The organism is [Actinomadura] parvosata subsp. kistnae, assembly GCF_900323885.1.
In the GTDB taxonomy this organism is placed as follows: domain Bacteria; phylum Actinomycetota; class Actinomycetes; order Streptosporangiales; family Streptosporangiaceae; genus Nonomuraea; species Nonomuraea composti.
Genome location: NZ_OOHJ01000018.1, coordinates 737,891 through 795,561, shown reverse-complemented (window position 1 = coordinate 795,561; position 57,671 = coordinate 737,891). Strand labels below are relative to the sequence as shown.

Sequence of the window (57,671 nt, the reverse complement as noted above, 5' to 3'; positions counted from 1 at the left end):
TCTGGACGAAGTGGTCGCCCGCGGCGAGGACACGGATGGTCAACGAACGGCTCCAATCGGGGAGTTGTACTGCAGCATCGCCACCTGCCCGGCGCGCAGGCGCAGCTCGGTCAGGGCGCAGTTGTCCAGGCGCGGGAACAGCCGGCGGTACTCGCCCAGCGGCACGCCGATCAGCCGGCACAGGGCCAGCCTGATGGCGGTCGTGTGCGCCACCACCAGCACCCGGCCCTCGGGGTGCGCGGCCGCGATGTCCTGGAGCGCCGCCACGAAACGGGCGGCGGCCTGGTACGGGTCCTCGCCGCCCGGCAGCGGATGCGCGGCCGGGTCGGCCTCGAACGCGGCGCGGGCCTCGGGGAAGCGGGCCTTCATCTCGGCCGAGGTCAGGCCGTCACCCTGGCCGAAGTCCAGCTCCCGCAACCGCTCATCGACCCGCACAGGGGTGAGAGGGGGGCCGGCCTTGGCGGCGGCGGTCTCGGCGGTGATCCGGGCGCGGCTGAGCGGGGAGGCCCAGACCGCCTCCAGGCCCGCGCCGGCCGCCCAGCCGGCCAGCCGCTCGGCCTGGGCAAGGCCGCGCGGGGTCAGCTCGACGTCGGTGAGCCCGGCGTAGCGGTTCTCGGCGTGCCAGACGGTCTCGCCGTGGCGGACGAGCACGAGGTCGGTCATCGGGTGGTGGTCCTCTCGCGGGCGTGGGCGGCGGCGGCCGGGTCGAGCCAGCCGCGCCGTTCGAGCTCGGCGACGAAGCGCAGGTACGGCTCGCGCAGGTCGGCCCCCGACGGCTCGACGACCGCCTTCGTCCTGACCATCGTGCTGGCCGCCGCCGCGGGGTCGCCGCCGGCCAGGACGGCCATGCCCAGGGCGGGCTCGGCGTTCTCCCGCAGCGTCACCGGGCGCTCCAGGACGTCGGCCCTGAGCCGGGTCCAGTACGCGCTCCTGGTCGCGCCGCCGGTCAGGATGATCTCGCCGTCCACGGGGGCGCCGAGGAGGTCGAGGTAGTCGAAGCACAGGCGCTCGACGAAGGCGGCGCCGAGCAGGATGGCGGCGTACCGCTCGACGTCGTCGGCGGGCTCGCCGAGGGTGAAGGTCTCGGCGTCGGGGGCGGCGAACGGGAACCGCTCGCCGCGTGACACGAGCGGGTAGGTGACCGCGGGCGCGAGGTCCCGCGCGCCGGGCGGGTGGCCCGGGCTACCGCAGCGGGCCGCCGCCTCCGCGCTCAGGGCGTCGAGGTCGCGGCCCGGCAGGTCGCGGGTCAGGGCGCCGGCGCCCGTGCTGGAGGCCCCGCCGGGCAGCCACGAGCCGTCGGGGGCGCGGTGGGAGTACACGACGCCGAGCGGGTCGTGGATCAGCTCCTTCGTCACGCCCTTGAGCACGAGCGTGGTGCCCAGCACCGAGTTCCAGCTCCCGGGCCGCAGGGCGCCGGCGCCGAGCTGGGCGGCGCAGCCGTCGGTGGTGCCGGCGATCACCGGGGTGCCGGCGGGCAGGCCGGTCTCCTCGGCCGCCGCCGCGCACACCACGCCGAGCCGGGTGCCCGGCCGCACGACCCCGGGCAGGATCCCGGCGGGGATGCCGAGCGCGTCGAACACGTCGAGCGGCCAGCGCTCCTCGATGAGGTCCACGCCGGTCTTGAGCGCGTTGCTAAGGTCGGTGGCCACCCGGTGGCCGGTCAGCCGCCGGTTGACGAAGTCGTTCTGGTGGGCGAGCCGGACGTCCGGGGAGCGGGTCTCGCGCAGCAGCCACAGCAGCTTGGGCAGCGCCCAGTTGGGCTGCATGCGCCGGTAGCCCAGCCGCTCCCACACATGCCCGCCCACCTCGTTGGCGAGGGAGGCGTCGGCGCGGCGGTCGTCGTACATGAGGGCGGGCGTCAGCGGGCGGCCGGAGGGGTCGGTGAGCAGGATCGTTCCAGACGTCGCGGCCACCGCGACGCCCTCGACGGGCACGCCGGCGGCGCTCACGGCCTCGCGGGTGGCGGCGGCCAGCTCCCGCCACCACTGCTCGGGGTCCTGCTCGTGCCGGGGCCCGTCGCGGTGGCTGGTCAGGGGGCGGCTGCCGGTGCCGAGCACCCGGCCGTCCCCGGCGACGGCCATCGCGCGCACGCTCTGCGTCCCGAGGTCGATGCCGATCCACGCGCTCATGAACGGCTCCGCAGCTCGCCCAGCAGCGGCCACGTGCGGGCGTTGTCGTCGCGCAACGTCAGGAAGTCCGCGAAGAGCCGGTCGTAGAGGACGCGGCGGCCGGGGTCGGGCTCGACCGCGTCGCGCAGCCGGACGTGACCGGCAGCGGCGGCGGCGACGGACGACTCGGCGCCCGTGGCGGCCAGCCCCACCAGGTACGCCCCCCGCGCCCCCACCTCGGCGTCGGCCGGGCGGCGCACGGGCAGCCCGGTGACGTCGGCGATCAGCCCGAGCCAGGTGGCGCTGGCGGAGCCGCCGCCGGAGACGCGCAGCTCGGTCGGCGCGGCCCCGGTGGCGGCCAGGCAGTCGCGGATGACCATCGTGAGCCCTTCGAGCACGGCCCTGGCGACGTCCGCGCGGCCGTGCTCGAACGACAGGCCGAGCAGCGAGCCCCGGGCCAGCGGGTCGGAGAAGGGCGCCCGCTCGCCGGCGGGCGACAGGTACGGCAGGAACGCCAGCCCGCCGGCACCCGGCCGGCTCTCCATGGCCAGCTCGCCCAGCTCGCCGGGCTGCGACAGCCCGAGCAGCCGGCACGTCCACTGCACGACTTCCGTCCCGGCGAAGGTGGGGAAGGCCCGCAGGTAGCCGCCGGGCAGCGCGATGTTGATGCCGGTCGGCTCGCCGTCCAGGCGGGGGGCGTCCACGATGACCTCGGTGCACAGCGTGGTGCCGAGGATGGCGCACGCCTGCCCCGGCTCGACGGCTCCGGCGCCGAGGGCGGTCGAGGCGATGTCGTACGGGGCCATCACGACGGGCGTGCCGGCGGGCAGCCCGAGCGCGGCGGCGGCCCCGGCGCTCAGCCCGGCGACGGGGCAGGGGCGCACCTGGGGGAGCAGCCGCTCGGCCCAGCCCAGCCCGAACAGGGACAGCAGCTCGGGAGAGTACGCCCGCGCCCGCAGGTCCATGAACGGCGCGGAGGCGTCGGACTCGTCGGCGACCAGCTCCCCGGTCATCCGGGAGAAGATCCACCCGCCACAGGTGAGCATGGTGCTCGACCGGGCCAGCCGCCCGGGGCGTGCTCGCCCAGCCAGGCGAGGACGGCGTGCGGCAGCCCGGACGCGGCGGAGGAGCCGTTGACGCGGAACGCCTCGGCGGCCAGCCCGTCGCGGGTCCACCGGTCGACGACGGCGGCGGCCCTGGCGTCGTTCCAGAGGATGGCGGGGCCGGTCGGCTCGCCGTCCGCGTCCACCAGCCAGCAGCCGTCGCCCTGGGCGGTGACGGCCACGAAGTCGGCCCCGCCGACCTGGGCGGCGACCTCGCGCACGGTGGCGGCGACCGCGTCCCAGACGGCGTGCATGTCCTGCTCGGCGTGGCCGGGCGCGGGCCTGGTGACGACGGTCTCGCGCCGGGCCACGGCCGCTTCAGCGCCGGCGGCGTCGTAGCCGACGGCCTTGATGACCGTGGTGCCCGCGTCCACGCAGATGATCGCCATCAGGCCCTGCCGTGGGAGGTCCTCGACCGGCGCGAGACGGAGTCGACGATGACGGCGAGCAGCAGCACCGCCCCCGTGACCACGAACCGGATCGAGGAGTCGAGGTTGAGCAGGGTCAGCCCGCTGGAGATGGACTGGATGACGATGATGCCGAGCAGCGCGCCGAACGCGGTGCCGCGCCCGCCGAACAGGCTGGTGCCGCCGATCACGGCCGCGGCGATGGCGTTGAGGTTGACGTCGCCCGCGCCGCTGCTCTGGTTGGCCGCCGCGAGCCGGGCCGCGGCCAGGATGCCGCCGACGGCGGCGAACGTCGAGCAGAGCACGAAGACGGAGGTGTAGACGGCCCGGACGTTGATGCCCGCCCGGCGCGCGGCCTCCACGTTGCCGCCCACGGCGTAGACGGCGCGGCCCCACTTCGTCCGCGACAGCAGGTAGTGCATGATCAGTACCAGCGCCACGAAGAAGACGAACATCCAGCCGACGCCGCGCGTCTGCCCGAGGTACCAGACCACGAACGCCAGCACCACCAGCAGCGCCACGCTCCTGACGGCCAGCGCGGAGACGCTCCTGGCCGACAGGCCGGCCTTGCGCCGCGCCTGCGCGTGCAGGTAGCCGCTGGCGAACAGCCAGACGGCGGCGATCACCGCGAACGTGTACGACAGCCAGGCCGGGACGAAGTCGAGCTGGGCGAAGTTCACCAGGCCCGAGTCGAACGGCAGGTTGATCGAGCCCTTGGTGCCCAGCACGTAGAGCTGGAGCCCGAGGAAGGCCAGCAGCCCGGCCAGCGTGATCACGAAGCTGGGCACGCCGAACCGGTTGAACAGCTGCCCGTAGATCCAGCCGATGACCGCGCCCATGAGCACCGACGCGGCGATGGCCAGCCACACCGGCAGCCCCTGGCCGACGAACAGCACCGCCAGCACCGCCCCCGACAGGCCGCTGACCGACCCGACGGACAGGTCGATCTGGCCGACCAGCAGCACGCAGACGATGCCGAGCGCGATGACGCCGACGGCGGCGGACTCCAGCGTGAGGTTCACCAGGTTCGCGCTGGACAGGAAGATCGGGTTGAGGATCTGGAACACCGACCAGATGACGATGAGGCCCACCACGACCGGGATGACGCCGAGGTCGCCGCCGCGGGCGCGGTCGAGCACGTCGGTCAGCGCGCCGCGCAGCCCTTCCCGGCTCTGGAGCCGCTCGTCCTGGCGGTCGGTCGCCATTGTCGTCACGACTGTCCCCTTCGAGCTCTGCGCGACACCACGTTGTCGGTGGCGCCGGTGATGGCGGCGACGATGTCCTCGGTGGAGACGCTGTCCACGTCGAAGACGCCGTTGTTGCGGCCGAGCCGCAGCACCGCGACGGTGTCGGCGACGGCCTTCACGTCCGCCATGTTGTGGCTGATCATGATGACGCCCAGGCCGTTCTCGCGCAGCCGCTCGACGAGGTTGAGCACCTCGGCGGTCTGGGCGACGCCGAGCGCGGCGGTGGGCTCGTCCAGGATGATGATCTTGGGGTCGCCGAGCAGCGAGCGGGCGATGGCCACCGTCTGGCGCTGGCCGCCCGACAGGGCCGCCACCGGCACCCGCACGCTCGGGATCTTGGCGGAGAGCTGGCGCAGCAGCTCCCACGAGCGGGTCTCCATGGCCACGTCGTTCAGCCGCAGCGGGCGGATCTCCTGGCCGAGGAACAGGTTCTGGATGACGTTGAGGTTCTCGCACAGCGCCAGGTCCTGGAAGACCGTGGCGATGCCCAGCTTGTGGGCGGCGGCCGGGGTGGGGATCTCCACCTCGCGGCCCTCGAACGTGATCGTGCCGCCGTCCGGGGGATGCACCCCCGACAGGATCTTGACCAGCGTCGACTTGCCCGCGCCGTTGTCGCCCACGACGGCGACGACCTGGCCGGCGTCCACGTCGAGGTCGATGTCGGTGAGCGCGGCCACGGCGCCGAACGTCTTGCCGATCCCGCGCAGGGAAAGGACGCTCATCACTGGATCCCGAGCTCGGCGCAGCCCTTGGCGTACTCGCCGGTGCAGACGTCGGCGGCCTTCATGATCCCGCTGTCGAACAGCACTTCCTTGATGTTCTCCTTGGTCACGACCGTGGGGACGAACAGCTCGGACGGCGTGTTGTACAGCTGCGTCTTGCCCGCCGGCTTCTTGCCCTGCATGAACTCGTAGGCCACGTTCGCCGACGCCTCGGCGACGATCTTGATGGGCTTGGAGATCGTGTTGTACTGGTCGCCCGCGATGATCCGCTGGGCGGCGGCCACCTCGGCGTCGTTGCCGGTCACCGGCGGCACCTTGACGCCCGCGGCCTTGAACGCGGCGATCGCGCCGCCGCCGGTGCCGTCGTTGGCCGCGACCACGCCGACGATCTGGTCCTTGAACTGGGTGATCTGGCCGCTGACCCACGTCTGCGCCTTCTCCGGCTGCCAGTCGGGGGTGTCGTACTCGGCCAGCAGCTTGAACCCGCTCGGGTCCACCGCGCTGTGGATGCCCTTCTTGATCAGCCCGGCCGCCGCGTCCGTGGGCGAGCCGTTGACCTGGAGGATGCCGCCTTCGGCCTTCTCGGCCTTGAGGTGGTCCACCAGCGACTGGGCGATCATCGAGCCGATCTTCTCGTTGTCGAACGAGATGTAATAGTCGGCCGGCGTGGCCGGGATCGGCCGGTCGTAGGCGATCACCGGCACCTGCTGCGCCTGCGCGGACTTGACGATCGTGGCCGCGGCAGCGGAGTCGACCGGGTCGATCACGATGGCCTTGACGCCCTGGGCGAGCGCCGAGTTGGCCTGTTGCTGCTGCTTGGCGGCATCGGAGTCGGCGTTCTGGTAGATGACCTCGCAGCTCGGGCAGAGCTGCTTCATCTTGGCCTCGAACAGCGGCTTGTCCTGCAGCTCGTACCGCGTCGAGGCGAGGTCCGGCATGAGGAAGGCGACCTTGGCGTTCTGCACGTCGCCGCCGCCACCACTGGCACTGCCGGTGCCCCCGCCTGCGCCGGAGTCCGAGCCGCAGGCGGCCAGCAGCGAGCCTGCGAGCACTGCCACTGCGGCGAACGCGGAGGTCCGCATCTGAGCTCTGTTCACGGGTTGTTTCCTCACTTACGCCGGGTCTTACGCACCTGCCCCCGACACAGGGGACGCCATCACATGAGCGCACACCCTGTGGTGCGGCTCACGTTAGCGCGCGTTCAGAAACTTTGTCCAGCAAAAGTGTTCAGAGCTGATGGGCGGCTGCCAGCAGGCCCTCCGCCGTCGGGGTGTCCGTGACGAGCTGGTTGAAGTAGCCGCCCTTCGCGCCGGCCACGATCGAGAGCACCTTCTCCGCGCCGACCGCCACGGCGATCGTGTGCGGGATGCGGCGCAGCTCCTCGGGCTTGGCCGCCACCAGGCGCTCGCTGCCCGGGTACGTGACCGGGGCGCCGTCGCGGTCGTAGATCCGCATGCAAACGTCGCCCACCGCCTGGCGCAGCCCCTCGGCGTCCCTTGGCATCAGCGAAGGGACCATCTGCCTGGTCAGTGGGGGTGAGCCGACGCCCACCACGGCGCACTTGGCGTGCGCCCACAGGTCCATCACCCGGCGCACGGACGGCTCGTGCTGCAGCGAGTAGAACAGCTCCGGGCCCGGCAGCGCGGGCGCGTAGAGGTAGGCGGGCACGCCGCCGATGCGCTCGGCCAGGATGCGGGTGGTCTCGTTCGTCTGGAACCAGGGCTGGGGCTCCTCCTGGCCGCCCACGGCCGGGGCGATCGTGACGCCCGGATAGTGGCCGAGGCCCTCGCGGGCGCACTCGTACACGGTGGTGCCGGACGAGACCAGCACCACGTCACCCGCCTCCAGCCCCACCGTGGCCAGCGCGCGCGCCACCCCCGGCGCCAGCCAGGGGCCCAGCGCCGGGCCGCTGACCTTGGGCACCAGATGGACGCGGTCGAGCCCGAGCGCCTGCGCCACCTCGGCGGCCAGCGGGCCGTCGCCGAGCGCGGCCGGGCGGTGCACCTTGATCTCCACGATGCCCTGCTTGCGGGCCTCGGTCAGCAGCCGGCTCACCGTCGCCCGGCTGACGCCCAGGCGCTTGGCGATGTCGCCCTGGGTGGCGTCCTCCAGGTAGTACTGCTGGGCCGCCGCGTACATCAGCTCGTGCGGGAACCTGGCCTGAGCCTCGGGTGCGACGTCGGCGGCATTCATTCGCGCGCTCCTGGTTGCGGTGCGTGAACATTTTTGCAGAACTGATGCGCAACAACTATAGCTTCGTGCCTTCCGGAGCACAGGCTAGCCGCTGATCAAGCCTCGCCGGAGGGGCGCGGGCGCTAGCCACCGATCAGAGCGTCGCCGAGGGGCGCGGGCTAGCCGTTGATCAAGGCGTCGCCGAGGGGCGTGCGGGCGTAGAGCACGCTGCGGCCCGTGCGCGTGCCCGCGATCAGCCCCGTCCTGCGCAGCGCCGCGACGTGCCCGCCCGTGGTGCCCACGCTCTGCCCGAGCAGGGCGGCAAGCTGCGTGGTGGTCGCCGGCTCGGCCAGCTCGGCCAGGATCCGCGCCCGGCTGCGCCCGATCAGCGCCGCCAGGTGCCGGTCGGGGGCGTGCGCGGGCGCACCCGTCCCGCGCGCCGGATAGATCATCGCGTACGGCCACGCGTCCTCCAGGTACGCCCCGATGCGCTGCAGGAACGACGAAGGCAGGAACAGCAGCCCCCTGCCGTCCAGCCGGACCACCCGGCCGGGAGCGGACAGCTTCAGCTCGATCCGGCCGCCCCTCCAGCGCACCTGCGGGCTGAGGTCCTCCAGCGCCGTCCCCCAGCCGTACGCCGCCAGCCGCCCGGCCCGGTGCACCACGTCGCGCTGCAACGCCGCCCGTAACCGCGGCCAGTCATGGGAGAGGATCCGGCGCCACAACGCCTCGTACGCCCGCGCGAACCGCTCCACCACCGCAGGCCCCAGCAACAGCTCCTCGACCCACGGGGACACGGGCGGGCGCCTGGCCAGGACCCGCCGGATCTCCGCGTGCGCCTGCGCCGGCGGCGTGGCCCGCATGGCCGCCAGCTCCGCCTCGAACGGCACGTCCACGGCCGTCGGCGGGGGCGCGATGAAGGAGACGTTCGCGTCGCCCGCGTTGCCGCTGATCGCCGCGGCGGCGCGCAGGGCCGGATGCTCGTCCGCCAGTCGCTCGTACGCCGCCCGCCGCCGTGCCGCCCACTCCGCGTGCACGCCCGCCGGGAAGCGGCCCGCCAGCACCCAGTGCGCGTGCATCGTCTCGACGAGGGGCGAGATCGCGAACCTGCTCGCCATCAAGTCCTGCGGGACGACCTCGATCGCCACCACCATCTTTCGGTTATATCCGAAGAAGTCGCCTCGGCGGGGCGGTCCCGCGCACGATCAGGGCCGTGAGAGGCGCGACGTACGGCGAGGTGTTCGCCGTCAAGGAGTTCCGGGTCCTGTTCGCCGGGTTCGTGCTGCTGATCGGCGGCGACGTGATCAAGATGCTGGCGCTGTCCGTGCTCGTCTACGCGCGCACCGGCTCCGCCGGGCTCTCGGCCGCCGCGTACATGGCCGGGTGGCTGCCGTACATCGTGGGCGGGCTCTTCCTGCTGTCGCTGGCCGATCGGGTGCCGGCCAGGGCGCTGATGGTGGCCGGCGAGCTCGTCGTGGCCGGGACCTGCCTGCTGCTCGCCTACGCCGGGCTGCCAGTGTGGGGGATGCTGGCGCTCGTGCTGGCCACGGGGGTGCTGTCGCCGGTGTTCCTCGCGGCGCGGTCGGCCGTGCTGCCCGAGGTGCTGGGCGGGGACGCGTACGTGCTGGGGCGCTCGGTGCTCAGCGTCGCCTCGGCCGGGGCGCAGATCGTCGGGCTGGCCGCCGGGGGCGCGTTCCTCGCCGTGGCGGGGCCGTCGGGGGCGCTGGGGGTCACCGCCCTGTTGTCCCTGGTGGGGGCGGTGGTGCTGCGCTTCGGGCTGCCGTACAGGCCGGCGCGCGGGGTCGCCGACCGCGAGGGTGCCGGGCGGGGGGCGGTGCGGGAGACGTCGCGGGTGAACCGGCGGCTGCTCGCCGACCGGCGGGTGCGGGGGCTGCTGCTGGCCGGGTGGTTGCCGTGCGCGTGCCTGGCGGGGGCCGAGGCGATGGTGGTGCCGTACCTGGGCGGGCAGGGGCAGGCGGGGGTGGTGCTCGCGGCGGCGGCGGGCGGGATGGCGGCCGGGCAGTTCGCCGTGGGGCGGTTCGTGGCGCCGGCCGGGCGGGAGCGGCTGTCGCTGCCGCTGGCCGTGCTGCTCGGGGTGCCCTGGCTGGGGTACGCGGCCGCGCCCGGCCTCGGCTGGGCCGCCGTGCTCGCGGCGATCGGGGCGGCCGGGCTGGCCTACCAGCTCGGGTTGCAGCGGCGGTTCGTGGACGCGGTGCCGGAGGAGGTGCGGGGGCAGGCGTTCGGGCTGCAGTCGGCGGGGCTGATGACGGGGCAGGCGGTGGGGGCGGCGCTGGTCGGGGCGCTGGGCGAGATGGTCGCACCGGGGCAGGCCATCGCGCTGGCGGGCGCGGCCGGGATCGTCGTCGCGCTCGCCCTGACCCGCGTCCTCCGCCCGGACCGACAGCACGAAGCCCTCGCCTAACCTCCGGCTCCCCGCCCAGCTCGCGGCTCCCCGCGCAGCCCGCAGGCCCTCGCCCAGCCCGCGGGTCCTCGCTCAGTCCGGGGGAGGGAGTTCGCCGGAGCCTCGGGGGATGAGGCGGACCGGGAGCTCGATGTGCTCGGACGGGCCGCCGTCGCCGCGCAGGCGGCGGAAGAGCAGCTCGGCGGCGACGCGCCCCATCCACGACGGGTCCTGCGCGACCACGCTCACCCCGGGCGTGAGCAGGTCGGCGAGCTCGAAGTCGTCGAAGCCGACCAGCGCCACCCGCCGCCCCTCCAGGGCGCGCAGGGTGGTGACCGTGTGCCGGCCGTTGCCGGTGAACAACGCCGTCGGCGGGTCGTCCAGGGCGAACATGCGCGCCAGGTCCTCGCGGGCGGACGCGGACGCCGGTGGGCGCATCGACACCAGCCGCTCGTCGTACAGCCCGCCCAGCTCCTCGCGGTAGCCGCGCAGCCGCTGGGCGGCGGTGAAGATGGCGGGGTCGTCGCCGAGGAAGGCGATGCGGCGGTGGCCGTGCGTCAGGAGGTGGCGGACGGCCTGCCGGGCGCCGCCCACGTTGTCGGCGAGCACGGTGTCCACGTCGATGCCCGCGCCGGGCGGCCGGTCGGCGAACACGACCGGCGTGCCGTTCTCCAGCTCGGGCCGCAGGTAGGTGTGGTCGTCGCCGGCCGGCACCATGATCAGCCCGTCGACGCGGCGCGCGAAGAACGTCTCGACCAGCTCCCGCTCCCTGCCGGGCTCCTCCCCGGACGAGCCGCTGAGCAGCAGGCAGCCGTGGTCGATGACGACGTCCTCGACGGCCCGGCTGAGCCCGGCGTAGAACGGGTCGGCCACGTCCTCGATGACCAGCCCGATCGTGGCGGTCCTGCCCCTGCGCAGCACGCGGGCGCTCTCGTTGCGGCTGTAGCCCAGCCGGTCGATGGCCGTGCGCACCCGCTCGGCGGTGGCGGGGTGCACGCCGGGCTCGCCGTTCACGACGCGCGAGACGGTCTTGAGCGCGACGCCCGCCGCCGAGGCGACGTCCTTCATGGTCGGTCTCACGCCTGGATCATTTCTCATGCGGAGGGGGCAGACAACGTTGTCAAGAGCTTATGCAAGAGTGTTCCTCTATGTCGTTGAGATCCGCCTTGCTCGTGGCCGGGTTCGCCCTGGCCGCGCTCAACCTCCGCCCGGCGATCGCGGGCATCTCTCCCCTCCTCGACGAGATCATGAACGACGTCGGCCTCTCGCCCGCGGGCGGCGGCGCGATCACCACGGTCATGGTGGTCTGCCTGGGCGTGTTCGGGCCGGTCACGCCGCTGCTGGCGCGGCGCATCGGGCTCGACCGCACGCTGCTGGCGGGGCTGCTGGTCATCGCCGCGGGCGTCGCGCTGCGCGGCCTCGACGGCGCGCCCCTCCTGTACGCCGGCTCGGCGCTGGCCGCCACCGCCATCGCCGTCATGAACGTCTCCATGCCCGGCGTCGTCAAGCAGCACTTCCCGACCCGGGTCAACCTGCTGACCGGCGTCTACGTCTCCTGCGTGGTCGCCGGCGCCGCCGCCGCGTCCGCGCTGGTGGTGCCGATCGAGCACGTCACCGGCTACGACTGGCGCGCCGTCTCGGCCCTGCTGGCCGTGCCGGCCCTCCTGGGGGCGCTGCTGTGGCTGCCGCAGGCGCTGCGCAAGCAGGCGGGCGGCCAGAACGGGCCGCGGCCGTTCGGCATGGTGCTGCGCAGCCGCGTCACCTGGTACATCACCGCCCTCATGGGCCTGCAGTCGCTGACCTTCTACGTCATGCTGGCCTGGCTGCCGACGATCTTCCTGGAGGCCGGCCTGGCCGCCGACCAGGCCGGCTACCTGCTCAGCCTGACGAACGCGGTGCAGGTCGGCACGTCGCTGGCGGTCCCCGTCCTGGCCGGCCGGCGCGCCTCGCAGGTCCCGTACGTGGTCGGCGCCGGCGTGCTGACCGTGCTGGGGTACCTCGGCATCCTGCTGGCCCCGACGACATTGCCGTGGGTGTGGATGATCGTCCTCGGCATCGGGCAGGGGGCCTCGTTCGCGCTGGCGCTGCTGATCATCGCGCTCCGCCCGTCCGACCCGGCCCAGGTGACGGCGCTGTCGGCGGTGGCGCAGTCCGTCGGGTACGTGATCGCGGCGCTCGGCCCGCTGCTGTTCGGGTTCCTGCGGCAGGTCTCGGGCGGCTGGACGGTGCCGCTCATGGCCGGGCTGGGGGTGCTGGCGGCGCAGATCCTGGCCGGATGGTTCGCCGGGCGCCCTGCTACGTTGGGCAGAGCCGACCTCTAGCTCGTTCCCGGGAGTTTTCAGCGTGCTGACCGAGACGCTCCAGCGGATGGCCGAAGAGCGCGGCGGGGTCATCGGGGTGGAGCCCGGCCTCGTCATCGAGCCCGACGACAGCTGGACCCCGGTGCGCGAGCTGCTGCGGAAGCCGTACACGCTGCTGACGGAGCTGGTGGACGAGACGGCCGCGCGCTGGAACGCGCCGCGCCACGTCGGCGCGGCGCTGTTCTGGAAGACCTACGGCTACTGGCACACGCTGCCGATGGCGCTCGGGTGGGCGCTCGACGGGCGGGTGCCGGTGATGCGGCAGGCGGAGACGTACTTCAAGGTGTCGGGCGCGGGCGTGACGCTCGCCGCCACCCGCGTGAGCTGGGCCTCCGGCGCCGGCGCGATCGCCGCGGCGCTGGAGGAGTCGCAGCGGCCCCTGGTCGAGGTGCTCAGTGCCCTGGCCAAGGTGGGCGAGCGCACGCTGTGGGGCTCCACGGCGGAGGCGATCGCCCACCCGCTGACGTCGATCGTCCCGGGCGACTACATGAGGCTGCTCAAGGAGCTCGGGCCGCCGCTCGACGGGCTCGTCGAGCCCGCCGGCGACGGCTACTTCCGCAGGACGTGCTGCCTGTGGATCACGTTGCCCGGCGTGGAGCCCTGCGGGAGCTGCTGCGTCCTCAGGCCACGGACCCCACCGGAGCGGCGCTGATCGCGACCGCACCCGAGGGCTCCGGCCCGCTGTCCATGGGGCGCAGCTCGTCGGCGTAGCTCACCGACACGCGCCGCATCACGCCGGTGTCGTCGATCGAGTACTGGCCCAGCCGCCACAGCGGCGGCGAGTACGCGTGGATGGACACGCTGTGCTCCACCGCGCCCGTGAGCCGGTGGATGTGGTCGGGCCCGAACGAGAACGACTGCCCCTCCGGAACCACCGTCTCCAGGTGCTCGCCCCCGATGCGCGGGTTGCACTCCTTCAACGCGCCCTGCACCACGTGCACCGCCCCGGAGGAGATGTCGTGGTCGTGCCAGCCCGTGTCGTCCTCCGGGCGCCAGCACAGCAGCCAGACGTCCACGTACGCGTCGCGGTAGAGCGAGGCGTAGTGCCGGCCGCCGTCGGCGGGGAAGTCCACCTGGTCGCGCCACTCCTCGGGGTGGGCGGCCAGCTCGTTCACCAGGTCGCGCAGCTCGCGCCGGTCGAGGACGCGCTCGGGCAGCCGGGCACAGGTGCCCCCGTCCTGGATCTGCTCAGTGTTCACGTACGAGTCTCCTTTCCGCTGATGAGGCGACGGGGGTTGACGGTCTTGATGGCGTGGTCGGCGGCGGCGCCGAGGCCCGTCTCCGGCGCCCGGGCGTAGGGCGCGTCGGAGCCGTTGACCACGACGTCGATGCCGAGTTCGCGGACGATCGCGTCGATCGCGCGCGGGCCGTACGAGGAGGTCTCCACGAAGAAGCCGGGGTCGACGAGCCCGCGCCCGCCGCCGCGGGCGATCAGCCGCTCGGAGTGCAGCGGCGCCAGCCCCGCGAGCAGCGCGAAGCAGACGCGCAGGCGCGGGTGCCTGGGCCGGACGACGGCGTGGAAGTAGTGCCACGACGCGTGCATCTGCTGCACGTACGGCACCAGCGCCGGCCACCACGGCGGCGTGCCGCGCTCCTGGCGCGGGGCCGGCCCCGGGTGCACGAACAGCGGCAGATCGCGCTCGGTCAGCACGTCGAGCAGCTCGTCGCCGGGCACGGCGGTGGCCGGGATCTGCAGGCCGGCGAAGCCCCGGTCGAGGTCCTTGGCCAGGCGCTCGGGGTCGGGCTCGCTGTGGCAGGTGGCCGCCCACGCGCCGTACGGCTCGCCGAGCGCCAGGGCGCCGTCGTGGTAGGCGTCGATCAGCGGCCAGGACTCCTCGGGCGGCAGGAACTCGATGCCGAGCGGGCTCGACAGCGACACGAGGGCCAGCTCCAGGCCGGCGGTGCCGCGCCGTTCGTGATCGCTGGGGTCGTGGTCGGCGGGATCCACCTCGTACGGCGGCTCGCCGTCGAGGATCAGGGTCCAGCCGTCGAGGTACGGAGGAGTGTCGCGGGCGCGCAGGGCATCGAGGAACGTGCTGGTCCACAGATGCTGGTGCACATCGACGCTCACGGCCGCCCCGCTCCTTCCGTCATTTCCTACTCACAATACATGTAAACGCTCTGGGCTGTGACATCTACGTTGTGAACCGTTTCAGTGATACGGTTCAGTGAACCGCTTCACAAGAGTGTTGTCAATGGCCGCCCACCGAGGGCGCGGGCATGCTTCTGTCGGTGTCACGCAATAGGCTGGCGGAATGCCTCGCAAGAGAGCCACGATCCGTGAGGTGGCCCAGGCCACGGGCCTGTCACCAGCGGCTGTCTCCTACGCGCTCCGCGGCATGCAGGTCTCGGAGGAGACCATGGAGCGGGTGCGTGCCGCCGCCGCCGAGCTCGGCTACGAGGCCGATCCCATCGCCAGAGCCCTCGCCAGCGGGCGCACCGGCATGATCGGCCTGCTGTGCGGCTCGCTGGAGGACCTCTGGCAGCAGTCGCTGGCGGTCGGCATCAGCAGGGGGCTGCGGGAGAAAGACCGCTACGCCCTCATCCTCGACGCGTTCGGCGACCCCGCCAGAGAGCGGGCCCTGGCCCAGCAGCTGCGCGACCAGCGGGTCGACGGCCTCATCGTGCAGCCCATCGACCCGGCGGCCGCGTTCTGGGCCGAGCTGTGCGAGTCGCTGCCGGTCGTCGCGATCGGCGACTCGATCACCGGCACGGCCGGCGAGGTCGTCTTCGACAACCGCAGCGGGGTCACGCTCGCCCTCGAGCACCTGCGCGCGCTCGGCCACCGCCGCATCGCCGTGCTCACCTCCACCCAGGCCAGCACCCCCGACCGGCCCGCCGACGTGCACGTCACCGCCGAGGCCGACCGGCTGGGGCTCGACATCCAGGTCGCCACCGCGCCCCTCGGCCTGGCCGGCGCCACCGCCGCCGCCCACGAGCTGCTCAGCGGCGACAAGCCGAGCGCCGTGTTCTGCTTCGCCGACTCCATCGCCTACGGCGTCTACGCGGCGGCGCAGGAGCTGGGGCTGTCCATCCCGGGCGACGTGTCCGTGATGGGCTACGACGACCACCCCATGTCGGGGCTGCTGTCGCCCGGCCTCACCACCGTCGACTGGGACATCGCGGGCATCGTCCGCGCCGCCGTGCGGCTCATCTCGGCGGCGGCCGACGGCGGGGCGCGGCGGCGGCGCGTCATGCAGAAGCCCACGCTCAGGGAACGCGGATCGGTGGCGCGGGTGACCGAGCCGTCGTAACCCGCCCCCGACGGGGCGGGTCACCCGGCCGAGAGGCACGCCGCGCGAGTCCTCCAGGTCACCCGGCCGAGAGCACGCCGCGCGAGTCCTCCAGGTCCGCCGTGAGCGGGCGGTCAGGGGCCTGGGCCGGGGCGTGCAGGGCGCGGGCGGCGGCCGTGCGCTCGCAGGCCAGCACGATCTCCAGCGGCTCCACGCAGCGCAGGGTGTGCCGGGCTGCCTGGGTGGCGAACCCCGCGTGATCCTCCACGCCGCGCGAGATCACCGCCGTGCCCGTCGTCACCGGCGTCGCCAGGTGACGCAGGTCCGCCAGGGCGTCCTGGGCCACGTACTCCAGGATCAGCGCCCCCGACGCGCCCGGACGGTCGGCCAGGAACGGCAGGCGGCCCGTGTAGGCCGGATCCATGAGCGTGGCCAGGCGGGCCGTGCTGAGCTGCGCCGTCTGCACCAGCGCGGCCCGCACCGCGTCCAGGGCCAGCGCCACCGGGGCCGAGTGGAAGTTGCCGTTGTGCCAGGCGAGGGAGGCGGCGAACAGCGGGTTCTCGGTGGCGGCGTTCAGGTCGGTCTCGATCGTGGCCACCGCCCGGTCGAGCGCGTCGAAGGCCGCCCCGTGCACCTGGGCGAACGCGCGGAACCCGTACGGATCCTGGATCCGGGACGTGGGCTCGTGGGCCAGCAGGCCGCGCAGCCTGGCCGCCACCGCCGCCTGACCCGGCTGCGGGCGCGCCTCATGGACGACGGTCGCCAGCGGCTCCGGCGAGGCGTCCACGGCGGCGAACGACATCACCGCCACCTCCACCGCCGCGTCGAGCAGGCGGCGCAGACGGTGACAGGCGAGCGCCGCGTCGGCGAGCGTGGCGGCACCCGAGCTGATGAACGGCAGCGCGTCGTCCGAGGCGAGCGCGTGGAACGGCGGCCTCGCCCCAGGGGAGGGCCGGTCATGGTGCCACGGGATCTCGCCCAGGAGACACAGGGCCGTGGTCGCCAACGCGGTCAGATCACCCGTGCCGATGGCGCCGTACGTGTGCAGAGGAGGAGTGAAACCGTCGTTGATCGCGCCCGCCAGCGCCAGACACACCGCCGGATCCACCCCCGAACCGCCCGCGAGCAGCTGGTTCAGCCGGACCACCAGCATGCCCCTCGCCCGCTCGGCCGGCAGCGACGGGCCCGCCGCGATCGCGTGACTGCGCAGGAGATCGAGGCCCGCGCCCTCCAGCACGATGTCCCGGTTCGCGCCCACACCCGTGCTCCGGCCGTACACGGGGCCGGTCAGCTCCCGCGCGGTGGACCACGCGGCCCGGGCACGATCGAGCGAGGCGATCGACACCCGGGCCCCGGCGTACGCGACCTCGTGAACCTGCGCGCAGGTCAGGCCGGCACCGTCGAGCTCCATCAGGGAAGATCAGTCGTTGTCGGGGATGAACAGGCCCAGCAGCCAGCTCACCACACTCACGATGACGGCGCCCCAGAACGCCGCCGGATAGAAGTTGTCCACATGGAAGGGAATGTCGAACTGGCCGGCGATCCAGCTCGTCAGGTACAGCATGGCCGCGTTGATCACGAGCAGGAACAAGCCCAGGGTCAGCACGATCACCGCACAACCCAGCGCCTTCACGATGGGCTTGACGATCGCGTTGACCACCCCGAAGATCAACGCCACGAGCAGCAGGACACCCCAATACCTGGCCGAATTGGTGGGGGCGTCGACGTCGATGCCGTCGATGAACTGGATGGCCACCCACAGGGCCACCGCCGCGGCGACGGTTCTGATGATGAATCTCACGCTGGATGATCCTCCCACTTGCGGTCGGTGCTCGATAGAGGGCGCAGTCACTACGATGCCCGGCCGTCACCGAGCGTAGTCCCGGTTATCGTCGGCCGAACGGGGGAACAGGCGTGCAGGGGAGGGAGCGAAATGGACGCGAACGGGCTCGAGTCGCTGCCGGCCAACGAGTTGCACGAGCGGGCGGTGCGATACGCCGTACGACATGGGGATCTGGGGTTCCTGTGGGAGCTGCTGAAAGTGATCCCGGCCGCTGAGGCCGCCAGCGGTCACGCCAACGAGAGCGCCAACGATCTCAGCAAGGTGTCGGCGCTGCTCAGCGACGCCATCGCGGCGGGCGAGGGCAGGCTGGGCGAGGCATTGCGGCCGGTTTATATCGACTATCTCCGCAAACATCCCGACGCCTGAGGTTTCGCTGCGTCACCGCCGGAGTGCGGCCTCTCCGCCGCACTCCGGCACCGACCCTTCCCGTGCCCTCGCACGTCCCGCCCGCATCGCCACCCTCGCCACGTCCGGCACCGCTCCCCTTCGGACATCGCTCCCCTTCGGACATCGCTCCCCTTCGGACATCGCTCCCCTTCGGACACGACCCCAGGCGCACTCCTGCCCTCCGGACGGAACCGCTGTACTCGCATGGCGCCACTTCCCCGCCGCGCCCGCCCAGCCACCACCGCCGGAACACGCCCGCCGCCGCGCTCGGGCGCCTGGCCTTCTGCGCGGCCCGGCACGTGGGCAGCTCGGCGGCGTGGCTCGGCATGACGGTGGCCCGCCTGCGCCGCCTGGCATGTGAGCGGCACGCCTGCCGCGTCCCGGCGCCGGCTCGCCGCCGCTCTCGGTGGCGCGCCTTCTCCGGTGCCGCAGCCTCCGGGGCTGCTGTGCGCCCTCGCGGCCGGCTCGCCCCGAACGGTGAGCGGGCGCTGGGGCGAGGTGCGCGGTTCGGCCGGTCACGCGGGCGCGCGCCTGCGCGGCCTGGCATGGCGGTGGCTCGCCTGCGTGGCCTACCACGTGAGCGGCGCGCCCTTCTGGTGCCGCACCCTCCGGGGCCGCTGTGCGCCCTCGCGGCCGGCCCGCCCCGAACGGTGAGCGGGCGCTGCGGCGAGGCGCGCGGTTCGGCCGGTCACACGGGCGCTGCGCCGGACGCGCGGGAAGCGCCTGCGCGGCCCGGCGCGTCGGCAGCTCGGCGGCGTGGCCGGGCATGGCGGTGGCCGCCTGCGTGGCCTGGCACGTGAGCGGCTCGCCTGCGCGGCCTGGCACCGGCGCCGGCTCGCCGCCGCTCTTGGTCGCGCGCCTTCTCCGGTGCCGCGCCTCCGGGGCTGCTGTGCGCCCTCGCGGTCGGCGCGCCCCGGACGGTGAGCGGGGCGCGGTCAGCCGGCCAGGCGGGTGTGGGTGGTGCTTTGGTGGAGGAAGCCGGGCGTGGCGTGTTCCTGGCCGTCCTTCGTGACGAGCAGGGTCTCGTACGGGCCCAAGCGGGCGAGGTCGGTGGCGAAGCGGCGGCCGCGGGCGGGCCCCATGGCGTAGATGGCGGTGGCGTAGGCGTCGGCCACGCCCAGGTCGGGGCCGATGACCGTGACCGAGCCGAGGCCGTCGGCGATCTGGCCCGTGTGCGGGTCGACGACGGAGGAGCCGCCCGAGGTGGCGACGCCGAGGTCGTGGGCGAAGACGATCTTGCGGACGGTGCCGGCGCGCGGGTCGCGTACGTCGATGCGCCACGGCCGCCCCGGCGCGGAGGAGCCGCGGACGCGGATGTCGTTGCCGGCGGTGATGCGGTGGTCGCCGGCGCCGGCGTTGGACAGGGCGCGCGACAGGCGTTCCAGGGCCCAGCCCTTGATGTAGCCGGACGGGTCGATGACGCCGCCGATGCGGGGTTCGTACCAGCCGCCGGTGGCTTTGCGCAGCTCGTCGCAGCGGTGCAGGACCTCGATGAGCTCCGGCACCTGCTCGATCGTGCCGCCGCGGTTGAGGCGGGAGATCTGGCTGTGCTGCCTGGCCGGGTCGAAGGTGTCGTCCACCCACCTGAGCCAGGCGAACGCGTCGTCGAGCAGGGGGGTCAGTTCGCGTGCCGGCAGGGCCGTGCGGATGTCGACGCTGACCGGCTTGCCCATGACCATCTCGACACGGGTGCTGCCGGGGAACGTCGTCGCGGACTGGGCGATCTGAGAAGTCGTCACCTTGCCTCCTTGTCCTGTGACCCACGCTGTCAGGTGAGGCGTATGGTGAGCCTAAACCCTTTGCCCGGATTTGAAATGAATCTGTGACTTGGGGATGGCGAGGCGTGACAACGCGCCCGCCACGTACCGCTTGAAGTGCCGCGGCCCGGCCACGACGACCTCGCGCTCGGCGATGTCGGGGATCTCGCGGCTCAGCCCGGAGGCGCTGACGCGCTCCTTGACCCGCGGGTCGTGCTCGTCGCCGACCACGAGGATGAGGCCGTAGTGCCGCTCCAGCTCGCGCAGCTCGTCGGTGACGCGGTCGGCGCGGTAGACGGCCACGATGTCGGACGCACTGCCGGACGCACTGCCGGACGCGCCCTCGGACGCGGTGCCGGACGCGCGGGCCAGGCGCTCGCGCAGCGAGACCGGGTCGAGCCCGGTGGCGATCAGCAGGGAAGGACGCGTCTGCTGGGGCACCCGGTGGCTGTGCACGACCATCACGGCCGCCATGGCGTAGAGCAGGAGCGAGCCCACCCGGCTGAGGCTGGTGACGTGGGCGGTGGAGCTGAACTGGTGCGCCACCAGCAGCGCGCCGGCGAGGTAGCCGCCGAGCCGCAGCCGCTGCCTGGCCTCTTCTGTGCGCAGGTAGTCGGCGGCCTTGACGCTGAGGAAGCCGAGTGCCACGAGCAGCGCCGCCCCCGCGAGCGCCGCCGGGGACCAGGGGTAACCGAAACCAGGCCCGATCGCGCCGAACTCGGCCACCGCGACGCCGCTCCAGAAGAGGATCGGGCCCTGACGAACATTCACCTCGCTAGCCATGACCCCACGATCCTGAACGAACATTAAAGCTTCCTGAGTAGGGTCTGAAACATGGCTAACGTACGTGTCGAGCGCACTGAAGAGGGCGGATTCCGGGCCACCAACGCCCGTGGCGCCGAGGTTCTCATCGGGGGCGGTGACGAGGACGGGGTGTTCACCCCGGTCGAGTTGCTGCTGGCGGCGGTGGGTGGTTGCAACATCGTGACCGTCGAGCCGCTGACCGCCAAGCGCGGGCACCGGCTGGTGCGGCTGGCGATGACCGTGGAGGCGGAGAAGGTCGAGCAGAACAAGCTCGGTCCCGTGACGATCACGTACGACGTGGAGCTGCCCTCGGAGGCGGCCGACGAGGTCTTCAGGGCGGTGGCGGGGCGCGTGCACGAGAAGTACTGCACGGTGAGCCGGTCGCTGCAGGAGGGCACGGAGGTGCGGCTGGAGCTTCCGGAGGCGGACGTCACGCCTGCGAAGGCGGTCGGCACGCCTGCGAAGGCGGTCGGCACGCCTGCGAAGGCGGTCGGCACGCCCGCGAAGGCGGTCGGCACGCCTGCGAAGGCGGTCGGCACGCCCGCGAAGGCGGTCGGCACGCCCGCGGAGACGGACGAGACGCTTCCATAGGCGGGCAAGACACTTCCGTAGGCGGATAAGACAGATATTCGACCCCGTTATGACGCGAGCGTTGCATTCGTCTCGGTAGCGTTGTACCAGGTCAGGAGCTCAGCAACTGGCCGAAGGACCTTCACCGATGCGGACGCGGAGGGGGACCGCGGTTCGCAAGTGCGGGACCGCCGGCGTTTTTGGGGGAAAGCGCCGGCCTGGACCGCCGCCGATCGGGCCGGGCAGCTTTGGGGGAACTGCCCGGCCCGATCCATGCGTATCCTCCGGTGACGTGAAGAAAGTTCTTATCGACTGCGATCCCGGCATCGATGACGCGCTCGCCCTCGCCCTGGCGGCCGGCTGCGCCGACTCCCTCGACATCGTCGGCGTCACCACGGTCGGCGGCAATGTCGACCTGGAGTTCACGACGGCCAACGCGCTGGCCCTGCGCGAGTTCCTGCAGATGGGCGACGTGCCCGTGACGCCGGGCAGCGCGGGCGCGCTGCTGCGCCGCACCGTACGGGCCACCGCCGTGCACGGCGACACCGGGCTCGGCGACGTGGTGCTGCCGGCGCCGCGGCTCGGCCCGTCGGAGGGGCACGCGGTCGACTTCATCGTGGAGACGCTGAAGGCCGCCCCCGGCGAGATCACGCTGGTGGCGGTGGGGCCGCTGTCGAACATCGCCCTCGCCGTACGCCGCGAGCCGCGTATCGTGCAGTGGGCCCGCGACCTGGTCATCATGGGCGGCTCCTACACGCGCGGCAACCACAATCCGGCGGCCGAGTTCAACATGCTGGCCGACCCGGAGGCGGCGGCGATCGTGTTCGAGGCCGGGTGGACGGTCACGATGCTCGGCCTCGACGTGACGCTGCGGGCCACGCTCACCTCGGACGTGCTGGAGCGGATGCGGCCGCTCGGGCGGCTGGCCGACTTGCTGGTGCCGGCCGCGCAGTTCTACGGGGTGGTGACGGCCGAGGGCGGCCCGGCCATCCATGACGCGTGCGCGGTCGCGTACGTGCTCGACCCCGGCCTGTTCACCTGCGTCCCGGCGGTGGTGAACGTGGAGACCATGGGGGAATTCACGAGGGGCATGACCGTGACGGACTTCCGGCTGCGCGACAGGCGGGCGAACGCGCTGGTGGCGACGGCGGTGGACGTGCCCGCGTTCTGGGACCTGGTGATCGGCGCCTACGAGAAGCTGGCCACCCGCCTGGGCTGACCCGGTGCGGCCACTGCCGGGAAGCCAGGCATCCGGCCCGGCGCGGCCACTGCCGGGAAGCCGGCCACCCGGCCCGGCGCGACCACTGTCCGGCGGCTGATAGAGTTTCTCTTGTTGCGCCGCTAGCTCAGTTGGTCAGAGCAGCTGACTCTTAATCAGCGGGTCCGGGGTTCGAGTCCCTGGCGGCGCACCACACAAAACCCCAGTTCTGGGCATCCGGGCTGGGGTTCTTTGTTTGCTGCCCCAACGTAGGGGGCGCGCGACGGCCGACCGTACCAGAACAGTACGAGCATCCCGGCCGCCTGGCCACGGCCCCGAGGTGGACGGACTCGACGCCGATCTCGCGTGTGCACTATCAAGGAGTCCGATCGCTGGATCCAGTGCAGCCACTCGTCGTTTCTGAACCGGGTGCTACGGCTGACGGCTCACGTGGAGACCGGTCCCATCCGGCATGCGCGGCTCCGGGTGGCCGCCGCTCTCCGCCTCGGCCTCGCAGTGACGCCCAGGAATCGTGGTATCTATGCGGAAATTATCCACCGTGCTCGTCGTGGGAGTCGGTCTCATCGGCACCTCGATCGCGCTCGCCCTGCGCGGCCACGGCGTGACGGTCGCGCTGTCCGACGTGGATGAGGATGCCGTCCGGCTCGCGCGGGAGCTCGGCGCCGGGCAGCCGTGGCGGGGCGAGCCCGCCGACCTGGGGGTGCTGGCGGTGCCTCCGGACCTGATCGCCGAGGTCCTCGCCGACCTGCAGAAGCGGGGCGCGGCCCGCGCGTACACCGACGTGGCCAGCGTCAAGGCGGAGCCGACGGCTGCGGCGGCCCGGCTCGGGTGTGATCTGACCACATTTGTCCCGGGTCATCCGTTGGCCGGGCGGGAGCGCTCCGGCCCGGCCGCCGCCCGGGCCGACCTCTTCCTGGGCCGTCCCTGGGCGCTCTGCCCGGGGCCGGAGACCTCCGCCGAGCCCGTACGGCTGGCGCGCGAGCTGATCGCACTGTGCGGCGGTAAGGAGATCGACGTCGGAGCGCGGGAGCACGACGAGGCGGTGGCCCTGGTGTCGCACGCCCCGCACGTCGTGTCCGCCGCCGTGGCCGCGGCGCTTGAGGGTGCGGGCGGGCAGGAGCCCGATCACCCCCGCGAGCGGTCCGTCGCCATGGAGCTGGCCGGCCAAGGGCTGCGCGACGTGACCCGGATCGCGGGCGGCGACGTGCGGCTGTGGCGGGCCATCCTCGCCGGGAACGCGCTCCCGGTCGCCGAGGCGGTCGACGCGATCGCCCAGGACCTCACCCTTGCGGCGGTCGCCCTGCGCATCGGTGACCTGGACGCGATAACCGACCTGTTGCAGCGGGGGATCTCCGGGCGGGGGAGGATCCCCGGCAAGCACGGCGGACCCGCCCGCGACTACGCCGTGCTCCAGGTGGTGTTGCAGGACCGTCCGGGCGAGCTTGGCCGGCTGTTCAACGCCTCCGGGCTCGCCGACGTGAACATCGAGGACGTCCGCCTCGAACACTCGCCCGGCCTGCCGGTCGCGGTGGCCGAGATCTCCGTGCGGCCGCAGGACTCCGAGCGCCTGACCGACGCGCTGCGGTTCCACGGCTGGCACGTGTCGGCGTTGTGGCCGGGTCGCTGTGACCTCGTTGTGACTGACGCCGGAGCAGGATAGAGCGATATGCGCGTGCTCGTTGTGGAAGATCAGGCCGAGCTGGCGGATTCGGTGGCGCGGGTGCTGCGCCGGGAGGGCATGGCGGTCGACGTCAGCTACGACGGTGACGACGCGCACGAGCGCCTCTTCGTGGTGGATTACGACGTGGTGGTCCTGGACCGGGACATCCCGGGCATGCACGGCGACGACCTGTGCCGGGAGCTCGCCGCGGGAGCCCGGCGGACGCGGGTGCTGATGCTCACCGCCTCCGGCACGATCGCCGACCGGGTCGCCGGCCTGAGCCTGGGCGCCGACGACTACCTGCCCAAGCCCTTCGCCTTCGCCGAGCTCGTGGCGCGGATCCGCGCGCTGGGCAGACGGGCCGCGCCGCCCACGCCGCCCATCCTGGTCCACGGCGATCTGCGGCTCGACCCGGCCGGGCGGGTGGCGACGAGAGCCGGCATGCGGCTGCCGCTGACCCCGAAGGAACTGGCCGTGCTGGAGTATCTGCTCGCCGCCGGCGGTCGCGTCGTACCGGCCGAGGAGCTGCTGGAACGGGTGTGGGACGAGGAGGCCGACCCGTTCACCACCACCGTCAAGGCGACGATCAACCGGCTTCGGTCGAAGCTGGGGCCGCCCCCGCTGATCGAGACCGTTCCCCGCGTGGGTTACCGGATCTGATCGTCGCCGACCGGCCGGTGCGTCACACCACGGTCACAACACGCCTGACGCCCCTGTCACCGGCCCTCCCGTAGACAGGTGCCGAGAAGCCCACAAGACAGGAGAAAGGCACCATGCGGACGGCAATCGTGGCACTGGCGGCGCTCGGCCTGATCATCGCAGGCTGCTCGGCCGGAGCGGACCCACAGGAAACCGGCGGGAAGGGGACCGGCGCCGCCGACGGACAGGCGAAGGCGGTGAAGTTCGCCGAGTGCATGCGCAGCAACGGCCTCAAGGACTTCCCCGACCCGGTCGACGGTCAGTTCAACACCAACTTCAGGCGCGGCACCGTCCTGGACCCGAACTCGCCGCAGTGGAAGGCGGCCCTGGACAAGTGCAAGGACCTGCAGCCCGCCGGGTTCCTGGGCGGCGGCGGTCAGATGTCGCCCGAGCAGCAGCAGAAGATGATCAAGTACGCCGAGTGCATGCGGAAGAACGGCGTCCCGGATTTCCCCGACCCCGAGGGCGGCGCCCTGCTGAGCGGGAACGTCGATCAGAACTCACCGGAGTACAGAGCCGCGGCGGAAGCCTGCCGCCAGCTCAACCCCGGCGGGCTGATTGGCGGTCAGTGATGCGGAGATCCCGTGTCGCAGGTCTCGCGGTGGCCGCCGCGGCCGTCGTCACCGCGGGGGTGATCCTCCTGCCCCTTCCCGATGGCACCACGTCGAGCGCGCGGGCCCTCCCACCGGAGACGGCGACGGTGACGAAGGGGCAGCTTGACTCCCAGATCACCGACGACGGGACGCTCGGGTACCGCAGGCGGCCCGACGGCTCGCCGTACTCGGCGGTCAACCAGGCTCGCGGGATCTACACCCAGCTGCCGCAGGAAGGTGACAAGGTCGGCTGCGGGGAGACGTTCTACCGTGTCGACGATCGCCCGGTGCTGTTGCTGTGCGGGGACACGCCGGCCTACCGCGACCTGTCGGCCGGCGCGAAGGGCAAGGACGTCCGGCAGCTCAACCAGAACCTGAAGGTGAGCGGCGACCGGTTCACCTCGAAGACGGCGCGGGCGCTGCGGAAGCTGCAGAAGCAGCGCGGGATGAAGGTGACCGGCGAGCTGCCCCTGGGGGATGCGATCTTCATGCCCGTCTCCATCCGGGTGATCGGGGTGGCCGGCCGGCTCGGCACCATCGCCCGCGCCGGCGCCGAGGTCGTGCAGGCCTCGCTGGCGGAGCGCCAGGTGAGCGTCGATCTCAACGCCGCCCAGCAGAGCCTGGTCGAGGTGGGGGATCGTGTGCAGATCACGCTGCCGGACAACACGACGACTTCGGGCAAGGTCATCTGGGTCGGCGCCGTCGCCAGGCGGGGGGAGGGGGCGGGGTCCGGCACCACCGACACCACGATCCCGGTCCTCATCGGCCTGGACCGGCCGCAGGACGTGCGGAAGCTGGACAACGCCCCGGTCCGGGTGGAGATCACGGTCGGCGAGGTGAAGGACGCGCTGATCGTGCCGGTGACCTCGGTGATCGGCAGGGCCGCCGGCGGGTTCGCGGTGGAGCGGGTGCGTGCCGACGGGCGGCGGGAGATCGTCCCGGTGGAGCTCGGCCTGTTCGACAACGTCAGCGGGCGTGTCCAGGTCAAGGGCGCACTCGCCGCGGGCGACAGAGTGGTGGTGCCGTCGATATGAGGCGTTCCGCGGATCCCGCCGCGCGAAACTCCTCCTCGGCCGCGCACCGGGACGAGGTCCTGGCGCTCGAGGAGGTCACCAAGGTCTACGGCGAGCAGCCGCCGGTGCCCGCACTGCGGGGGGTGAGTTTCACCGTGCGCCGCGGCGAGCTGACCGCGATCGTCGGCCCGTCCGGCTCGGGCAAGTCCACGCTGCTGCATGTGATGGGGACGCTGGAGCGGCCCAGCGGCGGCACCGTGCGGATCGACGGCGTCGATGTGGCCGGGCTGTCCGACACGGAGCTGTCCCTGCTGCGGGCGCATCGCATCGGCTTCGTCTTCCAGCAGTTCTTCCTCGCCGAGTACGCCACCGTGGCGGAGAACGTCGCCGACGGGTTGTTGTACACCGGAGCCGGCCTGGCCGAGCGCCGTGCGCGGGCCGAGGAGGCGCTCAAGCGGGTCGGCCTGGCGCACCGGGCCGGGTTCCGGCCGCCCAAGCTCTCCGGCGGCGAGCGGCAGCGGGTGGCCATCGCCCGCGCCTTGATCGGCCGGCCGGCGATCGTCCTCGCCGACGAGCCGACCGGCAACCTCGACAGCGTCACCGGCACGTCGATCGTGGAGCTCCTGCACGAGCTGCATGCGGAAGGGGCGACGATCATCGTGGTCACGCACGACATGGAGCTCGCCGCCGCCCTGCCGCGCCAGATCCGGATGCTCGACGGCCAGGTGATCTACGACTCGGCGGGGGTCACATGAGTACGGCAACGCATGAACGCCCCGGCGTCGGCCGCAGGGCCCGGCTGTCCTTCCGGGACAGCGCGAGGGTCGCCAACGTGGGGCTGCGCACGCGGCCGCTGCGTGCCGCCCTGTCGGCGCTGGGAATCGCCATCGGCACGGCCGCGATCGTCGCGGTTCTGGGCCTGTCCTCGTCCTCACAGGCGGGCCTCCTCGCGGAGATCGACAGGCTCGGGACCAACCTGCTCAAGGTCGAGGCCGGGCGGAGCTTCGGCGGCCAGACCGCGGACCTTCCGATCGAGGCGCCCGCGCGGGTGTCGCACGTGCCCCACGTCCAGCACGTCGGGCACGCGGGGTTGATCAAGGACGCGAAGGTGTACCGGAGCCCCATGGTCCCCCCGGCCAGTACGGGGGCCCTGCAGATCCGGGCGGCCAGTCTCAACCTGCCCTCGGTCCTGACCATCGGAGTGGATCGGGGGAGCTGGCTGAACGCGGGCACCGCCACGGGCCCCGTCGCGGTGCTGGGATCGGTGGCGGCGCAGCGGCTGGGGATCGACCGCGTCCATCCCGGCCTGCGGATCTGGGCCGGTGGCCAGTGGTTCCACATCGCGGGCATCCTGAAGCCGGCCACGCTCGCCCCGGAGATCGACGTGAGCGTGCTGATCGGCTACGAGGCGGCCCGCAAGTACCTGGGGCACGTGAGCGTCTTCCGGGGTGAGCCGGCGGACGGCCCGCCCACCACGCTCTATGTGCGCGCGGATACCGATCACGTCGAGGAGGTCCAGGCCGTGCTGGCACGGACCGCCAATCCCCAGGCCGCCAACGAGGTGAACGTCAGCCAGCCGTCCGACGCGCTGACCGCCCGGGCCGCGGCCGAAGGGGCGTTCAACAGCCTCTTCCTCGGCCTCGGAGCCGTGGCACTGGTGGTGGGCGCCGTCGGCGTCGCCAACATCATGATCATCTCGGTGCTCGAACGCCGCTCGGAGATCGGTCTGCGCCGCGCACTCGGCGCCACGAAGGGGCAGATCCGCATGCAGTTCCTCGGCGAGGCGATTCTGCTCGCGGCGCTCGGCGGCGTCGCGGGCGTGGCCGCCGGGGTTCTGGCCACGGTGGTCTACGCGGCCGGCCGTGGCTGGGCCGTCGTCATCCCCGTGCAGGCGTGGACGGGAGGCATCGCCGCCGCGCTGCTGATCGGCGCGGTCTCCGGGCTGCTGCCGGCCCTCCGCGCGGCCCGGATGTCGCCGACCGCCGCCCTCCGCACGGTGTGACCGGCGGCTCCTTCACGCTCCGTTCCGCGCGGCCAGGCCGGTCGCGAGCGGGAAGGAGACCCGCACCGACAAACCGCCATCGGGCCGGGCCAGCGCGGAGAGGAGGGCGTCGTGGGCGGCGGCGATGGCGCGCACGATGGACAGGCCCAGCCCGTGGTGGCCGTTGCCGCGCACGGTGCGATCCAGCCGCTGGAAGGGCTCGAGCAGGCGCTCCACCTGGTCGGGCGGGATCACCGGCCCGGTGTTCAGCACCGAGACGACGGCCCAGCCGTCGGTGACGCCGGTGGTGACCTCGACCCGGCCGCCGGGCACGTTGTACCGCACCGCGTTGTCGACGAGGTTGGCCACGAGGCGTTCGATCAACGCCGGGTCCCCCGAAGCCAGGGCGGGCGAGAGAGCGGGCAGGAGCCGCAGGTCGCCGGCGGCGGTCGCGCGTACCACCCGGTCGGCGACCGCCGCCAGATCGACGGGCTGCCGGTGGGCCAGCCCGCCCTCGCTCTCGGCCAGGGTGAGCAGCGACTCCAGCAGGCGCCCCTGCTGCTCGCTGATGGACAGCAGCCGGCCCATCGTGGAGCGCAGGGAGTCGGCGTCGGCGCCGGCGTCGAGCAGGGCCTCTTCCAGCAGCGCGTGCTCCACGGTGAGCGGCGTGCGCAGCTCGTGCGCCGCGTTGGCGACGAAATGCTTGTGCGCGTCCAGCGCGGCGTGCAGCCTGCCGAGCAGCCCGTCGACGGTGTCGGCCAGATTCCTCAGCTCGTCGCGGGGGCCTTGCAGGGCGAGCCGTTCGTGGATGTTGCGTGCGGAGATCCGCCTGATCGTGTCGTTCATCGTGCGCAGCGGCCGCAGGACCCGCCCGGAGATCAGCCAGCCGATCGCGAACGAGATGATCGTCATGATGGCGAACGCGATCATCGACTGGATCAGCAGGTCCTGGATGAGGGCCTCGTTCTGCCGCTGGACGTACTCGCGGGCCTGCTCGGCGACGCTGAGCGGAGGGATGGGCCCCTGCCGGCCGGGCTCCAGGGTGCCGTAGCGCAGCGACGCGGCGTTGCGCCGGGAGTTCCAGACCAGCAGGAACGTGATGGTGAGGAGCACCGCGCTCGACGCGGCGAACAGCACCCCGTACAGGAGGGTCAGGCGCAGCCGGACCGTCCGGGGGGAGGTGATGAACCGCAGGGAAGCCAGCATTTCCCCCATCGTAGGGACCTGCGGCGGACGGCGCCCCCGTCCGGCATGGAGATCGGCTCGCGGGACGAGGACGGCGACACCGCCGTCCTCCAGGCACTTCCCCTCCGCCGCCCGCGCGGCAGCGGTGTCCAAGTGCGGCGTTCGCGCGGTTGGACGACTCGTGGACAGAACGCGCCGCCGTGGACGATGGGTGCCGCCACGGACAACCGGCCATGGGGGAGACATGGGACAGGTCATGATGACGGCGGGACCAGGGGGGTGATGGTGCGTGGCGGCGACGATGCCGAGACTGCCCGGATCCGCCCAGGGACGGCGCGCCGGACGCTTGCCTACCTGCGGCCCTATGGCCGGTCGATCGCTGCCTTCGGCGTCATCGCCGTGGTGGAGGCGGTCATCGTCGTCGCGACGCCGCTGTTGCTGAAGGCGATCGTGGACGACGGGATCCTGAAGAACGACCTGGCGGCGGTGGCCCGGCTGGCCGCCGCCGTCGCGGGGCTCGCCCTGATCGAGGCGCTGGCGCAGCTCGTGCTGAGCCGGATCTCCGGCCGGATCGGCCAGGGGGTCAGCCATGACCTGCGGGTCCAGGCCCACGACCACGTGCAGCGGCTGCCGCTGGCCTTCTTCACCCGCACCCAGACCGGGGTCCTGTCCAGCCGGATGCACACCGACATCGTGGTCGCCCAGCACGCGTTCACCCAGGTGCTCATGTCGGCGACCGCGGCGGTCACGGTCGTTCTCGTGGCGGCCGAGCTGTTCTACCTGTCATGGCTGGTCGCGGTCGTCACCCTGCTGCTCATTCCGATCTTCATGGTGCCGTGGGCCTACGTGGGCCGGCGGCTGCAACGCCACCAGCGGCGGCAGATGGAGCTGCAGAGCGGCCTGGCCGGGCTCATCCACGAGCGGTTCAACGTGCAGGGCGCGATGCTCACCAAGCTCTTCGGCCGGCCCGCCGAGGAGTCGGCCGACTACGCGGATCGGTCCGAGCGGATCCGCCGGATCGGGGTGACCGTCACGGTGTACGGCCGGCTCGCGTTCATCATCATGGCGCTGCTGGCCTCGCTCGCCACCGCGGTGGTCTACGGCGTCGGCGGCGGGCTGGTGCTGGACGGCGCCTTCCAGCTCGGCACCCTGGTGGCGCTCGCCATCCTGCTGGGGCGGCTCTTCGGCCCGATCACCCAGCTCTCCGGCATGCAGGCGGGCGCGCTGAACGTGCTGGTCAGCTTCGACCGGGTGTTCGAGCTGCTCGACCTGAAGCCGCTGATCACCGAACGCCCCGGCGCGATCGCGCTGCCGCCCTCCGGCCCGGCGCCGGACATCGAGTTCGAGGACGTGCGGTTCCGCTACCCCCGGGCCGACGAGGTCTCCCTGGAGTCGCTCGAAGCGAACGCGCATGCCGTCGCCGAGCGCGCGGACGACAGCCCCGAGGTGCTGCGCGGGGTCGGCTTCCGGGTTCCGGCCGGCACGGTCACCGCCCTGGTCGGTCCGTCCGGCGCGGGGAAGACCACGCTGACGCACCTGGTGTCCCGGTTGTACGACCCGACGTCGGGTGCCGTGCGCCTCGGCGGCCACGACGTCCGTGACCTGACCTTCGAATCGCTGCGCCGCACGGTCGGCGTGGTCTCGCAGGACTCCTACCTGTTCCACGACACCATCCGGGAGAACCTCCGCTACGCCCGGCCGGACGCCACCGAGCAGGAGCTGGTCGAGGCCTGCGAGCGCGCGCAGATCTGGGACGTGATCAGATCTCTGCCGCGCGGGCTGGACACCGTGGTCGGCGACCGCGGATACCGCATGTCGGGCGGGGAGAAGCAGCGGCTGGCCATCGCCCGGCTGCTGCTCAAGTCACCGTCGGTGGTCGTCCTCGACGAGGCCACCGCGCATCTGGACTCGGAGTCCGAGGCGGCGGTCCAGCGGGCCCTGGTGGCCGCGCTGCAGAGCCGTACGGCGCTGGTGATCGCGCATCGGCTGTCCACCGTCCGCGAGGCCGACCAGATCCTCGTCATCGACGACGGCGGGGTCCGCGAGCGGGGCACGCACGAGGAGCTGCTGCGGGCCGGCGGCCTCTACGCGGCCCTCTACCACACCCAGCTGAACGGGAACGGGTCGGCGAACCACCAGGCGGTGGCGTTCGAGGAGACACGATGAGCGTGATACCTGTTGACGAGATCGAGGGGGTGCTGGCGGCTCAGCCCGGTGTACGGGAAGCCGCCGTGGCAGTGCGCGCGGGCCGCCTGATCGGTTATGTGGTCGCCCACGCGGAGCTGGATCCGGCACGGCTGCGCGACCGGCTGTCCGAGGTGCTGCCCGGCCACCTGGTTCCCACGGTGATCGTGCCGCTGGAGGCGCTCGACCGGCAGGCGTTGCCCGAGCCGGACGCCTCCGGCGGCGGCGCGGCCCCGCAGGCGGCGGACCCGGACGTGGAGCGGGTCTTCCGCGAGCTGTTCGCGGAGGTTCTCGGGGTGCCCGGGATCGGGGCCGGCGAGCGCTTCCTCGAGCTGGGCGGCGACTCGATCCTGGCCATGCGCGTGGCGGCGCGGGCCGCCCGGCACGGCCTGATGGTGACGCCGGCCCAGGTGATGACGGAGGGGACGGCGCCTCGACTGGCCGCCGTCGCCGGACGCAGGGAGACGACCCCGGCGGAGACGCGGCCCCTGGTCGAGCTGTCCGCCGAGGACGCGGCGGAGCTGGCGGCCGCCGTGCCGGGCCTGGCCGAGGTGTGGCCGCTGTCCCCGTTGCAGGAGGGCCTGCTGTTCCACTCCGAGAGCTCCGACGCCTACCAGGGCCAGTGGATCGTGGAGCTGTCCGGGCTCGTCGACGTGCCGCGGCTGCGCGCGTCGTGGGCGGAGGTCTTCGCGCGGCACGCGGCGCTGCGGGTCTCCTTCCACCGGCTGCCGTCGGGGAGGGCCGTCCAGGCCGTGGCGGACGGCGTGGCCCCCGACTGGCGTGAGGTGGATCTGACCGGCGCGCGCGATCAGGACGCCGCGGTGGCCGAGGTGATCGCCCGGGAGCAGGCGGAGCTGCTGGACCTGTCGAAGGCGCCGCTGACCCGGCTGGTGCTGATCCGGCTGCGGGAGGATCTGCACCGGCTGCTCGTCGTGCACCATCACATCGTCACCGACGGCTGGTCGGTCGCGGGAGTGCTCAACGAGGCGGCCGAGGTGTACGCGGCCGGTGGCGACGCTGCGCGGCTCGGCCCGGTGACCTCCTACCGCGAGTATCTCGCCTGGCTGGCCGGCCGGGACGCCGACGCCGCACGGGAGGCCTGGCGCGCCGAGCTGTCCGGCCTGGACGAGCCCACCCTGGCCGGCACCGGCGGCACCGGCGGCACCGGCGGCTCCGGCGGCTCCGGCGGCTCCGGCGGCGAGAGCGTCTACAGCGACATGATCGTCCCCGCGGCACTGCGTTCGAGCCTGCTGGACTTCGCCCGTGCCCGCGGGCTCACCCTCGGCGTGATCATGCAAGGCGCCTGGGGGATCGTCCTGTCCCGGCTGGCCGGCCGGAACGACGTGGTCTTCGGCACGGTCGCGGCCATCCGTCCCCCCGAGCTGCCCGGCGTGGAAGGGATGCTCGGGCTGATGATGAACACCGTGCCGGTCCGGGTCCGGCTGCGCGGCGGGCAGCCGGTCGGCGAGCTGCTCGCGGAGCTGGCAGAACGGCAGGCGCGGCTGATGCCCCACCAGCACCTGGGCCTGGCCGAGATCCAGCGGGCCGCCGGGCCGGCCGCCGGCTTCGACACCCTGCTGGTCATGGAGAACTACCCGCGCGACTTCACCGGCGCCTACCGGTATCTGGGCACGGTGGAGGCGACCCACTATCCGCTGACCATCGGCGTCGTGCCGGGCGAGGAGCTGACGCTGCGGCTCGCCTACCGGAAGGGGGCGTTCGACGCCGGTGTCGCCGGGTCCCTGCTGGAGCAGCTTCTCGGCGTGCTGGCCGGCATCGTGGACGACCCTCTGGTGGGCCGGCTGGGCCTGCCCGGGGCGGAGCCTCTCGATCAGCCGCTTGACGAGCCGCCTGCCGAGCAGGCGGCGGAGCCGCTGCCGGTGCTGGTCGGCCGGGCGGTGGCGCGCGACCCCGGTGCGGTGGCCGTGACGGGCCGGGACGGCGAGCTGACCTACGCCGAGCTGTGGGATCGGGCGACGGCGCTGGCAAGGAGCCTGGTGGCGCGGGGAGTGGGCCCGGAGTGCCCGGTGGGCGTGGTCGCCGAGCGATCGCCGGAGCTGGTGGTGGGCCTGCTCGCGGTGGCCCTGGCGGGTGGCGCCTTCGTCCCGGTGGATCCGGAGTACCCGGCGCCGCGGGTGGCGGGCATGCTGGCGGACGTGCCGGTCGTGCTGTGCACCCCGGAGACGAGGGACGTGGTGCCGGCCGGCCCCGAGGTCGTCGGGATCGGCACGCGCGGGCCGGCTGGGGACGGGCCGCTGCCGCGGGCGGCCGGCGGGAACGCGGCCTACGTCATCTTCACCTCCGGATCGACCGGAACCCCGAAGGGGGTCACCGTCTCGCACGCGAGCCTGTCCCGCTTCATCGCCTTCCGCCGGGAGAGGTACGGGATCGACGCGTCGAGCAGGGTGCTGCAGCTCTCGTCGCCGAGCTTCGACGTCGCGATGGGCGACATCTGGCCGACGTTGTGTGCCGGCGCGACCCTCGTGCTCGGGCCGGCCGGCCGGTTCTCCGGAGAGGAGCTCGCCGACCTGATGCGGGAGCGCCGGGTCACGCACGCGATCATGGTGGCCGGCATCCTGGCCCAGCTCCCGGACAACGACCTTCCCGACCTGCGGGTCATCGTGATCGGCGGCGAGGGCGCGAGCGACACCGCGGTGCGCCAGTGGTCGTCCAGGGTCGAGCTGGTCAACGAGTACGGCGTGACCGAGGCGACCATCACCTCCACGGTCACCGGCGCGCTGACCGGGGCGCCCGCACCGCCGATCGGCCGCCCGATCCCGGGTTGCCGGGCCTACGTCCTCGACGCGTTCCTGCGGCCGCTGCCCGCCGGGATCACCGGCGAGCTGTACCTGGCGGGGGCCGGTGTCGCCCGGGGTTACCGCGGGCGCGCCGCCCTGACCTCGGAGCGATTCGTGGCGGTGCCGGGCTGGCTGCCCGGAGCGGTCGCGGGCGAGCGGATGTACCGGACGGGGGACCTGGCCCACTGGACCCCGTCGGGCGAGTTGATGCACGCGGGCCGGGCCGACGGCCAGGTCAAGGTGCGCGGGCACCGGGTGGAGCCCGGTGAGATCGAGGCCGCGCTGATGACCCACGAGTCCGTCGGGGCGGCCGTGGTGACGGTGCGGGAGGTCCAGCCCGGCAGGCGGCACGTCATCGGCTACGTCGTCCCGGGGAGCGCGGCGCCGGACCCCCGCCTCCTGCGTGAGCACCTCGCCGGCAGGCTCCCGGAATTCATGATCCCGGCGGCGATCGTCGTGCTGGCCGAGCTGCCGCGGACGGCCAACGGCAAGGTGGACCGGGAGGCGCTGCCCGCACCGGACTTCACCGGGTCGGCGTCCGGCCGCGAGCCCGCCACCGCGCTCGAACGCCTCCTGTGCCGGCTGTTCGCCGAGGTCCTCGGCCTGCCCAGGGTGGGCCCGGAGGACGGCTTCCTCGAGCTCGGCGGTGATTCGATCACCTCCATGCAGCTCGCGGCGCGCGCCCGCCGCGAGGGTCTCCTCCTCACCTCGGCGCAGGTCTTCACGGCGAAGACCCCGGAACGCCTGGCGCGGTCGATCGACGGCGACCCGTCTGCGGCCCCGGCCGCCGAGCCGGCGGGCGCCGACGGCGTCGGCGAGATCCCACCGACTCCGGTGCTCCGGAGGTTCGGCGACGGAGCGCTGGGAACGACGTTCGCGCAGTGGGTGGTGCTCGACGCTCCCGGCGGCCTGACCCTCCCGGTGCTGACTCGCATGGTGCGCGCGGTGCTGGCGACGCACGACATGCTGCGGGCCTCGGTGACGGACGGGCGCCTGGTGGTCCCCGCCGTCGGCGCCGTCGAGGCGAGCGACCTCATCACCCGGATCGAAGCCGGCGGAGACCTCGACGCCCGGACGGCGCAGGCCGTACGGGAGGCCCGCGATCGGCTGGCCCCGGAGCGCGGCCGGATGTTCCAGGTCGTGTGGGTGACGGGCGGACCTGGCCGGAGCAGGCTGGTGCTGGTGGCCCACCATCTGGTGATCGACGGAGTGTCCTGGCGCGTTCTGCTGCCGGACCTGGCGGCAGCCTACGAAGCGGCCGCCGCCGGCCGGGAACCGGTGCTGGAGCCGCCGGCCATGTCCTTCAGGGCCTGGTCCACCCTGCTGGCGCGAGAGGCGGGCAGCCCGGCGCGGGTGGCGGAGCTGGAGTCGTGGCGCGCCGTTCTCGATCACCCGGCTCCACCCCTGGGCGAGCCGGACAGGGCGAAGGACACCGGGTCGACGATGCGGTCGCGGTCGTGGACGCTTTCGGGAGAACGGGCGGCCCGGCTGGCCGACCGCGCGCCGGCGCTCTTCCACTGCGGGATCCACGAAGTGCTGCTGGCCACGCTCGCGGGCGCCGTCGCCCGCTGCTGGGGGACGTCCTCCGTGGTGCTGGACGTGGAGGGGCACGGCAGGAAACCGCTCGCCCCCGACATGGATCTGTCGCGCACGGTCGGCTGGTTCACCAGCGTCCATCCGGTGCGGCTGTCGCTGACCGGCATCGACCTGGACGAGGCCGCGGCAGGTGGCCCGGCCGCCGGGCGGTTGTTGCTGACGGCCAAGGAGCAGGCGCGGGCCGTACCCGGCGACGGGCTGGGGTACGGGCTGCTGCGCCACCTCAACCCCGAGACCGCGCCGGTGCTGGCCGCCCTGCCGGCTCCCCGGATCGGCTTCAACTACCTGGGCAGGTTCGGCGGCTCGGGGCCCTGGCGGATGATCGGGGGCATCGGCGGGGCCATGGATCCGGACACGCCGCTGCAACATGCGATCGAGGCCAACGTGATCGTCCGGGACGGGCCTGAGTTCGACTTCATGGTGAGCTGGGCCGGCCGGCTCCTCGGCGATGACGAGGTGGAGGCACTCGGCCGCGCCTGGCTCGGCCTGCTGTCCGGGCTCGCCGACCACACGCGGGCGCCGGATGCCGGCGGCCGTTCCGCCTCCGACTTCGACCTCATCCCCCTCGACCAGGACGACGTGCGCGAGTTCGAGTCGATCGCGGCCCGGCTGACGGGCGAGGCCTGATCCCGGGGCGTCCGCCCAACCGCGCGGAATCCGCAGTTGGACGCCTGCTCGGTGACGGTCGGTAACTGGACAATTCTTGACGGTTTTGTGGAGAAATACCTAATTTCGCGGTGTTCGCAGCGCGCGACTGTACTGACTAGGGGGACGTCGATGGCCGCGTCATCACATTCCGCCGGGCCGGCCCTGGCCGAGGTCTGGCCGCTGACACCGATGCAGGAGGGCATGCTCTTCGACAGCGCGCGGACCTCGCGCGCCGTGCCGGGCGCCGCCCCCGACGTCTACGTCATCCAGCAGTCCCAGCTTATCGACGGAGCTCTCGACGCGGCCCTGCTGCGTGTCTCCTGGCAGGCCTTGCTGTCCCGGCACGCGGCACTCCGGGCCTGCTTCCACCGCGGCAAGTCGGGCACTCCCGCGCAGCTCATCCTGCGGGACGCCGAGCTGCCATGGAGCGAGCGGGACCTGTCCGGGCTGCCGGAGGAGGCCGCGCGGGCCGAGGTCGCGGCGCTCGCGGAGAAGGAGCGGAGCGCGGGCTTCGACCTGGAGGTGCCGCCGCTGCTGCGTCTCCTGCTGATCAAGCTCGCTGAGGATCGCCACATCCTGGTGACGACCGGCCACCACCTGCTGATGGACGGCTGGTCGAAGGGCGTCCTGCAGGCGGAGCTGCGGGCCGTCTACGAGGCCGGCGGCGATGCCGCGGCCTTGGCCCCGGCCGTGTCGTTCCGCGAGTACCTGGCCTGGCTGGGCCGGCAGGACAAGGAGGCGGCCCGGGCGGCGTGGCGGGCCGAGCTGGCCGGGCTCGACTCCTCCGGCTCCGCCGTGGGCGGCCTGGACGAATGGCCGCGGATGGAGCCGCCGGCCCAGGCGGAGGTGCGACTCACGGCCGAGCGGACCGCGGCGCTGACCGAGCTCTCCCGCGCGGGCGGGCTGACGTTGAACACCCTGGTCCAGGGCGCGTGGGCGCTGGTGCTGGCGCGGCTGTCCGGGCGGACGGACGTGGTGTTCGGGACGGCGGTGTCGGGGCGCCCGCCGGAGTTGCCAGGTGTGGAGCGGATGGTGGGAATGTTCGTCACCACCGTGCCGGTGCGGGTGCGGCTGCGCGGGGAGCTCCCGTTCCTGGAGCTCCTGACCGAGCTGCAGGAACGGCAGCAGGCGCTGTCACCCCACCATCACCTCGGTCTCGCGGAGATCCAGCGGCTGACCGGAGTCACCATCGACACGCTGGTCGTGTTCGAGAACTACGCCGGCATGAAGGAGGGGCAGGCTCCGGCCGGCTCGCCGGCGTTCAGCTTGCTCGACGTCGATCAGGCCACGCCGTACCCGCTGACGCTGACCGTCCTGCCCGGCGCATCCCTGGAGTTCCAGGTGCAGTACCGGCCCGCCGCGATCGACGACTCCGTCGCGCGCGGCGCCCTCGATGAGCTCGTCCGGGTCCTGGAGCACTTGGTGACGGATCCCCGCACTCCGGTGGGCCGGGTGGAAGCGATGATCGCCCCGGACGACGGTGCGGAGAGCCGGGCTGCCGGACCGGCGTCGGTCGTGGAGCTGGTCGAGGGTCGGGTGGGCCGGGCGCCGGGTGCGGTGGCGGTGAGCTGGCGTGGGGGTTCGCTGTCGTATGGGGACTTGTGGGGGCGTGCGGGCCGGTTGGCCGGGGTGCTGGCGGCGCGCGGGGTGAGCCGCGGGGTCGGGTCGCGGTGGTGATGGATCGGTCGGTGGATCTGCTGGTGGCGTTTTTGGGGGTGTGGCTGGCGGGGGCGGCGTATGTGCCGGTGGATCGGGCGTATCCGGTGGATCGGGTGCGGTTCATGCTGGCTGATGCGGGAGTGTCGCTGGCGGTGTGTGACGAGGCCGCGGCGGGGTTGTTGCCGGAGGGTGTGGAGTCGCTGGTGGTGGGCGCTTTTCCCGGTGGTGACGTGGGTGGGCTGGTGCGGCCGGGGCCGTTGGATGCGGCGTATGTGATGTACACGTCGGGGTCGACCGGGGTGCCGAAGGGGGTGGTGGTTCCGCACGGTGCGGTGGCGGCGCTGGTGGGGGATCCGGGGTTGGAGGTGGGGCCTGGGGACGCGGTGCTGATGCACGCCTCCCACGCCTTCGACGCCTCACTGCACGACATCTGGGTGCCGTTGGCGTGCGGGGCGCGGGTGGTGATCGCGGAGCCGGGGGTGGTGGACGGCGAGCGGCTGGCCGCCTACGTGGCCGACGGAGTGACCGTGGCACAGCTGACGGCCGGGACCTTCCGCGTGGTGGCCGAGGAGGCGCCGGAGTCGTTCGCCGGCCTGCGCGAGGTCGCCACCGGCGGTGACGTGGTCCCGCTTGCGGCGGTGGAGCGGGTGCGGGCGGCCTGCCCGAACCTCCGGGTCCGGCACACCTACGGACCGACGGAGTCCACGCTGTACACGACCTGGCACGTGATCGAGCCGGGTGCGGCGGTGGGTGCGGTGTTGCCGATCGGGGGCCGGTGGCGGGGCGGCGGGTGTTCGTGCTGGATGCGTTTCTGCATCCGGTGCCGCCGGGGGTGGCGGGTGAGTTGTATGTGGCGGGTGCGGGTCTGGCGTTGGGGTATCTGGATCGGCCGGGGTTGACGGCGGAGCGGTTCGTGGCTTGCCCGTGGGGTGGGCGGATGTATCGGACCGGGGATCTGGCGTATTGGACGGCCGGCGGTGAGCTGGTGTTCGTCGGGCGGGTCGATGCGCAGGTGAAGATCCGCGGGTATCGGGTGGAGCCGGGGGAGGTGGAGGCGGCTCTGGTGGCGCAGCCCGGGGTGGGCGAGGCGGTGGTGCTGGGGCGGGAAGGCCGGCTGGTCGGTTACGTGGTGGCCGGTGGGGAGGTCGACGGGCAGGAGTTGCGCGCGCGGCTGGGCCGGGTGTTGCCGGAGTTCATGGTGCCGGCGGCGGTGGTGGTGCTGGATGAGCTGCCGTTGACGGTCAACGGCAAGGTGGACCGGGCCGCGTTGCCGGATCCGGATTTCGCCCCGGCGGGAGGCGGGCGGGAGCCGCGCAGCGCGGCCGAGCGCGTGTTGTGCGAGTTGTTCGCGCAGGTGCTGGGGCTGGATCGGGTGGGGGTGGAGGACGGCTTCTTCGCGTTGGGCGGCGATTCGATCACCTCGATGCAACTGGCCGCGCGGGCTCGCCGGGCGGGTATCGCGCTGACACCCCGGCAGATCTTCGAGCACAAGACCCCGGAACGACTCGCCGTACTGGCGGAGCGGGCGCAGGAGGCGGCGCCCGGCCCTGACCCGAGGGACGAGGGCGCCGGTGAGGTGCCCTGGACGCCGGTGATGCTGGCGGCAGGGGAAGGCGCGCTGCGTTCCGGGTTCGCGCAATGGCTGACCGTGTCGGCCCCCGCGGGGCTGACGCGCGAGGCGCTGGTGAGCGGCCTCCAAGCGGTTCTGGACACGCACGACATGCTGCGGGCCCGGGTGGCCGGCGGGCGGCTGATCGTCGGCGAACGGGGATCGGTGGACGCGGCCGGTCTGGTGCGGATCGGCGAGCAGGCTCGCGGACTGCTGGACCCGATGGCGGGCAAGATGATCGGGATCTCCTGGCCGCCCGGCGAGGAGACACCGGGGCACCTGACGGTGGCCGGCCACCATCTGGTCGTCGACGGGGTGTCCTGGCGCATCCTGCTGCCGGATCTCCAGGCCGCCTGGGAGGCGGCCGTGGCCGGGCGGCCTCCGGCGCTCGACCCGGTTCCGGCCTCGTTCCGGCGGTGGGCACACCTGCTGGCCGAGGAGGCGGCGAGCCCGCGGCGAGTCGCCGAGCTGGCGGAGTGGACGGAGCTGCTCGACGTCCCCGAGCCGCCGCTGGCGGCCCTCGATCCGGCGCGCGACACCTTCGCCGGCGCCCGCCACGCTTCGTGGACGTTGCCGCACCGGACGACCGCGGCGATCCTGGAACAGGTCGCACCGGCCTACGGGTGCGGCGTCGACGACGTGCTGCTGGCCGCGCTCGCCGCTGCCGTGGCCGCCTGGCGGCCGGGCTGGACCCAACCGCTGGTGGACATGGAGAGTCACGGCCGCCATGCGATCGGCGGGATGGACCTGACGCGGACGGTGGGCTGGTTCACCAGCGTTCACCCGGTGCGGCTGGACGTCGCCGGCCTCGATCCTGAGCAGGTGGCCGCGGGCGCCCCGGAGGCCGGGCGGCTGCTGAAGCGCGTCAAGGAGCAGGCGCGGGCCGTCCCCGGCGACGGGCTGGGGTACGGGCTGCTGCGCCACCTCAACCCCGAGACCGCGCAGCGGCTGGCGGCGCTGCACGAGCCGCGGATCGGCTTCAACTACCTCGGCCATTTCGCCGGGCAGGGAGAGGTCATGGGCGGCTCCGCCGACCCCGGCATGCCGTTGCCCCACGTGCTGACCGCGGGCGCGGTCGTGTCCGGCCGCGGCGACCGATCCGAGCTGACGCTGGCCCTCACCTGGGCCGGGCGCCTGCTGCAGGACGCCGAGGCGCTCGGCACGGCATGGAAGGACATGCTGACCGGGCTCGCCAGGCACGCGAGCGAGCCCACGGCGGGCGGGCGCACCGCGTCCGACTTCGACCTGCTCACCCTCGACCAGGACGACATCGACGCTTTCGAAGCCGACTACCCGGCTGACGTCGCCAACGACCGATAGCCCAGAACCGAGCGCAGGAGACATCCATGGTCCGCTCCCGTATGGAAGACGTATGGCCGCTGTCGCCGCTGCAGGAAGGCATGCTGTTCCACGCATCCTTCGACGACGGCGGCCCCGATGTGTACCAGAGCCAGCGGACCCTCGACCTGGACGGGCCGCTGGACGCGGCCCGGTTGCGCGCGGCCTGGGAGGCCGTCGTGGCCCGGCACGCGTCGCTGCGGGCGGGCTTCCGGTGGCGCGGGTCCGGGCAAGCCGTGCAGGTCATCGTCGGCGACGCCCGGCCGCGGTGGCGCGAGGAGGACCTGTCCGGCCGCGGCTCCGCCGATCAGGTGGCCCGCGCGGCCGAGGAGCTGGCCGCGGGTGAGCGGGAGCAGCGCTTCGACCTGACGCGGGCGCCGCTGCTGCGGCTGCTGCTGATCAAGCTGGCCGAGAACCGGCACGTCCTGGTCGTCACGAGCCACCACCTCATCATCGACGGCTGGTCCATGCCGCTGATCTTCAACGAGGTGACCGCCGTCTACTCGGGCGCGGAGCTGCCGCCGGAGCATTCGTTCCGGGAATACCTGGCCTGGCTGGGCCGGCAGGACAGGGCGGCGAGCCTGGCCGCCTGGCGGGCCGAGCTCGCCGGCGCGGAAGAGCCCACCCTGGTCGCCCCGGCCGATCCCGCCCGGGTGGCCGCCGTGCCGGAGAGCGTGATCACAGAGCTGCCGGCGACCCTCGCCAAGTCGCTCGCCGAGCTCTGCCGCACCTTCGACCTGACGCTGAGCACGGTGTTCCAGGCCGCCTGGGCGCTGGTGCTGGCGCGGCTGTCCGGGCGGACGGACGTGGTGTTCGGCACGACCGTCGCGGGCCGGCCCGCGGACCTGCCGGGCGTGGAGCGGATGGTGGGGATGTTCATCAACACCGTCCCGGTGCGGGCTCGGCTCGAAGGCGGCCTCACGGTGCTGGAGCTGCTGAAGAACCTGCAGAAGCAGCAGGTCGCCCTCATGGATCATCAGTACCTCGGCCTGACGGAGATCCAGAAGGCGGCGGGTCAGGGCGCGGTCTTCGACACCCTGCTCGTCTACGAGAACTACCCGCACACCTCCGGCGAGTTCGTGGCGGGCTCCCTCACCGTACGGGCGAACCCGGGCCTGGAGGTCGCGCACTACCCGCTGACGCTGGTGGTGGCCCCGGTGGAAACGGGCGAGGTGGTGCTCAAGCTCGACCACCTCCCGGAGATGTTCAGCCGGGAGACCGCCACCGCCGTCCTCGGGCGCCTGGCACACATGCTGGAACAGCTGGCCGACCCCGGGATCACCGTGGGCGCGGTGGGCGGCGTCGCGGCCCCCGAAGAGCTCGAGCGCCTCTCCCGCTGGGCCGGAGACGGCACCGTCGAGACCGGCGCGGCGTCGGTCGTGGAGCTGGTCGAGGGTCGGGTGGGCCGGGCGCCGGGTGCGGTGGCGGTGAGCTGGGGTGGGGGTTCGCTGTCGTATGGGGAGTTGTGGGGCGTGCGGGCCGGTTGGCCGGGGTGCTGGCGGCGCGCGGGGTGAGCCGCGGGGATCGGGTCGCGGTGGTGATGGATCGGTCGGTGGATCTGCTGGTGGCGTTTTTGGGGGTGTGGCTGGCGGGGGCGGCGTATGTGCCGGTGGATCGGGCGTATCCGGTGGATCGGGTGCGGTTCATGCTGGCTGATGCGGGAGTGTCGCTGGCGGTGTGTGACGAGGCCGCGGCGGGGTTGTTGCCGGAGGGTGTGGAACCGCTGGTGGTGGGCGCTTTTCCCGGTGGTGACGTGGGTGGGCTGGTGCGGCCGGGGCCGTTGGATGCGGCGTATGTGATGTACACGTCGGGGTCGACCGGGGTGCCGAAGGGGGTGGTGGTTCCGCACGGTGCGGTGGCGGCGCTGGTGGGGGATCCGGGGTTGGAGGTGGGGCCTGGGGACGCGGTGCTGATGCACGCCTCCCACGCCTTCGACATCTCCCTCTACGAGATCTGGGTGCCGTTGGCGTGCGGGGCGCGGGTGGTGATCGCCGAGCCGGGAGTGGTGGACGGCGAACGGCTGGCCGCCTACGTGGCCGAGGGCGTCACGACCGCGCACCTGACCGCAGGCGTGTTCCGGACCGTCGCCGAAAGCGCGCCTGAGTCGTTCGCCGGGCTCCGCGAGGCGCTCACCGGCGGTGACGTGGTCCCGCTGGCAGCGGTGGAGCGGGTGCGCGCGGCATGCCCGCAGCTGCGGGTCCGGCATCTGTACGGCCCGACCGAGATCACCCTCTGCGGCACGTGGCACGTGATCGAGCCGGGTGCGGCGGTCGGTGCGGTGTTGCCGATCGGGGGGCCGGTGGCGGGGCGGCGGGTGTTCGTGCTGGATGCGTTCTTGCATCCGGTGCCGCCGGGGGTGGCGGGTGAGTTGTATGTGGCGGGTGCGGGTCTGGCGTTGGGGTATCTGGATCGGCCGGGGTTGACGGCGGAGCGGTTCGTGGCCTGTCCGTGGGGTGGGCGGATGTATCGGACCGGGGATCTGGCGTATTGGACGGCCGGCGGTGAGCTGGTGTTCGTCGGGCGGGTCGATGCGCAGGTGAAGATCCGCGGGTATCGGGTGGAGCCGGGGGAGGTGGAGGCGGCTCTGGTGGCGCAGCCCGGGGTGGGCGAGGCGGTGGTGCTGGGGCGGGAAGGCCGGCTGGTCGGTTATGTGGTGGCCGGTGGGGAGGTCGACGGGCAGGAGTTGCGCGAGCGGTTGGGCCGGGTGTTGCCGGAGTTCATGGTGCCGGCGGCGGTGGTGGTGCTGGACGAGCTGCCGTTGACGGTCAACGGCAAGGTGGACCGGGCCGCGTTGCCGGATCCGGACTTCGCCGCGACCGAGGGCGGGCGGGAGCCGCGCAGCGCGGCAGAGCGGGTGTTGTGCGAGTTGTTCGCGCAGGTGCTGGGGCTGGATCGGGTGGGGGTGGAGGACGGCTTCTTCGCGTTGGGCGGCGACTCGATCACCTCGATGCAACTGGCCGCGCGCGCCCGCCGCGCCGGCATCGCGCTGACACCCCGGCAGATCTTCGAGCACAAGACCCCCGAACGACTCGCCGCACTGGCCGACGGACCGGCCGCAGAGGCCGCTCGCCCGGGCATCGACGGCGGCGAGATCGCCATCGAGCTGACCGACCGGGACCACGCCCGGCTCAAGACCTCGGTGCCCGAGCCGACGCACGTCTGGCCGCTCTCCCCCCTCCAGAGCGGCATGTTGTTCCACCGCGCCCTCGACGAGCAGGGCCCGGACGTCTACCAGACCCAGCGCGTCGTGGACCTGGCCGGGCCGCTGGACGAAGCCCGGCTGCGTGCCGCCTGGCAGACCGTGCTGGCCAGGCATGACGCGCTCCGGGCGAGCTTCCACCAGGTGGAGTCCGGCCAGACCGTGCAGGTGGTCGCCGCCCACGCCCCGCTGTTATGGCGGACCGCCGACCTGTCGGAGCTCGACGACGGCGACGCGCAGGCCGAGATGGACCGGCTGCTCGCGGCGGATCGTCACGAGCGGCTCGACGTCGCCACCGCTCCGCTGCTGCGGCTCCTGCTGATCCGGCTGGGTGCCGATCGGCACCGGCTGGTGCTGACCTCCCATCACGCTCTGCTGGACGGCTGGTCGACGCCGATCGTGCTGGGTGAGGTGGCCACCGCGTACGCGGGCGACCAGGCCCTGCCGCCGCCGGTCTCCTTCGGCACCTATCTCGCCTGGCTGAGCAGGCAGGACGCGGCGGCCGCGCAGGAGGCGTGGCGGGCCGAGCTCGCCGGGCTGGACGAGCCGACCCTGGTCGCACCCGCGGCGCCGAAGGCCGCGGGGCCGTCCGAGCGCTACGAGGAGTTCCTGACGCCGGAGACGACGCGGGAGTTGCGGGAGTTCGCCCGCCGCCACGAGGTGACGCTCAACACCGTCATGCAGGCCGCGTGGGCCCTGGTGCTGGCCCGGCTCACGGGCCGGCGCGACGTGGTGTTCGGCGCCGCGGTGTCGGGTCGCCCGGCGGAGCTGCCGGACGTCGAGCGCGTGGTGGGGATGTTCCTCAACACCGTTCCGGTACGGGTACGGCTCCGCGGCGCGACGCCGTTCGTCACGCTGCTGGCAGAGCTGCAGGAGCGGCAGGCGGCGTTGATGGCGCACCAGCATGCCGGCCTGTCGGAGATCCAGAAGGCGTCGGGTCCCGGCGCGACGTTCGACACCGTCCTGATGGTGGAGAACTACCCGCGCGAGGCGCCCTCCTTCGGCGGCGTCACGATCAGCGGCATGGCCACGCGGGCCGGGACGAGCTTTCCGCTGACCCTCGGCGTCGCTCCCGGCGACCGCCTCGGCCTGCGCACGACCTACCGGCCCGACCTGTTCACCCGCGACGAGGCCGCCGGGATCATCCGTCAGCTGATCGGGGTGCTGGAGCGGGTGCTGGCGGATCCGGCCGTCCCGGTGGGGCGCGCCGGCGTGCTCGCCGGCGGAGCGGACCCCGGCACCACGGCGGCCGCCACGGCGACGCTCCCGCCGGTCCCCGTGCTGCTCCACCGGCAGGCCGAGCGGCATCCCGGCGCCGTGGCGGTGACGGAGGACGGGCGCGATCTCTCCTACGCCGAGCTCGACGAGTCCGCCGGCCGGCTGGCGGCGTATCTGGCGGGCCGGGGGGTGCGCCGGGGCGACCGGGTCGCGGTGGCGCTCGGGCGCTCGGCGGATCTCGTCGTCGCGTGGCTGGGCGTGTGGCGGGCGGGCGCCGTGTTCGTACCGATCGACCCGGAGTATCCCGCCGCGCGCGTCGCGTTCATGATCCAGGACTCCCGCCCGGCGGCGGTGCTCTGCTCCGGGCAGACCCGGAACCTGGTGCGGGACCGGGACCCGATCGTCGTGGACGACCCCGCGATACGGGCGGCGATCGCGCAGGCCGATCCGCTGTCGGTGCCGTGCGGTGGCGACGACCTCGCCTACGTGATGTACACCTCGGGGTCGACGGGAACGCCGAAGGGCGTCGGCGTTCCGCACGGCGCCGTGGCCGCGCTGGTGGGCGAGCCGGGCTGGCACGTGGGGCCGGGCGACACCGTGCTGGCGCACGCGTCGCACTCCTTCGACATCTCCCTGTACGAGATCTGGGTGCCGCTCGCGGCCGGAGCCCGCGTCCTGATCGCCGGACCGGGCGTGGTGGACGCGGGGCGGGTGCGTGACGCGGTCGCCCAGGGGGCCACGGCCGTGCACCTGACCGCCGGTGCGTTCCGCGTGCTGGCCGACGCCGCCCCGGATTGCTTCGCCGGCCTGCGCGAGGTCCTGACCGGTGGGGACGTGGTGCCGCTCGACGCGGTCGAGCGGGTCCGGCTGGCCTGCCCCGCCGTACGGGTGCGGCACATGTACGGGCCGACGGAGACCACGCTCTGTGCCACCTGGCAGCTGATCGAGCCGGACGCGGAGATCGGCTCCGTGCTGCCGATCGGCAGGCCGCTCGCCGGCCGGCGGGCCGTGGTGCTGGATCCGTTCCTCAACCCGGTGCCGCCGGGCATGATCGGGGAGTTGTACCTCGGAGGCGCCGGCGTGGCCCGCGGCTACCTGGGCCGCCCCGGTCTGACCGCCGAGCGGTTCGTCGCGGCTCCCGGCGGGCAGCGGCTGTACCGCACCGGTGACCTGGCGAAGTGGACGCGCGACGGGGAGCTGATCTTCGCGGGCAGGGCCGACGCGCAGGTGAAGATCCGTGGCCATCGGGTGGAGCCCGGTGAGGTGGAGGCGGTGCTGGCGGCCCACCCGGCCGTGCGCACGGCGGTGGTGGTGGCCGACGACGGCCGGTTGATCGCCTACGTCCTGCCGCGTGACCAGGAGGACTCCGCGCTCACGACAGCGCTCCTCGATCACGCGCGGAAGGAACTGCCGGAGTACATGGTGCCGGCGGCGGTGGTCGTCCTGGACACCCTGCCGCTGACGGTCAACGGCAAGGTGGACCGCGCCGCGCTGCCCGCCCCCCGCTTCGCCGCGCAGGCCACCGGAGACCTGCCGGGACGCGCGTACGGCAACGAGACCGAGCGGGTGCTCTGCGAGCTGTTCGCCGAGGTCCTGGGCCTGCCCGCGGCGGTGGGAGCCGAGGACAGCTTCTTCACGCTGGGCGGCGACTCGATCACCTCGATGCAGCTCACCGCCCGCGCCCGCCGCGCCGGCCTGCTCCTGCGGGTGGAGGACGTCTTCGAGCACGCGACGCCCGCCGGGATCGCGGCCGTGTCGCGGCGCGCGGACGAGGGGTCGGGCGGCGGCGAGGACGGCGCCGGCGAGATCGCGTGGACCCCGGTGATGCTGGATCTGATGGAGCTCGACAAGGAGTCGGTGCTCCGCGGCGAGCTGGCCCAATGGGCGGTCGTGCGGGTGCCGGCCGGGCTGACGCAGGACGTGCTCACCGACGGCTGGCAGGCGGTCCTGGACCGGCATGACATGTTGCGGTCGCGGGTGGAGCCGGACGGGCGGCTGGTGGCCGCGCCCGTGGGGGCGGTCGCCGCGTCGGCGCAGATCGAGCGGATCGAGGTGGACACCGCCGTGACGGGCGACGACCTCGACGCCCTCGCGCGCCGGCAGGCCCATGAGGCCACCGGCCGGCTGGACCCGGCGGCCGGGGTCATGGCCCGGCTCGTCTGGGTCGTGGGTGCGGCGGGGAGTGAGACGCGGCTGGCCGTCGCGGTGCACCACCTGGCCGTCGACGGAGTCTCGTGGCAGATCCTGCTGCCCGACCTGCGTGCCGCGTGCGAGTCCCGGCAGGCCGGGCGGGCGCCGGACCTGGCGCCCGTGCCGACGTCGTTCCGCCGGTGGGCCCGGCTGCTGACCGAGCAGGCGAGCGAACGGGCCGGCGAGCTGGAGGCGTGGCGGTCGATCCTGGCCGACACGGACTCGCCGCTGGGCCGGAGGGCGCCGGAGCCCGGCCGCGACACGGCCGCCACCGCGCGGCGCCACTCGTGGACCGTCTCGGGGCCGGAGGCGGTGAGTCTCGTCGACACCGCGACGGCGGCCTTCCACTGCGGCGTCCACGAGGTGCTGCTCGCCGCTTTCGCCGGCGCGGTGGCCATGGTGCGGGGCGCCGCGGTCACGGTGGAGGTGGAGGGGCACGGCCGCCGGCCTGTCGGCGAGGCGGACCTGACCAGGACCGTGGGCTGGTTCACCAGCGTGCACCCGGTCCGGCTGGATGCCACCGGCCTCGATCACGGCCAGGCACGGGCCGGGGGCGCGGCGGCCGGGCAATTGCTGAAGACGGTCAAGGAGCAGGTCCGGGCGTTCCCCGGAGACGGGCTGGGATTCGGGCTGCTCCGTCACCTGAACCCCGAGACCGCCCCGGTGCTGGCCGCCCTGCCGAGGCCACGGGTCGCGTTCAACTACATGGGACGCTCCGCGGCGGCGAAGGCCGGGATGTGGCAGCCGGTGGACGCGATCGGCGGCAACGCCCACCCGGACATGCCCCTCCGGCATGTCCTGGAGGTCGGCGCGGCCGTACAGGATGGCGCGGACGGACCCGCCATGCACCTGACGCTGACCTGGGCAGGCGACCTTCTGGAGGAGGCCGAGGCGCTGGCGTTGGGGCAGGCGTGGCTGAGCCTGCTGTCCGGCATCGCCGCCCACGCGGCCGCTCCGGGCGCCGGCGGGCACACCCCGTCCGACTTCCCCATGGTCGAGCTGGACCAGGCCGAGGTGGACGAGGTGGACGAGGTGAGCGGGCCGGCACTCGCGGACGTCTGGCCGCTCTCGCCGCTGCAGGAGGGCCTGCTCTTCCACGCCGCCTACGACGCGAGCGCCCGCGACGTCTACGAGAGCCAGCGGGTGCTGGACCTGACCGGCCCGCTGGACGCCGCCCGGCTGCGGGCGGCCTGGGAGAGCGTCCTGGCCCGGCACGACGCGCTGCGGGCGGGCTTCCACCAGCTCGGCTCGGGTAGGGCGGTGCAGGTGGTGGCCGACCGCGTCGAGCTGCCCTGGCGCACCGTGGACGCGGGCAGCCTCGCCGAGGCGGAGCGGGCGGCGGCCGAGGAGCTGACGGAACGGTTCGATCTCAGCGAAGCGCCGCTGCTGCGGGTGCTGCTGATCCGCCTGGCCGAACGCCGGCACCGCCTGGTGGTCACCAGCCACCACATCATCGCCGACGGATGGTCGCTGCCCGTGCTCTTCGGCGAGGTCAAGGCGGCCTACGACGACCCGGGTACGGCGGGGCCGGCGGCGTCCTACCGGACGTACCTGGAGTGGCTGGAGCGCCAGGACGCCGAGGCGGCCAGGGCGGCGTGGCGGGACGAGCTCGGCGACCTGGACGAGCCGACCCGCGTCGCGGCCGGCGAGACGGCGACGGTCGCGGCGCGTCCCGAGCGGCTGCGCTACGAGCTGACCGGGGAGCTGTCCGGCGCCATGAGCCGCCTCGCGCAGGCTCAGGGCGTCACGATGAACACCGTCCTCCAGGCGGCGTGGGCGCTGGTGCTGGCCCGGCTGACCCGGCGCACCGACGTGGTGTTCGGGATGACGACCGCCGGCCGCCCGGCGGAGCTGCCGGCGGTGGAGCGCATGGTGGGCCTGTTCATCACCATGGTGCCGGTGCGGGTCCGGCTGCGTGGCACGACCACGGTCGCGCGGCTGCTGACGGAGGTGCGGGAGCGGCAGATCGCCCTCATGCCGCACCAGCATCTCGGGCTCGCCGAGATCCAGCGGACCGCGGGTCCCGGCGCGAGCTTCGACAGCACCGTGGTGTACGAGAACTATCCCCGCCCGCCGCTGGACTCGCCCGGACCGGACGCTCTGACGATGCGGCCGGCCGGCGTGCCGGAGGACGCCGGGCACTACCCGCTGACGCTGGTGGCCGCCTTCGACGACGGGCGGGTGGTCGGCGACCTGATCTACCGCCCGGACGCGTTCGGCCGGGAGCGGGCCGAGCTGGTCATGGCGGCGCTGGTGCGGGTCCTGGAGCGGATGACCGCCGATCCGGCCGGCACGGTGAGCCGGATCGGCCTGGACGGGCCGGGCGTGGAGCCCGCCTGGACCTCGGGCGGCCCGCGGGCCGCGGGCGAGGCCCCGCTGGGCGAGCTGATCCGGCGGATCGCGACGGAGCGGCCGGAGGCCGTCGCGGTGGTCGACGGCGACGGAGAGCTGACCTACGCCGAGCTCCTGACCCGGGCGACCGGCCTGGCCAGGCATCTCGTCCGGCGCGGCGCCGGGCCGGAGCGGCGCGTCGGCGTGCTGGTGGAACGCGGCGCCGCCTGGGTCACGGCGGTGCTCGGCGTGGCGCTGGCGGGCGGCGCGGCGGTGCTGCTGGAGCCGAGCTACCCGCCCGAACGGCTCGGCTGGATGTTGTCCGACTCGGCGCCCACGGTCGTGGTGTGCTCCGCCGCGACCCGGTTCCGGGTGCCCGCCGGCGTCGACACGGTGGTCGTCGACGCGGGCGTCGCGGACGGCCTCACCAGCGAGGCGCGGCTTCCGGAGGTGACGCCGGAGCACGCCGCCTACGTGGTCTACACCTCGGGTTCGACGGGGCTGCCGAAGGGCGTCGTGGTCTCGCACGCCGGCCTGGCGAATCTCGCGACGGCGCAGATCGACCGCTTCGGGGTGACTCCGTCGTCGCGCGTGCTGCTGATGGCGGCGCTGGGCTTCGACGCGGTCATGTCGGAGCTGCTGATGGCGCTGCTGTCGGGCGGCACGGTCGTGGCGCTGCCCGGGTACGAGCTGCCGCCCAGGACCGGGCTCGCCGAGACCCTGCTCCGGTGGGGGATCACGCACGTCACCGTGCCACCGAGCGTGCTGGCCACGGTGGCGGAGGACCTGCCCGAGACGGTGGAGACGATCGTGGTGGCCGGCGAGGCGTGCGGGCCCGATCTGGTGGAGCGCTTCTCCCCGCGGCATCGCATGGTCAACGCCTACGGGCCGAGCGAGGCGACCGTCTGCTCGACGATGAGCGGGCCGCTCGCGCCGGGGGCGGAGGTGCCGATCGGCACGCCCATCGCCGGTGGCCGGTGCGAGGTGCTCGATCAGTTCCTGCGGCCGCTGCCGCCCGGCGTGACCGGGGAGCTGTACGTGGCCGGGGCGGGGCTGGCGCGCGGATATCTGAACCGCCCGGGGCTGACCAGCGCCCGGTTCGTGGCGGCCGCGGACGGGCGGCGCAGATACCGTACGGGCGACCTGGCGTACTGGACGCCCGGCGGTGAGCTGGTCTTCGTGGGCCGGGCCGACGAGCAGGTCAAGGTCCGCGGGTTCCGGGTGGAGCCGGGAGAGATCGAGGCCGCCATCACCGCGCACCCCCACGCCGCCCAGGCGGCCGTGGTGATGTGGCGGGGACGGCTGGTTGGGTATGTGGTCCCGGCTCCCGGCGGGATCACCGCCGATGAGGTGCGCGAGCACCTCGCCGCCCGGCTGCCCGGGCACATGGTGCCGGCCGTGATCATGGTGCTCGAAGCCCTGCCCCTGACCCCCAACGGCAAGGTGGACCGCAAGGCTCTCCCCGAGCCGGAGTTCGCCGCCGGAGGCGGGGACGCGGAGCGAGCGGCGGGCGCGCCGGCCACCGAGACCGAGCGGGCGCTGTGTGAGCTGTTCGCGGAGGCGCTCGGGGTCGATCGGGTCGGCGCGGACGACAACTTCTTCGACCTCGGCGGCGATTCGATCATCTCGATGCGGCTGGCCGCCCGGGCCCGCCGCTCGGGGCTGACGCTCAGCCCCCGGCAGGTGTTCGAGGAGAAGACTCCGAGGCGGCTCGCCGCGCTGATCGACGCGCTGATCGACGCGGCCCCACCGCCGCCCGCACCCGGTCCCGGCGCGGCGGCCGTGCCGTCCGGCGCCCCGCTCGTGGATCTCACCGGGGACCAGCTGGCCGAGCTGGAGGCCGCACTGGGTGCGGGGCCCGGCCATGACGACGCACCGGGCGCGGGGCCCGGCCATGACGACGCACCTGACGAGGGAGCACAGCGATGAGCAGAGGCAGGATCGAGGACGTCTGGCCGTTGTCGCCGCTGCAGGAGGGCATGCTGTTCCACGCGGCCCTCGGCGCACCGGACGAGGGCGCCGATGTCTACACCGTGCAGACGGCCTTGGAGATCGACGGCCCGCTGGACGCGGAGCGGCTGCGTGAAACGTGGCAGGCCCTGGTCGCCCGGCACGCCGCCCTGCGAGCGTGTTTCCGCTACGTCAGCGGAGCGCAGCTCGTCCAGGTCGTGGCGCGCGAGGTCAAGATTCCCTGGCGCGAGAGCGAGGTGGCGGGAGAGGACGACCCCGAGCGGGCCGCCGACCGGATCGCCCGCGAGGAGCTGGACCGGCGGCTCGACCTGACCGTCGCCCCGCTGCTGCGGCTGGCGCTGATCCGCTTCGGCCCTGAGCGGCATCGGCTGGTCATCACCAACCATCACGTGCTGCTCGACGGGTGGTCGATGCCGATCATCTTCGGCGAGATGGCCGCGATCTACCGGGCCGGCGGTGACGCCTCCGGGCTGCCGCCGGCCGCCTCCTACCGGGACTATCTCGACTGGCTCTCCCGGCAGGACAAGAACGCGGCCCGGGCCGCGTGGGCGGAGGAGTTCGCCGGTGCCGACGAGCCCACGCTGGTGGCGCCGGTGGATCGCGTCCGTGTTCCGCACAGCGACACCGTCGTCACTCATGTGTCCGGCGAGCTCACCCGTTCGCTGTCCGCGCTGGCCCGCCGCCTTGAGGTGACCGTGAACACCGTCGTCCAGGGCGCCTGGGCGATGTTGCTGGCGCAACTCGCCGGCCGTACTGACGTGGTGTTCGGCGCGACCACCTCCGGGCGCCCGGCGGAGTTGCCCGGGGTGGAGCAGATGGTCGGCATGCTGCTGGGCACGGTGCCGGTGCGGGTCCGGCTGCGCGGCGCCACCCCCGTCGCGGAGCTGCTCAAGAGCCTCCAGGGACGGCAGACGGCGCTGATGGACCATCAGCATCTGGGGCTCGCGGAGGTGCGGCGGGTCGTCGGCCCGGGCGCGGACTTCGACACGCTCGTGGTCTTCGAGAACTTCCCGCACGAAGGCCCGGATCCGGACGAGGACCGGCGCGGCGATGTCGTCTTCCGCCCCTCCGCCACCGGCCGGAACACCTCTCACTATCCGCTGACGCTGGTGGCGGCGCCGGGGGAGCGGATGCTCGTACGGCTGGAATACCAGACAGAGGTGATCGACCGCGGTACGGCGATCTCGCTGCTCGACCGCTTCGTCGCCATGCTGGAACGGATGGCCGCCGACCCGTCGGCACCGCTGGCCCGCCTGGAGACGGCCGGTCACCTGTCGCGCGGCGGGACGGTCCCCGAGCTGATCCCACGGCGGGCGGCAATCCAGCCCGGCGAGATCGCGGTGCGCGACGGGGCTCGCCGGCTGACCTACGCGGAGCTGGAGCAGGAGTCCGGCCGGCTGGCCGGCTACCTGGCCGGGCTGGGGGTGGGCCGCGGTGACCGGATCGGCGTGGTGATGGAGCGGAGCGCGGACCTGCTCGTGACGTTCCTGGGCGTGTGGCGGGCCGGGGCGGCCTTCGTCCCGATCGACGTGGGCTATCCCGCGGATCGCGTCGCCCTGCTGCTGCGGGATTCCGGGGCCTCACTGGTGATCGGCACTAAGGCCGCCCGCGATGTCCTGCCGTCCGGGAGCGACGTCCTGACCATGGACGCCCGCAGGTGCGGGCGGCGGTCGAGGCCTCCGAGCCGGTGACGGCAGGGGTCGGGCCCGATGATCTGGCCTACGTCATGTACACGTCGGGATCGACCGGCACCCCGAAGGGCGTGGCGGTCCCGCACGGCGCCGTGGCCGCCCTGGCCGCGGATCCGGGCTGGTCGCTGGGCCCGGGCGACCAGGTGCTCATGCACGCCTCGCACGCCTTCGACGCCTCGCTGTACGAGACCTGGGTACCGCTGGTCGCCGGCGCCCAGGTGGTGATCGCGGAGCCGGGCCCGGTGGACGCCGCGCGGCTGCGCGCCGCGGTGACCGAGGGCGTGACCGCCGCGCACCTCACCGCCGGGGTCTTCCGGGTGCTCGCCGAGACCGCGCCGGAGTGCTTCACGGGCCTGCGTGAGCTGCTGACCGGCGGCGACGTGGTGCCGCCCGGCGCGGTCGCCCAGCTGCGGCGCGCCTGCCCCGAGGTCCGGCTCCGTCACCTGTACGGTCCGACGGAGACGACGCTCTGCGCCACCTGGCACGTGCTCGAACCGGGCGAACCGGTGGGCGGCACGCTGCCGATCGGGCGCCCGCTCCAGGGCCGGCGGGCCTATGTCCTGGACGCGTTCCTGCGGCCGGTGCCGCCGGGCTTCACCGGTGAGCTCTACCTGGCCGGAGCCGGGCTCGCCCGCGGCTACCTCGGCCGCCCGGCCGCCAGTGCCGAGCGCTTCGTGGCGGTGCCCGCCGCGCTTCCCGGCGCGTCGGCGGGTGAGCGGATGTACCGGACCGGGGACCTGGCCAGGGTGGCGGCCGGTGGCGAGCTGGTCTTCGCCGGCCGCGCCGACAACCAGCTGAAGATCCGTGGCTACCGGGTGGAGCCCGCGGAGGTCGAGGCCGCCCTCACCGCCGAGCCTTCGGTCGCCGAGGCGCTCGTGCTCGCCCGGGACGACCTCGGTGAGCGCCGCCTGGTCGGGTACGTCGTGCCGGCCGGAGGCGAGGTGCCCGTCGAGGAGATCCGGGGCAGGCTCGCGGAGCGTCTTCCCGCTCACCTGGTCCCGTCGGCGATCGTCGTCGTCGCGGCCTGGCCGGTCACCGCGCACGGCAAGGTCGACCGGCGGGCGCTGCCGGCTCCGGGCCCCGGCGAGCGGGCCGCCGGGCGGGACCCCGTCGGCGAGGTCGAGGAGCGGCTGTGCGCGTTGTTCGGCGACACCCTCGGTGTGGCGGACGTCGGCGTCACGGACAACTTCCTGGAGCTGGGCGGCACCTCCACCCTCGCCATGCGCCTGGTCGCGCGGATCCGGGAGGAGCTCGGCGCCGAGCTGCCGATCCGGCAGCTGTTCTCGACGCCGACACCGGCCGGTCTCGCGCGGGCGATGGCCGCCAAGTCCCGTCCGGTGCTCGGGCCGGGCCGGCGCGCGGACCTGGACCCGGATGGCCCGCTGCCGGTCACGGCGCGGCAGCGCCGCATGTGGCTGCTGTCCCGGATCGGCGACGAGGCCGAGGGGCTGCACGTCCGCGTCGCCCTGCGGTTGCGGGGCCGGCTCGACCGCGATGCCCTCGCGGGCGCGCTGGCCGATGTCGGCGGGCGGCATGAGATCCTCCGGACCCGGTTCCCCGGCTCGCGGCGGGACGTGCGTCAGGAGATCCTGGACGCCGAGACCGGCCGCCCGCCGCTGGAGATCTGCCCCGCCACCGAGGACGAGCTGCCCGGGCTGCTGGCGGATCGCGCCGGCCGCCCCTTCGACCTGACCGGCGAGGTGCCCTGGCGCGCGCACCTGTTCCCGCTCACCGACCGGGAGCAGGTGCTGCTGGTGGTGGCACACCGGATCGCCGCCGACGAGGAGTCGGTGGACGTCCTCGTCCGCGACCTGGCCGCGGCGTACGGCGCACGCCGGGAAGGGCGGATCCCGGAACGGGCCCCACTGGCCCTGCAGTTCGCCGACTACGCGCTCTGGGAGCGGGAACTGCTCGCCGGAGCGGACGAGCGGGACAGCCTGATCTGGGACCAGATCGAGTTCTGGCGGGACAGGCTCGCCGGCGGTGACGACGAGCACGCGGACACGAGCGCGCCGCCGGCCGGACGGGCGCGGCCCGTGCTGCCCTCACGCCGGGCCGGCTCGGTGCCGCTGCGGTTGCCCGCCGACTCCCATGCCCGGCTGCTGGAGGCGGCGCGGTCGGCCGGCGGGACCATGTTCACCGCGGTCCACGCCGCCCTGGCGATGCTGCTGTCGCGCCTGGACGGGAGGACGTCGGTCACGATCGGCACCCGGCTGCCGCGCGACGAGGAACAGACCGGCCTGGTGCCCATGGTTGGGCCGTTCTCGCGGTGGCTCGCCCTGCCCGTCGACCTGTCGGGCGATCCCGCCTTCACCGAGATTCTCGGCCGGGCGCGGGACGTGAGCGAGGACGCCCACCGCCATCAGGACCTGCCGTTCGAACGGCTCGCCGAGCTCGTGGTGCCGGTCCCGTCGATCACCCGTCACCCGATCTTCCAGGTGGCGCTGCAGCTCGACGAGGACGACGTCCGGCCCGAGGAATCCTGGGCGCTGCCGGGGCTGCGGACGTCGCCGGTGCCGATGCCCGAGGAGGCGATGGAGCTCGATCTCTGGCTCAAGCTCCTCGACCACCGGACCGACGAGGGGGACGCGGACGGCCTGGTGGGCTCCCTGGTCTACGCGGAGGATCGCTTCGACCGGGCCGGCGCCGAGGCGCTCGCCCAGCGGCTCGTCGCCCTGCTCGAACAGGTCGGCGCCGCACCGGAGGTCCGCTTGTCCCAGGTCGACGTGCCCGGATCGGAACGGCCCGCCGTGCCGGGCGCGGCCGATCCGCAGCCGGCCAGGCGCTGGACCGCCGCCGCGAGCTCCCGGACGCAGGACTTGGAGATGCTCCTGCCCTTGCGCGCGGGCGGCGCGGGCGAGGGAGCGGGGAACGGCCCGCGCCCCTTGTTCTGCGTGCACCCCAGCATCGGCTTGAGCTGGGCGTACACCCCGCTCCTCAGGCATCTGCCGGCGGACCTGCCCGTCTACGGCATCCAGGCGCGCGGCATCGCGCGGGAGGAGCCGCTGCCGGGCAGCGTCGAGGAGATGGCGGCCGACTATGTCGAGCTGATCCGCGGCGTCCAGCCGTCCGGGCCCTACCAGCTGCTCGGCTGGTCCTTCGGCGGCAAGGTCGCCCAGGCGATGGCGGCCCGCCTGGAGGAAGAGGGGGCGGAGGTGAGCCTGCTCGCGCTGCTCGACGCCTATCCCGTGGCCGTGGGCCGGTCGCCGCTGGGCGGTCTGGACTTCCCGGCGGGCGACCGTCCGGCCGGCGATGACGCGCACGCCCTCGCGGAGCACCTGGGCGCGGCCCTCGGCGCCGAGGTGCGGGCCCGGCTGCGCCGGGTGATGGGCAACATGGGAGAGATCTCGCAAAGGTACCGGCCGCGCGCGTCGCGCGGGGACCTGCTGCTGTTCGCGGCCACCGCCGGCCGGCCCGCCGGATCGGCCGAGGAGGCCTGGAAACCCCTGGTGGGGGGCGTGGTCGAGACGCACCGCGTCGCCGCCGACCACTACACCATGCTGGAGCCGGCGTCGCTCGCCGAGATCGGCCGCGTCGTCGCACAGAAGATCGAGAGATGAGGAGAGCACCGTGACGAACCCGTTCGATGACGTGGACGGCACCTTCTTCGTGCTGGTCAACGACGAGGGGCAGCACTCCCTGTGGCCCGTCTTCGCCGAGATCCCCCAGGGGTGGACGGCGGTGTACGGCGAGGCCGGCAGGCAGGAGTGCCTGCAGTACGTCGAGGAGCACTGGACCGACATGCGGCCCAAGAGCCTCGTCGCGCAGATGGACG

40 protein-coding genes, 1 tRNA gene and 1 pseudogene (2 of these 42 running past the window's edge) are annotated in these 57,671 nt (G+C 73.5%); 24 read left to right on the top strand and 18 right to left on the bottom strand.

Going from position 1 to position 57,671, the window contains the following annotated elements; genetic code table 11:
- The 10 genes and pseudogenes from KIS93_RS23710 to KIS93_RS23670 all read right to left on the bottom strand — a co-directional run.
- Positions 1–43, bottom strand: partial view of a 2-hydroxyacid dehydrogenase gene (locus tag KIS93_RS23710; RefSeq protein WP_080045587.1) — the start only. Its footprint begins 962 nt before the window's first position; only the first 43 of its 1,005 coding nucleotides appear in the window; it begins with the start codon at positions 41–43; the stop codon falls past the left edge of the window.
- On the bottom strand, positions 40–663 hold the full coding sequence (locus tag KIS93_RS23705) for a histidine phosphatase family protein (RefSeq protein WP_080045588.1): 624 nt from the start codon (positions 661–663) through the stop codon (positions 40–42). Before KIS93_RS23705 ends, KIS93_RS23710 begins: the two co-directional genes overlap by 4 nt.
- Positions 660–2,129 (bottom strand): FGGY-family carbohydrate kinase, encoded by a 1,470-nt coding sequence (locus KIS93_RS23700; RefSeq protein ID WP_080045589.1) that lies wholly within the window; start codon positions 2,127–2,129, stop codon positions 660–662. Before KIS93_RS23700 ends, KIS93_RS23705 begins: the two co-directional genes overlap by 4 nt.
- Complete coding sequence (locus tag KIS93_RS65565; RefSeq protein ID WP_246005416.1) at positions 2,126–2,914, bottom strand: FGGY-family carbohydrate kinase; 789 nt, start codon at positions 2,912–2,914, stop codon at positions 2,126–2,128. The genes KIS93_RS23700 and KIS93_RS65565 overlap by 4 nt, the downstream gene beginning before the upstream one ends.
- Positions 2,915–2,938: 24 nt before the next feature.
- Positions 2,939–3,600: pseudogene (locus KIS93_RS65560) on the bottom strand (FGGY family carbohydrate kinase); the annotation flags it as partial.
- A complete protein-coding gene (locus tag KIS93_RS23690; RefSeq protein ID WP_080045591.1) occupies positions 3,600–4,823 on the bottom strand; it encodes a sugar ABC transporter permease in 1,224 nt (407 codons plus the stop codon). The pseudogene KIS93_RS65560 and the gene KIS93_RS23690, both read right to left, overlap by 1 nt.
- A 5-nt stretch (positions 4,824–4,828) precedes the next feature.
- Positions 4,829–5,587 carry an ATP-binding cassette domain-containing protein gene (locus KIS93_RS23685; protein ID WP_080045592.1) on the bottom strand — a complete coding sequence of 253 codons (759 nt, stop codon included), beginning with the start codon at positions 5,585–5,587 and terminating at the stop codon, positions 4,829–4,831.
- Complete coding sequence (locus tag KIS93_RS23680; protein ID WP_222107613.1) at positions 5,587–6,684, bottom strand: ABC transporter substrate-binding protein; 1,098 nt, start codon at positions 6,682–6,684, stop codon at positions 5,587–5,589. The genes KIS93_RS23685 and KIS93_RS23680 overlap by 1 nt, the downstream gene beginning before the upstream one ends.
- Positions 6,685–6,814: 130 nt before the next feature.
- Complete coding sequence (locus KIS93_RS23675; RefSeq protein WP_080045594.1) at positions 6,815–7,780, bottom strand: sugar-binding transcriptional regulator; 966 nt, start codon at positions 7,778–7,780, stop codon at positions 6,815–6,817.
- A gap of 158 nt (positions 7,781–7,938) precedes the next feature.
- Positions 7,939–8,913, bottom strand: coding sequence for an ArsR/SmtB family transcription factor (locus KIS93_RS23670; RefSeq protein WP_230465829.1), 975 nt, complete (start codon positions 8,911–8,913; stop codon positions 7,939–7,941).
- Between the two features lie 59 nt (positions 8,914–8,972).
- Between KIS93_RS23670 and KIS93_RS23665 the strand changes: the two genes are divergently transcribed.
- Positions 8,973–10,181 (top strand): MFS transporter, encoded by a 1,209-nt coding sequence (locus KIS93_RS23665; protein WP_230465830.1) that lies wholly within the window; start codon positions 8,973–8,975, stop codon positions 10,179–10,181.
- Between the two features lie 72 nt (positions 10,182–10,253).
- Here KIS93_RS23665 and KIS93_RS23660 read toward each other — a convergent pair whose 3' ends face one another.
- Positions 10,254–11,240, bottom strand: coding sequence for a LacI family DNA-binding transcriptional regulator (locus tag KIS93_RS23660; protein WP_418113707.1), 987 nt, complete (start codon positions 11,238–11,240; stop codon positions 10,254–10,256).
- 68 nt (positions 11,241–11,308) lie between these two features.
- Here KIS93_RS23660 and KIS93_RS23655 point away from each other — a divergent pair, with 68 nt between their 5' ends.
- Both KIS93_RS23655 and KIS93_RS23650 read left to right on the top strand, forming a co-directional pair.
- Positions 11,309–12,481: a CynX/NimT family MFS transporter gene (locus KIS93_RS23655; protein WP_080045596.1), complete on the top strand. Its 1,173-nt coding sequence runs from the start codon at positions 11,309–11,311 to the stop codon at positions 12,479–12,481.
- 22 nt (positions 12,482–12,503) lie between these two features.
- Complete coding sequence (locus tag KIS93_RS23650) at positions 12,504–13,172, top strand: hypothetical protein (RefSeq protein ID WP_080045597.1); 669 nt, start codon at positions 12,504–12,506, stop codon at positions 13,170–13,172.
- On the opposite strand, the gene KIS93_RS23645 is transcribed toward KIS93_RS23650, so the two are convergent.
- Together KIS93_RS23645 and KIS93_RS23640 are read right to left on the bottom strand one after the other, a co-directional pair.
- Positions 13,141–13,719 (bottom strand): cysteine dioxygenase, encoded by a 579-nt coding sequence (locus tag KIS93_RS23645; RefSeq protein ID WP_080045598.1) that lies wholly within the window; start codon positions 13,717–13,719, stop codon positions 13,141–13,143. The two genes, KIS93_RS23650 and KIS93_RS23645, sit on opposite strands and share 32 nt — an antisense overlap.
- Positions 13,716–14,591: an amidohydrolase family protein gene (locus KIS93_RS23640; protein WP_080045599.1), complete on the bottom strand. Its 876-nt coding sequence runs from the start codon at positions 14,589–14,591 to the stop codon at positions 13,716–13,718. The genes KIS93_RS23645 and KIS93_RS23640 overlap by 4 nt, the downstream gene beginning before the upstream one ends.
- 184 nt (positions 14,592–14,775) lie before the next feature.
- Here KIS93_RS23640 and KIS93_RS23635 point away from each other — a divergent pair, with 184 nt between their 5' ends.
- On the top strand, positions 14,776–15,774 hold the full coding sequence (locus tag KIS93_RS23635) for a LacI family DNA-binding transcriptional regulator (protein WP_080045600.1): 999 nt from the start codon (positions 14,776–14,778) through the stop codon (positions 15,772–15,774).
- 58 nt (positions 15,775–15,832) lie between these two features.
- Here the strand turns inward: KIS93_RS23635 and KIS93_RS23630 are convergent, their stop codons facing one another.
- The gene (locus tag KIS93_RS23630) at positions 15,833–17,164 is read right to left on the bottom strand and encodes an aromatic amino acid lyase (protein ID WP_080045601.1); all 1,332 of its coding nucleotides are present in this window, start codon (positions 17,162–17,164) and stop codon (positions 15,833–15,835) included.
- A 9-nt stretch (positions 17,165–17,173) separates the two neighbouring features.
- Complete coding sequence (locus tag KIS93_RS23625; protein WP_080045602.1) at positions 17,174–17,554, bottom strand: phage holin family protein; 381 nt, start codon at positions 17,552–17,554, stop codon at positions 17,174–17,176.
- A 132-nt stretch (positions 17,555–17,686) separates the two neighbouring features.
- On the opposite strand from KIS93_RS23625, the gene KIS93_RS23620 reads away from it, so the two are divergent.
- Positions 17,687–17,962 carry a hypothetical protein gene (locus KIS93_RS23620; protein WP_080045603.1) on the top strand — a complete coding sequence of 92 codons (276 nt, stop codon included), beginning with the start codon at positions 17,687–17,689 and terminating at the stop codon, positions 17,960–17,962.
- Positions 17,963–18,918: 956 nt separating this feature from the next.
- Here KIS93_RS23620 and KIS93_RS23615 read toward each other — a convergent pair.
- Positions 18,919–19,722: an FAD:protein FMN transferase gene (locus KIS93_RS23615; protein ID WP_080045604.1), complete on the bottom strand. Its 804-nt coding sequence runs from the start codon at positions 19,720–19,722 to the stop codon at positions 18,919–18,921.
- A gap of 51 nt (positions 19,723–19,773) precedes the next feature.
- Complete coding sequence (locus tag KIS93_RS23610) at positions 19,774–20,523, bottom strand: ferredoxin reductase domain-containing protein (RefSeq protein WP_155129196.1); 750 nt, start codon at positions 20,521–20,523, stop codon at positions 19,774–19,776.
- A gap of 51 nt (positions 20,524–20,574) precedes the next feature.
- Here KIS93_RS23610 and KIS93_RS23605 point away from each other — a divergent pair, with 51 nt between their 5' ends.
- The 9 genes from KIS93_RS23605 (at position 20,575) to KIS93_RS23565 (ending at position 28,300) form a co-directional block, all read left to right on the top strand.
- Positions 20,575–21,135 carry an OsmC family protein gene (locus tag KIS93_RS23605; RefSeq protein WP_222107612.1) on the top strand — a complete coding sequence of 187 codons (561 nt, stop codon included), beginning with the start codon at positions 20,575–20,577 and terminating at the stop codon, positions 21,133–21,135.
- A gap of 271 nt (positions 21,136–21,406) precedes the next feature.
- Positions 21,407–22,333: a nucleoside hydrolase gene (locus tag KIS93_RS23600; protein ID WP_222107611.1), complete on the top strand. Its 927-nt coding sequence runs from the start codon at positions 21,407–21,409 to the stop codon at positions 22,331–22,333.
- Positions 22,334–22,449: 116 nt separating this feature from the next.
- Positions 22,450–22,526 (top strand) — tRNA-Lys (locus KIS93_RS23595).
- Positions 22,527–22,853: 327 nt separating this feature from the next.
- On the top strand, positions 22,854–23,993 hold the full coding sequence (locus KIS93_RS23590; RefSeq protein WP_080045607.1) for a prephenate dehydrogenase: 1,140 nt from the start codon (positions 22,854–22,856) through the stop codon (positions 23,991–23,993).
- A gap of 6 nt (positions 23,994–23,999) precedes the next feature.
- Positions 24,000–24,653, top strand: coding sequence for a response regulator transcription factor (locus KIS93_RS23585; RefSeq protein WP_080045608.1), 654 nt, complete (start codon positions 24,000–24,002; stop codon positions 24,651–24,653).
- Between the two features lie 128 nt (positions 24,654–24,781).
- The gene (locus KIS93_RS23580; protein WP_155129199.1) at positions 24,782–25,264 is read left to right on the top strand and encodes a hypothetical protein; all 483 of its coding nucleotides are present in this window, start codon (positions 24,782–24,784) and stop codon (positions 25,262–25,264) included.
- Positions 25,264–26,319, top strand: a complete 1,056-nt coding sequence (locus tag KIS93_RS23575; RefSeq protein WP_155129202.1) for an RND family efflux transporter — start codon at positions 25,264–25,266, stop codon at positions 26,317–26,319. Before KIS93_RS23580 ends, KIS93_RS23575 begins: the two co-directional genes overlap by 1 nt.
- Complete coding sequence (locus tag KIS93_RS23570) at positions 26,316–27,053, top strand: ABC transporter ATP-binding protein (protein WP_080045611.1); 738 nt, start codon at positions 26,316–26,318, stop codon at positions 27,051–27,053. Before KIS93_RS23575 ends, KIS93_RS23570 begins: the two co-directional genes overlap by 4 nt.
- Complete coding sequence (locus KIS93_RS23565) at positions 27,050–28,300, top strand: ABC transporter permease (RefSeq protein WP_080045612.1); 1,251 nt, start codon at positions 27,050–27,052, stop codon at positions 28,298–28,300. Before KIS93_RS23570 ends, KIS93_RS23565 begins: the two co-directional genes overlap by 4 nt.
- A 12-nt stretch (positions 28,301–28,312) precedes the next feature.
- On the opposite strand, the gene KIS93_RS23560 is transcribed toward KIS93_RS23565, so the two are convergent.
- A complete protein-coding gene (locus KIS93_RS23560) occupies positions 28,313–29,485 on the bottom strand; it encodes a sensor histidine kinase (RefSeq protein WP_168021507.1) in 1,173 nt (390 codons plus the stop codon).
- A 261-nt stretch (positions 29,486–29,746) separates the two neighbouring features.
- Here KIS93_RS23560 and KIS93_RS23555 point away from each other — a divergent pair, with 261 nt between their 5' ends.
- The 10 genes from KIS93_RS23555 to KIS93_RS23530 form a co-directional block, all read left to right on the top strand.
- A complete protein-coding gene (locus KIS93_RS23555; protein WP_186404697.1) occupies positions 29,747–31,630 on the top strand; it encodes an ABC transporter ATP-binding protein in 1,884 nt (627 codons plus the stop codon).
- Positions 31,627–36,669: a non-ribosomal peptide synthetase gene (locus KIS93_RS23550; protein WP_080045615.1), complete on the top strand. Its 5,043-nt coding sequence runs from the start codon at positions 31,627–31,629 to the stop codon at positions 36,667–36,669. The genes KIS93_RS23555 and KIS93_RS23550 overlap by 4 nt, the downstream gene beginning before the upstream one ends.
- A 150-nt stretch (positions 36,670–36,819) precedes the next feature.
- Positions 36,820–38,367, top strand: a complete 1,548-nt coding sequence (locus KIS93_RS63585) for a condensation domain-containing protein (RefSeq protein WP_222107610.1) — start codon at positions 36,820–36,822, stop codon at positions 38,365–38,367.
- 11 nt (positions 38,368–38,378) lie between these two features.
- On the top strand, positions 38,379–39,248 hold the full coding sequence (locus KIS93_RS63580) for an AMP-binding protein (protein WP_222107609.1): 870 nt from the start codon (positions 38,379–38,381) through the stop codon (positions 39,246–39,248).
- A 38-nt stretch (positions 39,249–39,286) separates the two neighbouring features.
- Entirely contained in the window at positions 39,287–41,278 is a 1,992-nt protein-coding gene (locus tag KIS93_RS63575) for a condensation domain-containing protein (RefSeq protein WP_246005415.1), read from the top strand.
- A 41-nt stretch (positions 41,279–41,319) separates the two neighbouring features.
- The gene (locus tag KIS93_RS63570) at positions 41,320–42,810 is read left to right on the top strand and encodes a condensation domain-containing protein (protein ID WP_222107607.1); all 1,491 of its coding nucleotides are present in this window, start codon (positions 41,320–41,322) and stop codon (positions 42,808–42,810) included.
- Positions 42,762–52,163, top strand: coding sequence for an amino acid adenylation domain-containing protein (locus KIS93_RS23540; RefSeq protein WP_335673902.1), 9,402 nt, complete (start codon positions 42,762–42,764; stop codon positions 52,161–52,163). The genes KIS93_RS63570 and KIS93_RS23540 overlap by 49 nt, the downstream gene beginning before the upstream one ends.
- Positions 52,160–53,896, top strand: a complete 1,737-nt coding sequence (locus KIS93_RS63565) for a condensation domain-containing protein (protein WP_222107605.1) — start codon at positions 52,160–52,162, stop codon at positions 53,894–53,896. Before KIS93_RS23540 ends, KIS93_RS63565 begins: the two co-directional genes overlap by 4 nt.
- Positions 53,863–57,456, top strand: coding sequence for a condensation domain-containing protein (locus tag KIS93_RS23535; RefSeq protein WP_222107604.1), 3,594 nt, complete (start codon positions 53,863–53,865; stop codon positions 57,454–57,456). The genes KIS93_RS63565 and KIS93_RS23535 overlap by 34 nt, the downstream gene beginning before the upstream one ends.
- Positions 57,457–57,466: 10 nt before the next feature.
- Positions 57,467–57,671: the 5' portion of an MbtH family protein gene (locus tag KIS93_RS23530; protein WP_080045619.1), read on the top strand. It continues 26 nt past the right edge of the window; only the first 205 of its 231 coding nucleotides appear in the window; it begins with the start codon at positions 57,467–57,469; its stop codon lies beyond the right edge, outside the window.

Excerpts from the sequence above, each read along its gene's own strand:
- KIS93_RS23705 (WP_080045588.1), bottom strand. The coding sequence starts at position 663 with ATGACCGACCTCGTGCTCGTCCGCCACGGCGAGACCGTCTGGCACGCC.
- KIS93_RS23700 (WP_080045589.1), bottom strand. The coding sequence starts at position 2,129 with ATGAGCGCGTGGATCGGCATCGACCTCGGGACGCAGAGCGTGCGCGCG.
- KIS93_RS65565 (WP_246005416.1), bottom strand. The coding sequence starts at position 2,914 with ATGGCCCCGTACGACATCGCCTCGACCGCCCTCGGCGCCGGAGCCGTC.
- KIS93_RS23690 (WP_080045591.1), bottom strand. The coding sequence starts at position 4,823 with ATGGCGACCGACCGCCAGGACGAGCGGCTCCAGAGCCGGGAAGGGCTG.
- KIS93_RS23685 (WP_080045592.1), bottom strand. The coding sequence starts at position 5,587 with ATGAGCGTCCTTTCCCTGCGCGGGATCGGCAAGACGTTCGGCGCCGTG.
- KIS93_RS23675 (WP_080045594.1), bottom strand. The coding sequence starts at position 7,780 with ATGAATGCCGCCGACGTCGCACCCGAGGCTCAGGCCAGGTTCCCGCAC.
- KIS93_RS23670 (WP_230465829.1), bottom strand. The coding sequence starts at position 8,913 with ATGGTGGTGGCGATCGAGGTCGTCCCGCAGGACTTGATGGCGAGCAGG.
- KIS93_RS23655 (WP_080045596.1), top strand. The coding sequence starts at position 11,309 with ATGTCGTTGAGATCCGCCTTGCTCGTGGCCGGGTTCGCCCTGGCCGCG.
- KIS93_RS23635 (WP_080045600.1), top strand. The coding sequence starts at position 14,776 with ATGCCTCGCAAGAGAGCCACGATCCGTGAGGTGGCCCAGGCCACGGGC.
- KIS93_RS23630 (WP_080045601.1), bottom strand. The coding sequence starts at position 17,164 with ATGGAGCTCGACGGTGCCGGCCTGACCTGCGCGCAGGTTCACGAGGTC.
- KIS93_RS23620 (WP_080045603.1), top strand. The coding sequence starts at position 17,687 with ATGGACGCGAACGGGCTCGAGTCGCTGCCGGCCAACGAGTTGCACGAG.
- KIS93_RS23610 (WP_155129196.1), bottom strand. The coding sequence starts at position 20,523 with ATGGCTAGCGAGGTGAATGTTCGTCAGGGCCCGATCCTCTTCTGGAGC.
- KIS93_RS23605 (WP_222107612.1), top strand. The coding sequence starts at position 20,575 with ATGGCTAACGTACGTGTCGAGCGCACTGAAGAGGGCGGATTCCGGGCC.
- KIS93_RS23590 (WP_080045607.1), top strand. The coding sequence starts at position 22,854 with ATGCGGAAATTATCCACCGTGCTCGTCGTGGGAGTCGGTCTCATCGGC.
- KIS93_RS23585 (WP_080045608.1), top strand. The coding sequence starts at position 24,000 with ATGCGCGTGCTCGTTGTGGAAGATCAGGCCGAGCTGGCGGATTCGGTG.
- KIS93_RS23575 (WP_155129202.1), top strand. The coding sequence starts at position 25,264 with ATGCGGAGATCCCGTGTCGCAGGTCTCGCGGTGGCCGCCGCGGCCGTC.
- KIS93_RS23570 (WP_080045611.1), top strand. The coding sequence starts at position 26,316 with ATGAGGCGTTCCGCGGATCCCGCCGCGCGAAACTCCTCCTCGGCCGCG.
- KIS93_RS23565 (WP_080045612.1), top strand. The coding sequence starts at position 27,050 with ATGAGTACGGCAACGCATGAACGCCCCGGCGTCGGCCGCAGGGCCCGG.
- KIS93_RS23560 (WP_168021507.1), bottom strand. The coding sequence starts at position 29,485 with ATGCTGGCTTCCCTGCGGTTCATCACCTCCCCCCGGACGGTCCGGCTG.
- KIS93_RS23555 (WP_186404697.1), top strand. The coding sequence starts at position 29,747 with ATGGTGCGTGGCGGCGACGATGCCGAGACTGCCCGGATCCGCCCAGGG.
- KIS93_RS23550 (WP_080045615.1), top strand. The coding sequence starts at position 31,627 with ATGAGCGTGATACCTGTTGACGAGATCGAGGGGGTGCTGGCGGCTCAG.
- KIS93_RS63585 (WP_222107610.1), top strand. The coding sequence starts at position 36,820 with ATGGCCGCGTCATCACATTCCGCCGGGCCGGCCCTGGCCGAGGTCTGG.
- KIS93_RS63575 (WP_246005415.1), top strand. The coding sequence starts at position 39,287 with ATGTATCGGACCGGGGATCTGGCGTATTGGACGGCCGGCGGTGAGCTG.
- KIS93_RS63570 (WP_222107607.1), top strand. The coding sequence starts at position 41,320 with ATGGAAGACGTATGGCCGCTGTCGCCGCTGCAGGAAGGCATGCTGTTC.
- KIS93_RS63565 (WP_222107605.1), top strand. The coding sequence starts at position 52,160 with ATGAGCAGAGGCAGGATCGAGGACGTCTGGCCGTTGTCGCCGCTGCAG.